Here is a 55,390-nt window from a genome sequence, read left to right as displayed (position 1 = left end):
CAGCCATTACGGGTCCCCTGTCATTTGGAACACCGTTTTCGATCCTCTGCGCGATCTCGCTGGTCAGTTTCGTGATCGGGCCGTTTGCCGCCGCGGCCAGCCTGCGGCACGGTCTGGACTGAGCACGATTTGACGCCGATCAACTCTCGCGGAGGCCATATGAAACAAACCAAGCCGCATTGCCTGCCCCGCCGCTGACGACTATCAGGATGCCATGACGCTGATCGATCTCGCCAACCCCACGAAATTCCTGTCGCTGACGGCGCGCGTGCTGCCCTGGCTGGCGGGCGCGACCGCGATCCTGCTGCTGGTCGGCTTCTACCAGGCGGCGATGGCGCCCGACGACTATCAGCACGGCGCCGTCGTGAAGATCATGTTCATCCACGTGCCGAATGCGTGGCTGTCGATGTTCGTCTGGAGCGTGATGAGCCTTGCAGCCCTTGGCACATTGGTGTGGCGGCATCCGCTTGCCGATGTCGCGGCGAAAGCGGCAGCCCCGATCGGCGCTGCGTTCACCTTTCTGGCGCTGGTCACGGGTTCATTGTGGGGACGGCCGATGTGGGGCACCTATTGGCAATGGGATGCGCGGCTGACCTCGGTCTTGATCCTGTTTCTGATGTATCTTGGCCTGATGGCGCTGTGGCGCGCGGTGGACGATCCCTCGCGGGCGGCACGGGCCGCCGCCGTCCTGACGCTGGTCGGCGCGCTCAATCTGCCGATCATCAAATTCTCGGTCGATTGGTGGAACACGCTGCATCAGCCGGCGTCTGTGCTGCGGATGGGCGGGCCGACGCTCGACCGCGCCTTCCTGATTCCGCTGCTGGTGATGGCGCTCGGTTTCTCGCTGCTGTTCGTCACGCTGCATCTGGCGGCGATGCGCAACGAGATCCTGCGCCGGCGCGTGCGCAGCTTGCAGATGATGCAAGCCAGCCAGCAGGCGGCATGACGTGACGTCGCTTGGACCCTACGCCTCCTTTATCGTGACCTCCTACGCGCTGGTGGCGGCGGTCGTGCTGATCCTCATCAGCTGGATCGCGCTCGATTATCGCCAGCAGAAGGAGCGTCTGCGCGAACTCGAGGCCAGCGGCATAACCCGGCGCTCCGGCCGCCAGGCGACGGACATCCGATGACCGCGCCGCTCACAACATCGGATGGGCCGCCGCGCCGCCGGCGCTGGCTGGTGGCGCTGCCGCTGATCGGTTTCATGGCCGTCGCCGGACTGTTCCTGCTGCGGCTGTATGGCGGCGATCCCTCAAAAATCCCCTCCGCCCTGATCGGCCGCCCGGCGCCGCAAACCGCGCTGCCGGCACTGGAAGGCCTCGTCCACAACGGGGCGCCGGTCCCCGGGCTCGACCCCGCGGCCTTCAAGGGCAAAGTCTCCGTCGTCAATGTCTGGGCGTCCTGGTGCGTGCCGTGCCACGACGAGGCGCCGCTCCTGACTGCATTGGCCAAGGATACGCGCTTGCAGATCGTCGGCATCAACTACAAGGATTCGCCCGACAACGCCCGCCGCTTCCTCGGCCGCTACGGCAATCCGTTCAGCATGGTCGGCGTCGATGGCAGCGGCCGCGGCGCGATCGAATGGGGCGTCTATGGCGTGCCCGAAACCTTCGTGGTCGGCCGCGACGGCACCATTGTTTACAAGTTGGTCGGGCCGGTGACGCCGGCCAATCTCGACAGCGTGCTGAAGGTCGCGATCGAGAAGGCGTTGAAGAAATAACGTCGTTGTCATTCCGGGGCGATGCGAAGCATCGAACCCGGAATCTCGAGATTCCGGGTTCATCGCTGCGCGATGCCCCGGAATGACGAAGCAGCAATCAAATAATCCTGCGCTTTTATCTGACGTTCATTTTAGAGCCATGGCGCCGCCACGAATTCGCAGCTAGCTTGATGGGGTTACTTGAACCGTCCTTGGAGGGACACCCTATGCGTCATTTCACGCTCGCTTCTCTTCTCGCCACCGCGCTCACTCTCGGCATGCTGACGGCCACCCCGTCGATGGCCCAGACCGCGCAGCCTGCGACCAAATCCGACAGCAAGATGGCTCCTGCGCCGAAGGCCTCGGAGTCGAAGATGGCGCCGGCACCAAAGGCCGAACTGCTCGACATCAATTCGGCGACCGCCGATCAGCTCGACGCACTGCCGGGCGTCGGCAAGGCCTATTCCGCCAAAATCATCGCGGGCCGGCCGTACAAGGGCAAGGATGATCTCGTGAACAAGAGCATCCTGCCGCAAGCGACCTACGACAAGATCAAGGACAAGATCATCGCCAAGCAGAAGAGCTGATTGCTTCTCTCTCACCTCTCCCCGCTTGCGGGGAGAGGTCGGATCGCTCTTGCGATCCGGGTGAGGGGGTACCGCCCTCACCTCAGCACTCAACTCGCGGATAGAACCCCTCACCCCAACCCTCTCCCCGCAAGCGCGGGGCGAGGGAGCAGAGCTCACCCCTTGCTCACATCGCCCGCTTCCGCTTCGCTCGCCTCGAGCGAGGCCGGCTCCAGATGGTAGCGCTTGATCACCGGCATCTGGGAAATCGCAAAGATCATCGTCAGTGGAAGCGCACCGAACGCCTTGAAGGCCACCCAGAAGTCGGTCGACTGCGTGCGCCAGATGACTTCGTTCAGAACCGCCATCCCCAGGAAGAACAACGCCCAGCGCATGGTCAGGATGCGCCAGCCCTTCGGCGTCAGGTTGAACATCTGATTGAACAGGATCGCGATGAAGGAGCGGCCGAACAAGAGACCGCCACCGAGGATCGCGGCGAACAGGCCGTAGATGATGGTCGGCTTGACCTTGATGAAGGTCTCGTCGTGCAGCACCAGCGTCAGCGTGCCGAACACGAGCACGATGACCGCGGTGACGATCGCCATCATGGGCACATGCCGCACCACCACATAGGAAGCGATCATCGCCGCCACGATCGCCACCATGAAGGCGCCGGTCGCGACAAACAGGTTGAATTTGGCGTTGGCGACGAAGAACACGATGAGCGGACCGAGTTCGGTCGCGAGCTTGAACACCGGATGCGGCTGGGTCTTGTCCATGTCAGCTTTCGATTCCTGCAATCGCGTTGGCGAAATCCCGCGCGGTGAACGGCGCGAGATCGTCGATGCCTTCGCCGACGCCGATGAAATGCACCGGCAGTTTGAACTTCTCCGCCAGCGCCACCAGGATGCCGCCTCGCGCGGTGCCGTCGAGCTTCGTCATCACGAGGCCCGTGACGCCAGCGGTACGATGAAACGCTTCGACCTGCGACAGCGCATTTTGTCCCACCGTGGCATCGAGCACCAGCAGCACCGCATGCGGGGCTGACGCATCGACCTTCTTGATGACGCGAACGACCTTTTCGAGCTCGTTCATCAGTTCGGCCTTGTTCTGCAAACGCCCCGCGGTATCGACCAGCAGCACGTCGATATTCTGTTCCTTCGCCGCGGTCAGCGCGTTGAAGGCGAGGCTCGCCGAATCCGAGCCCTGTGCGCCCGCAATGACCGGTGATTTGGTGCGCTCGCCCCAGACCTTGAGCTGCTCGATCGCCGCGGCACGGAACGTATCGCCGGCCGCCATCATGATCTTCCGGCCCTCGGCGCTGAGCTTCGCGGCAAGCTTGCCGATGGTGGTGGTCTTGCCCGAGCCGTTGACGCCGACCACGAGAATGACGAACGGCTTTTGCGCCGCGTCGATCTCCAGCGGCCTGGCGACCGGCGCGAGCACCTTCTCGACTTCGGTCGCGACCACCGTCTTTACTTCATCGGCCGAAATCGCCTTGTCGTAACGGCCGGCGCCGACGGCGTCCGCGATCCGGACCGCCACAGCCGTGCCGAGATCGGCGCGCAGCAGCACATCCTCGATGTCGTCGAGCATGGCGCGATCGAGCTTGCGCTTGGTGACGAGGTCGGCAACGGCCGAGCCCAGCGAACTCGAGGTCCGCTTCAGGCCGCTCGAAAGCCGCCGCCACCAGCTTAGTTTGGGGGTTCCGGGAGTGGTATCGCTCATGTCGGGGACGTGTTAGCGGTTTCGCGCCATGAGCGGAAGTCACAACAGATCCATCAATGTCCCCGGAACATCCTTTGATGTTCCCAGGACATCCCTTGATGTCCAAGGCTTAACGGCAGATGAAATCCAGGCCCGCGTGCTTCACCGCGACGGGCTGATGCTTGTCATCGACAAGCCTGCGGGGCTGCCGGTGCATCGCGGCCCCAAGGGCGGCGCCAATCTGGAAGCATCCTTCGACGGCCTGCAATTTGGCCTGCCGCGGCCGCCGGTGCTGGCCCACCGGCTCGACAAGGATACCTCCGGCTGTCTCGTGCTGGGACGCCATCGCAAGGCCACCGCCTCGCTCGGCCTGTTGTTCAAGCACGGCAAGATTGGGAAAACCTATTGGGCGGTGATCGAAGGCGGGCCTGCCGAAGATGAAGGCACCATCGACATGCCGCTGGGGCGGCTCAACGTCGAACGCGGCTGGTGGCAGAAGCCGGATCCGGACGGGCAGAAGGCTATCACCAACTGGGAAGTGCGCGGCCGCGGCGACGGCCTTTGTTGGCTCGCACTGGAACCGGTGACCGGCCGCACCCATCAATTGCGCGTGCACACGTCCGCCATGGGCTGGCCGATCGTCGGCGACAATATCTACGGCAACGGACCTCGTTTTGGCGAGCCGATCCTGCATCTGCATTCCCGCGAGATCGTGATTCCGATTTCAAAGAACAAGGAACCGGTGCGCGTGGTCGCGCCGGCGCCGGAGCACATGCGGGAGCGGCTCAGGGCGTGCGGGTGGAACGGGGAGTAGTCGGCTCGCGGGTAAACACGGCGCTCCAACTACCGCTATCATCATCCGCCTTGTGCGCAATTGCGCACTGGGGCGGATGATCCAGTATTCCAGAGACATCTGTGATGAGCCGAGAGGCCGCGGCGTACTGGATCGCCCGGTCAAGCCCTACGACGACGGCGGAGTTTGTGGCTCACACCGTCAAGCGCACACCGTCGTGGCCCTCGATCGCGAGCGACATCACCGCCCCCGGCGTTTCGCCTGATATCGCAACCGGCAGGAAATGCTCCGTCCGCCCTTGCGTCGCACTTTCGATCAAAACCTGACGCGTCGTGCCGACCTCTGCCGCCAACCGCCGCTGCAACGCCGCCTCCCCGCTCGCACGCAGCCGCTTCGCACGAGCCTTGATCGCTTCGCCGGCCACCTGCGGCATCCGTGCGGCCGGCGTACCGGGTCGCTTGGAATAGGGAAACACGTGCAGGAAAGTGAGATCGCACTCATCGACGAGATCCTGCGAACGCGCGAACATCTCTTCTGTCTCGGTCGGGAAGCCCGCGATGATATCGGCGCCGAGCGTGATGTCCGGACGGAGCCGCCGCACCTGGGCGCAGAACTCGATCGCGTCCTGCCGCGAATGCCGCCGCTTCATCCGCTTCAAAATCATGTCGTCGCCGGATTGCAGCGACAGATGCAGATGCGGCATCAGCCGCTCATCATTGGCGATGACGTCGAGCAGATCACGGTCGGCCTCGATGGAATCGATCGACGAAATCCGCAACCGCTTCAGTTCCGGCACATGCCGCAGGATTTGCCGGGTCAATTGCCCGAGCTTCGGCGTGCCCGGCAAGTCAGCCCCATAGCTCGTCAGATCGACGCCGGTCAGCACGATCTCGGCATGGCCGCGCTCGACCAGCGCACGGACCTGCTCGACGACGGCACCCATCGGCACCGAGCGCGAATTGCCGCGGCCGTAAGGGATGATGCAGAAGGTGCAGCGGTGGTCGCAGCCGTTCTGCACCTGGACGAACACCCGCGGCAGGCCGGCCTTGAAACCGTCCAGCAGATGCGGCGCCATCTCCTTGACCGCCATGATGTCGGCGACCGCGATTTTCTCGCTTGTCCCGACGCCAAAGCCTGTGTCGAACGCCGCACGCGCATCGCGCCACGCCTCACTCCGCATCTTGTCGTCATTGCCGACGACGCGATCGACCTCGGCCATATCGGCGAACATTTCCGGCTGGGTCTGCGCCGCGCAGCCGGTGACGACGATGCGCACATCCGGCCGCTCGCGCTTCAGCCGCCGGATCGATTGCCGCGCCTGCGCCACCGCCTCGTTGGTGACGGCGCAGCTGTTGATGACGACGGTATCGGAAAGCCCGGCGCGCTCCGCCTCGCGGGCGATCACCTCGGATTCGAACGCGTTGAGACGGCAGCCGAAGGTGAGGACGTCGACGCTCATTGCTCTCAAGCGACGCTGGCGAACAGCGCCGGATCGAAACGACCTTCATATTCGAAATCGGCGGTGCCGGTCATCAGCACGTGATCGTCGCGCTCGCGCCATTCGATTGCAAGCTTGCCGCCAGGCAGCGTGATCTCGACCGTCCTGTTGGCGCGCTTCAGCCGCGCCGCCGCCACCGCGGTCGCGCAAGCCGCCGAGCCGCAGGCCCGGGTCAGCCCCACGCCGCGCTCCCAGGTGCGGATCGTGACGTGATCGCGATCGACGATATGGGCGAGCGTGATGTTGGCCCGGTCCGGAAAGATCGGATGATTTTCCAGCAGCGGCCCGAAGCGTTCGAGATCATAGGCGTTGACGTCGTCGACCCAGAAGATCGCGTGCGGATTGCCCATCGAGACCACCGACGGCGAATGCAGCACCGGCGCATCGATGGGACCTACCTGCAGCTCGATATAGCGGGTGTCGCGAAATTCCTCGGCCAGCGGAATATCCTGCCAGGCAAATTTGGGCGCGCCCATGTCGACGGTATAGAGATCGGGCGCCGGGCCCTGCCAGCAATTCAGCAACCCGGCGCGGGTCTCGAAGGTCACGGCGGTCTGGCCGGTCTCCTCGAACAGCCGGCGCACCACGCAGCGCATGCCGTTGCCGCAGGCGCCGGCTTCGGAGCCGTCACTGTTGTAGATGCGGATGAAGGCCTCGGTGCCCTGCAGCCGCGGCGGCTGCAATACCATCAACTGGTCATAGGGCACGCCCGCAGGCGAGGCGACCGCCCGCGCCTCCTCGGGTGTCACGGCGGCCTTGGAATCGCGCAAATCCACCACGACGATTTCGTTGCCGATGCCGTTCATCTTGGCAAATGCGTGGTTGGCCAGCGCGCTCATGGAATTTCCCAATTTCTGCCTGTCTTATATGGCGAATGATGGCGCATTGCCTAGTACACAGGGGCATATGACGCATCTGTCATGGGACGAAAGCGGACCTTGCGTGTTAGAAAATGGCGCCATTCTGGCGGGCGCGGACCGGGACATGCCGCCGCCAGATGGGGTGGATGGAGAATACCTGAAATGAACCGTATCAGCACTTTCCGTGCGGCCTTGGTCGCGCTCTCCATGGTTGCATCTGGCGGGGCCACGCTGGCCCAATCGCCGGCGCCCTCAGCCTCGCCGGCCGCGAGCCCGTCGGCTGTGCCCAGCCCCGCACCATCGGCGGCGCCTGTCCCGCCGCCGGCCGAGACCAAGTCGCCCGCGGATACCCCCACGGCGGAGAAAGCCCCGACGCCGGTGCCCCCTCCCCCCGCCGCCAGCGTCCAGAACGCCGATCCATTCGGCGAGGAGTTCACGCTCGAGCCCAAGAAAGTGGTTGTCATGAAGGGCACCGCGAATTGGGATTCGGCGTTCGACACCCTGATCGACGCGTTCAAGGCGCTGACCGCCGTGCTCGACAAGCAGGGCATCAAGGCCACGGGCAATTCGATGATCGTCTACACCTCGACCGACGATACCGGTTTTACGTTCCTGGCGCAGATTCCGGTCGATCAGGACGTCAAGAACCTGACCAAGGACATGAGCATGGGCAAGTCGCCCGACGGCAAGGCGCTGAAGTTCGTCCATCGCGGCTCCTACGACAACATGGACAACACCTATGAGGCGATCACCAATCATCTCGACGACAAGAAGCTCGAGGCCAAGGACACCTTCATCGAGGAATACATCACCGATCCCCTGAAGACGGCGGAGGACAAGCTGGTGATCAATGTCTATGTCCCGCTGAGGTGATCGGCATGAAGCGTCCGTTCGGCCTTGTCGTTGCCGCTGCACTGCTCGCCGCGCCCGCGCTGGCGCAGACAATGCCGCCGCCTGCGATTTCCGTGACCGGCGAAGCGAACGTGTCGGTGGCGCCCGATCAGGCCCAGATCGACGGCGGCGTGACGTCGGACGCCAAGACCGCGCGCGAGGCGTCGGATGCCAATAACGCGGCGATGGGCAAGGTGCTGCTGGCGCTCAAGGGCGCCGGCATCGAGGAAAAGGACTACCAGACCTCGCGGCTGTCGCTGCAGCCGCAATTTGCGACGCCGTCCAAAGCCGCGGAGCGCGCAACAGGTATCGTCAGCTTCCGCGCCAGCAATCGTGTCACGGTCAGGATTCGCGATGTGACCAAGGTCGCGAACGTGATCGACGTGCTGGTGGGCGCCGGCGCCAACGAGATCGGCGGCATCAATTTCACGGTAACGCAGGCGTCAAAATTTCTGGACGAGGCCCGCGAGAAGGCGATCGCGGATGCGCGCCGCAAGGCGGAGATCTACGCCAAGGCTGCCGGCGTGACACTCGGCGAGCCGATCAGCATTTCCGAGGAAGGCGCGCCCGTGCCGCTATATCGCGGCAAGGTGGCCGCGCCCATGGCCGCCGGCGCACCGGTCGCGCAAGGCGAGGAGACGCTTTCAGTGACGGTGAGCGTGTCCTGGGCGATCAAGGCCGCGCAGTAATTGCTGTCGTCCCTGCGAAAGCAGGGACCCATAACCACAGGACTTTGTGGTTAGGCCGAGCTGGAGCTCCAGCTTTTCCAAACAATCAGCAACGGTGGCTATGGGTCCCTGCTTTCGCAGGGACGACGAGCGGCTAGATCTCGTACACCTGCCCCGGCTTCAGCGCCGCGAACCGCTCGGGCGGGATCTTCGCTTCCTTGAGCGCATCGGCCAACGCGTTCACCGGCGCGTCGATCGCCTCATCCGTGAGCTGGAACGTACCGTGATGATGCGCCAGCGCTTGCTCGGCGCCGCAATCGGCGAGCGCCTTCACCGCGTCCGACGGATTCATGTGTTGATCCTTCATGAACCAGCGCGGCTCATAGGCGCCGATCGGCAAGATCGCCAGCCGCAGCGGCCCATGCTTCTCGGCCACGCGGCGGAAATGCTTACCCTCGCCGTAGCCGGAATCGCAGACGATGTAGATTTTTCCCGCGGGCGTCTCCAGCACGAAACTCGCCCACAGCGCCTTGTTGCGGTCGAACAGTCCGCGCGCCGACCAGTGCCGCGTCGGCACCAGCGTCACCGCGATGCCATTGCCGAGCTCGACACGGTCCTGCCAGTCGAACCCTTCGGCTTTGATCGCTGCGTCCGTGTCGCGCATGGTGGCATCATTGCCGAGCGGCGTGATCACGCGCGGCGAAAATTTTGCCGACAGCTTCGATAGCGTCGCGATGTCGAGATGGTCGTAATGACCGTGCGACACCAGCACGACGTCGATCTTGGGCAGCGCGTCGAAGGCGATGCCGGGATCGTTGTGCCGGTGCGGCCCGGCAAAGGAAACCGGCGAGGCCCGCATCGACCACACGGGATCGATGAGGATGTTGAGATCCCGGGTCTGGATTAGCCAAGAGACATGGCCGACAAACGACAGCCGCACCTTGTCGCCGGAAACACGCGGCGGCGGCGTATCGCTGTGCGTGTTCGGCACCCAATCCGGCCAGCTCGCACGCTTGCGGTCGGTGCCGAACTGCCAGCGCAGCACCTCGGCCAATGATTTCGGCGGCACCCCGTCGGGATCGAAGAAGCGGGTTCCGTCGAAATGGTCGGAGACGGGGCCGTCATAGGTTTTCATGTTGCTGATCCAGATCGAGGGAACGCCAACGGCCGCGGCGGCCCCAGCGAGCAGTCCAAAAACACGGCGGCGGCTGATGAGCACGGGGGATCACGATAGGCGGGAGAGAACGAAGGGCATGGGGCGTTATATGGCGTGTGCGGGTTGAACTTTGAACCTGCGGCGAAAGGAAGCCCGTTCGCCCGGCCACCTTGATCATCAAAAACAGAACCATGTCAAAGCCTTACGCCTCAACCGTAGGGCATTATGCCCTAGTTTCTCCTTGACTTTCGCTCCCTCCGGGCGTTTAACCCGCCCACTTTCTCGGAAAGACGTTCTTTTCGACCCGCCGCCCGGCCCATGAGACCGGAGGCCAACGCCCGACAGCGCGATGCGCCCTCGGGCGCGAAAGTGTTTGGACGATCGTTTTGGCGTGTTCCGCCGGGACATATCTAGGTCGTCATCACCCGCCTTGTGCGCAATTGCGCACTGGAGCGGGTGATCCAGTCTCCCAGAGCAGCTCGGATTGAACCGAGAGGCTGCGGCGTACTGGATAGCCCGCCTTCGCGGGGTATGACGGTGGTGAACTAAGGCAGCGCCTGCAAACGGCAGGACAGAGGACAACGGCATTGTTCGACAATCTGTCGGAAAAGCTTGGTGGGATACTCGATCGGCTGACGGGCCGCGGTTCGCTGTCGGAGGCCGACGTCGACGCCGCGATGCGCGAGGTGCGCCGCGCGCTGCTGGAAGCCGACGTCTCGCTCGACGTTGTCAGAGGTTTCATCGACCGCGTCCGCGAGCAGGCGGTCGGCGCCACCGTCGTCAAGTCGGTCACCCCCGGCCAGATGGTGGTCAAGATCGTCCATGACGAGCTGGTCGCCACGCTTGGTTCCGACGGCCAGACCATCGATCTCAATGCGGTGCCGCCGGTCGCCATCATGATGGTCGGCCTGCAGGGCTCCGGCAAAACCACCACCACCGCAAAACTCGCCCGCCGCATGACCCAGCGCGACAAGCGCAAGGTGCTGATGGCCTCGCTCGACATCTACCGCCCGGCGGCGATGGAGCAATTGGCCGTGCTGGGGCGCGACCTCGACATCCCGACGCTGCCGATCGTGGCCGGCCAGAAGCCGGCGCAGATCGCCAAGCGCGCCATCGAAGCCGGCAAGCTCGGCGGCTACGACGTGGTGTTGCTCGACACCGCCGGCCGCACCACGCTCGACGAAGAGATGATGAGCGAGGCCGCGGAAATCAAAACCACGGCCAATCCGCATGAAGTGCTGCTGGTCGCGGACTCGCTGACCGGTCAGGACGCGGTCAATCTCGCGCGCGCCTTCGATCAGCGCGTCGGCCTGACCGGCATCGTTCTGACGCGGGTCGACGGCGACGGCCGCGGCGGCGCCGCGCTGTCGATGCGCGCGGTGACCGGCAAGCCGATCAAGCTGATCGGCACCGGCGAAAAGACCGACGCGCTGGAAGATTTTCACCCGAGCCGGATCGCCGGCCGCATTCTCGGCATGGGCGACGTGGTCTCGCTGGTCGAGCGTGCCGCGGCGAATATCGACGCTGAAAAAGCGGCGCGCACCGCCGAGCGGATGCGCAAGGGCCAGTTCGACCTGACCGACATGCGCGAGCAGTTGCTGCAGATGGCGAACATGGGCGGCATCAGCGGGTTGATGGGCATGATGCCCGGCGTTGCCAAGATGAAAAACCAGATCGCCGCCGCCGGGATCGACGACAAGATCCTCAAGCGTCAGGTCGCGGTGATCGATTCGATGACGCGGCAGGAGCGCAAGAATCCCGATATCCTCAAGGCCAGCCGCAAGAAGCGCATCGCCGCCGGCGCCGGCCTGGAGGTCCAGGAAGTCAACAAGCTGCTGAAGATGCACCGGAACATGGCCGACATGATGAAGGCCATGGGTTCGGGCAAGCGCGGCCCGATGGCCGGCATCGCGCAGGCGATGGGGTTTGGCGGCGGCATGAAGCCGCCCTCGCCGGAAGAGATGAAGGCGATGGCGGAAAAGATGCAGGGCGGCGCCGGCGGCGGCCTGCCGAATTTGCCGAAGGATCTTCCCGTCGGCCTGCGTCAGGGCCTGCCCAACGTGCCAGGACTTACCGGGCTCAGTGGCAAGCCGACCCTGCCGGGCCTCGGCGGCTTTCCGGGGAAGAAGAAATGACCTCTTACCAACACGCGCCGTCATCGTCCGCCTTGTGCGCAATTGCGCACTGGGGCGGACGATCCAGTACGCCGCGCTCCCTCGGTTCAATCGCTACCGCCTGCGATTACTGGATGCCCCGCCTTCGCGGGGCATGACAGGCGAGGCAAGACCCTCTCGCAATGACGCCAATTCGCACCGTTCAAATCACTGAGTTTTACATTTAACAGGAGAACCAAATGTCAGTCGTTATCCGCCTCGCTCGCGCAGGCACCAAGAAGCGTCCGGTCTATCACGTCGTCGTCGCCGACTCGCGCTTTCCGCGCGACGGCCGCTTCATCGAGCGTCTCGGCCATTTCAATCCGCTGCTGCCGAAGGACAATGAGTCGCGGCTGAAGCTCGACATGGACAAGGTCAAGTCCTGGCTCGCCAAGGGCGCGCAGCCGTCCGATCGCGTGACCCGCTTCCTGGATGCCGCCGGCATCGTCAAGCGCCCCGCCCGCAACAACCCGGAAAAGGCCGTGCCGCGCAAGGAGCGCAAGGCCGCCGCAGAAGCCGCCGCGAAGGCGTAAAGCGAAGCGGCGCACGACGGTGGCAGCACCAATTTGCGTCGCCCGTATCGGCGCCGCGCATGGCGTGCGCGGCGCGGTGAAACTATGGACGTTCACCGAAGATCCGCTGGCCGTAAAACATTACGGCCCGCTGATGACGAAAGACGGCGCGCGCCAGTTCGAGGTGACGCATGCCCGTGAGGCCAAGGATCATCTGGTTGCGACGCTGAAAGGCATCGCCACCCGCGAGGATGCCGAACGGCTCAACGGCATCGAGCTTTATATCGCGCGCGAAAAACTGCCCGAGACCGATGAGGACGAATATTATCACGCCGACCTGATCGGGCTGGCGGCGGTCAACGCCGCCAATGAGCCGCTCGGCCGCGTCACAGCGATCCATAATTTCGGCGCCGGCGACATTATCGAAATTGCGCCGGCGCAAGGCCCGACCATGCTGCTGCCGTTCACCAATGCGGTCGTGCCGACGGTCGATCTCGCCGGCGGCCGCGTGGTGATCGAGCTGCCGCAGGAAATCGAAGGCGACGACGCCCCGACACTCACGTGATGGGTTTGATATGACCTGGCGCGCCACGGTTCTCACGCTCTTCCCCGAGATGTTTCCCGGGCCGCTCGGCGTCAGCCTGGCGGGCAAGGCGCTGACGTCAGGCCTGTGGCAGCTGGAGGCGCGTGACATCCGGGCTTCTGCCACCGACAAGCATCGCAGCGTCGATGACACCCCCGCCGGCGGCGGCCCGGGCATGGTGCTCCGGGCCGACGTGCTGGCGGCGGCGATCGATGCCGTGGATGCCGGCCAAACTCGACCGCGCCTCCTGATGAGCCCGCGGGGTCGGCCATTGACCCAGTCGCAGGTGGCGGAACTGGCCGCCGGGCCCGGTCCCCTGGTCGTCTGCGGCCGGTTCGAGGGGGTCGATCAGCGGGTCATCGAGGCACGGCACCTCGAGGAAGTCTCGATCGGAGATTATGTGTTGTCAGGCGGCGAGATCGCCGCGATGGCGCTGATTGATGCCTGCGTGCGGCTTTTGCCGGGTGTCATGGGCAAGCAGGCCTCGGGCGAGGACGAAAGCTTTTCCGATGGACTACTGGAATACCCCCAATTCACCCGTCCGCAGGAGTTCGAGGGCCGGACGATCCCCGAAATCCTGATCTCGGGCGACCATGCCAAGGTGGCGGCCTGGCGTCGGGCCGAAGCCAAGGCCCTGACCCGGGCGCGGCGGCCGGATTTATGGGCCGCGGGGCCCGGCCAAAAAGCCACAAAAAGCACGACAGACGGGTGACAAGCGCGGTCCGATGCCTTATACGAGCGCCAAATCCGCGCAATGGCAGGATAGATGGACGTCGCGCAGCCCGCTGCCGGGCGCGCCGCCGATGGAGATTTCAATGAACCTCATTCAACAGCTCGAAAAAGAGCAATTCGACAAACTGTCGGCGACCAAGTCGATCCCGGAATTCGGGCCCGGCGACACCGTGATCGTCAACGTCAAGGTGGTCGAAGGCGAGCGCACCCGCGTGCAGGCCTATGAAGGCGTCTGCATCGGCCGTTCCGGCGGCGGGCTCAACGAGAGCTTCACCGTGCGCAAGATTTCCTACGGCGAAGGCGTCGAGCGCGTGTTCCCCGTGATGTCGCCGATGATCGACTCGATCAAGGTGGTGCGCCGCGGCAAGGTGCGTCGCGCCAAGCTTTATTACCTGCGCCAGCTGCGCGGCAAGTCGGCCCGCATCGTCGAGAAGCAGGACCGCGCTACGGCTGTCGGCGAGTAATTCGTCCCGAATGGGACGTGACAAAGCGCGGGGTTCTGCCCCGCGCTTTTTTTGTTGCCGGTACCTATCTAGGGATCAGCCCTGCCAATCGATTGATTGTGGCGGCCGCACGCCCTGTGTTAGAAATTCAGAATGGTTCTAGATCCTACCAGCGCCGCCTTCGGCACCGCCCAGCTCGTCGTCATCGACGATCGCTCGCGCCTGCCCGGCCGGTTCTTCGGACGGTTCGCGACTTCGGCGACGTCGGAACTTACGTGCGCGGCTTGACGCTGCGCCGACGTCCGTTGCTTGCGCGTATCCGCGCTTGACCGCTCACACAGAATTTCATTTTGGAGCTGACGCTCATGTCCAAACCGACCACGCTGTACGACAAGATCTGGAACGACCATCTGGTGCACGAAGCCGATGACGGCACCTGCCTGCTCTATATCGACCGCCATCTGGTGCACGAGGTGACCTCGCCGCAGGCGTTCGAAGGCCTGCGCGCCACCGGTCGCAAGGTTCACGCGCCGGAAAAGACGCTGGCCGTGGTCGATCACAACGTCCCGACAACCGACCGTTCAAAACCCAATCCCGACCCTGAAAGCATCGAGCAGATCCGGGCGCTGGCGGATAACGCCAAGGAATTTGGCGTCGAGTATTTCAACGAATACGACAAGCGTCAGGGCATCGTGCATGTGATCGGCCCCGAGCAGGGCTTTACGCTGCCCGGCACCACCATCGTCTGCGGCGACAGCCACACCTCCACCCATGGCGCGTTCGGCGCGCTGGCCCACGGCATCGGCACATCAGAGGTCGAGCACGTGCTGGCGACGCAGACGCTGATCCAGAAAAAAGCAAAAAACATGCGCGCGGTGGTCGACGGCAAATTGCCCGACGGCGTCACCGGCAAGGACATCATCCTGGCGATCATCGGCGAGATCGGCACCGCCGGCGGCACCGGCTATGTGCTGGAATACGCCGGCGACGCCATCCGCGCGCTCTCGATGGAAGGCCGCATGACGGTCTGCAACATGTCGATCGAGGGCGGCGCCCGCGCTGGCCTGATTGCGCCGGACGAAAAAGCGTTCGAGTTCCTTAAAGGTAGGCCGAAGTCGCCGAAGGGCGCCGACTGGGACGCCGCGATGCGCTATTGGGAGAAGCTGCGCTCGGACGAAGGCGCGCATTTCGACCACGAGATCCGGCTGGACGCTGCGAAACTGCCGCCGATCGTGACCTGGGGCACTTCGCCCGAGGACGTGGTGTCGATCTCGGGCTTCGTGCCGGATCCCGATGAGATCGCGGACGAGGCCAAGCGGCTGTCGAAGCACCGCGCGCTGAAATATATGGGACTTTCAGCGGGAACGAAGATCACCGACATCAAGCTCGACCGCGTCTTCATCGGCTCCTGCACCAACGGCCGCATCGAGGATCTGCGCGCGGCCGCAAAGGTCGCCGAGGGCAAGACCGTCAACGCCCACGTCAATGCGATGATCGTGCCGGGCTCGGGCATCGTGAAGGAGCAGGCGGAAGCCGAAGGCCTCGACAAGATCTTCATCAAGGCGGGCTTCGAGTGGCGCGAGCCGGGTTGCTCGATGTGCCTCGCCATGAACCCCGACAAGCTGTCGCCGGAAGAACGCTGCGCCTCGACCTCGAACCGCAATTTCGAGGGCCGTCAGGGATTTAAAGGCCGCACCCATCTGGTGTCGCCTGCCATGGCGGCGGCCGCAGCCATCGCCGGGCATTTCGTCGACATCAGGGACTGGCGTTAACCCTGCTTTGCCTAGATAGCGAGGCGTTCCGGAAACGCCGCGTTAACAGGCAAGGCGCAGAATGGTCCCTTGCGAAGCGCTTTCGCGAGGGACCCGGCCGTGACGGACAAGCCTGAATTCGTCGATATGATCAGCGAGCTGACGCGCCAGTCGCGCCGCCGCGTCATGCCGCGCGTCGTCGATCTCCCAACATCACCCAAGGATACGTCACGTCTCAGTCACTGGCCGCCGGAGCATTGGGCACAGTGGCGAATGGAAAAGCTGACGCCGTGGAAGATCAAGCCTTGGGAAGGCAAGGATTGGTGAGTTCGACGGATATTCTTTCACGCTCGAAAAAACAGGCGCCATCCGGGCGCCTGTTTCGTTTCAGCCTGATCTTACCAATACCGGTATGCGTAATAGCGGTGGCGCCACCACGGACGGCAGATCTTGCGCGGCCCGTAATAGGTCAAGATCACCCGGCAGCGGCGCGGATAATAGTAGGCCGGGTATGTGTAGTAGGCCGGCGCGTAGTAGAAGCGGCTGTGGAAGTGGCGCCGGTGGTGGAAGTGCGGCCGATGGAAGACGTGAGGCCGGTGGAACGCGTGACGATGTGCGAAGCGGTGGCCGCCGCCATGGAAGACCGGCGCCGCACGAAAACCGCCACGGTGGATCGCCATCCCACCACCTCTGAACCCGCCGCCGTGAAAGGCCGCGCCGCCACCGCGGAAGCCGCCGCCATGAAACGCCGCTCCGCCGCCGCGGAAGCCACCGCCATGGAAACCGCCGCCGCCACCGCCGCGGAAGCCACCGCCTCCACCACCGCGGAAACCACCGCCGCCATGGCCGCGATGTTGAACTTCGGTCGTCAGTCCGTCGGTTGCGTATTTTGCTGACGGCGCCGTACCGGGACTTGCTAGCGAGAGTGCCTCGGCGCGGTGATGTGATGCCGCTGCGAGCGCGAATACCGCCGCAGCGGTAACGCCCAGACGGCGGACAAGGCCGCGTCCGGGATCGGATATCGTCATGGATGAACCTCCCTAACCGGCGACGGCGCGCCCTCAACCGCTCTGCGGCTGGTCCCCGTCGCGTTTCTTCTTTGCGGTCGCTCCCAACGTGAAATTAGAGACAGGCACGTGAACGCGCCATGAATGCGCCGATCCCAAAGATGAACGCGCAGGAGAAAGCACAAGAGAAAGCGCAAAAGAGATTTGCGGCTGGCCGAAGTTGTGCACGCTCACCACCAGACCGGACCAAACCCGATGCCGAAGGTGAACGGCGCCGGTGCGTAATAGGGATACGGCCGATAGTAGACCGGCCGGCTGTAATAATAGGGCCGGTAGTACGGGCGAGAATAGCCGTAGTGGCGATAATGGCGCCTGACATAACGGTGCGCGCTGAAATCGGTGGCATCGGATGTGCCGGCATTCTGCGCCTTCGCCTGTGGCGCAGCGGCGACCGGACTGATCGCGGCCGGTCCGGCGACCACGAGCGCGCCAGCGACAAAGGCCGCCCCGATCAAACTCTTCATGCCGGACTCCTCTCGTTAATCCCCATGACAGAGATAACGGGCAGCAATCTCGCCAGTTTCAAGGCGCTCTTCAAATCGAAACAGGCCCGCAATGAACGGGCCTGCTCGATTGCTGCGCTAGGCAGTCGCGCTCACCAGCGGTGCCAGTGGCGATGGCCATGATGATGGTGGTGGTGGCGGTGATGGTGCCAGCGATGCCAACGGTGATGGCGGTGATGCCGCCAATGCACTTCCGTCGTCGCCAGCCTGGCATCTTCCTGAACCGCCGCGGCGGCGCCGGGATTGCTGAGCGACAGCGCATTGGCGCGCTCGGCCGGCGCAGCGAGCGCGAGCACTGCGCCAACGGCGGCGAGCCCCAGAATTTTCGTGAACTGCATGAATGCTCTCCTTGGGTCGGGTGCCACGTCTGCGCCGAATCGCTCGCCGCAACGCTGCACGCAATCTGACGCAAGCGACTTGAATGGGTCCTGAATGAATGCGCCACGAACATGAACGGATGACGGCCACGGCTCGCCGCAATCCTTGCGCACGCCAACCGGCGCAGGACGCCGTCACAACTTCAGCGTGGAGCGCCCGCAGAGTCGGCCCGACCCGCGTCAACGAAATGCGCGATAAAAAATGGAGCGAAAAAAACCTAGCCGGGCCGCCAGTAGCAGTTCATGCGCGGGGTGATCACCGCGCCGCTCGGCCGGTACTCCTGCACGTAATGCGCGGTGCAATCGCGCACGGCGTTGGGGCCGGGGTTATAGCGCGGATAGACGTCAGGCGCCCATTCCTGGCGATAGATCGGCACGCGCCGCAGCGGACGCCGGCGCTGCGCGGACACATCGGCGACGGACGGCCCCTGCGCCTGCACGATCCGCAGCCCCGGCGATGCCGTCTGCGCCTGCGCCATCGTACCGGGGAGCAGGAGCCCGGCAAAAGCAGCCCCAATTGCGACCGTCACAATCCGTTTCATCTTAAGTCCACCCACGCCTGATATCCCCCGTACGGTCACCGATTGGCGCGCCGCGGTCAACTCCGCAAAACCAGTATGCGCCCGGGCACAACACACGCTAAATACGTCCTGATGTGGACCGAAGCAAAAGCCCCCTCGCTCGCCGAAATGGAAACCATGGCGCATGAGGTGTTCGAACGCCTGCCGAAGGGCTTTCGAACCCTGTGCCAGGGCGTGATCATCCGCGTCGACGATTTTCCAACCGACGAGGTTCTGGACGAGATGCAGGCGCAAAGCGAATTCGACCTGCTCGGCCTGTTCCAGGGCATAGGCCTGCCGCAGCAGAGCAATCAGGACATCGCCCGCTTGCCCAACATGATCTGGCTCTACCGGCGGCCGATCCTCGATTACTGGGCCGAACATGAGGAAACGCTGGGCCATATCGTCCGCCACGTCCTGATCCACGAGATCGGCCACCATTTTGGGCTGTCGGACGCCGATATGGAGGCCATCGAGGCCGGCGCGGGCTAAAGCGTTTTCGGGCGAAAGCCTGCCCGCACTTGGATAGCGGGGTGGGGACCGGTTCGCGCCAGGAAAACGCGTCGAAACAAGGGACCTATGCCCAAATTGGCCTTTTGCCGGGGCCATATTCGCGATAAATCAGCAGCCCTGTCCCCCCTTCAACCGGGAAGTGCGATCGATGGAAAAGTTCACCACACTGGAAGGCGTCGCGGCGCCCCTGAAGATCATCAATGTCGACACCGACATGATCATCCCGAAACAGTACCTCAAGACCATCAAGCGCACCGGCCTTGGCAAGGGGCTCTTCTCCGAGCAACGCTACAAGGATGACGGCAGCGAGAACCCGGACTTCGTGCTCAACCAGCCGGCCTATCGCAACGCCAAGGTGCTGGTCGCCGGCGACAATTTCGGCTGCGGTTCCAGCCGCGAGCACGCGCCGTGGGCGCTCCTGGATTTCGGCATCCGCTGCGTGATCTCGACCTCGTTCGGCGACATCTTCTACAACAACTGCTTCAAGAACGGCATTCTGCCGATCCGCGTCACCCAGGACGACCTCAACAAGCTGTTCGACGACGCCGAGCGCGGCGCCAACGCCACCCTGACCATCGATCTCGCCAACCAGGAGATCCGCGGCCCCGACGGCGGCAAGGTGAAGTTCGAGATTGATCCGTTCCGCAAGCACTGCCTGATGAACGGCCTCGACGACATCGGCCTGACCATGGAAAAGAAGTCGTCGATCGACGATTACGAGGCGAAGCTGAAGAAAGAGCGCGCCTGGGCGTGATCGTGTTACCTGGTTGTGTTACGAGAGCCCCGATCGCATCGGGGCTCTTTCGTTAAGCGGAGGCGACGCGGATGCGGCCTGACGTCGTCACTTTCTGGCATGGCCCGCTCGACGGGCTGCGGCTGACCTGCCTGCGGTCGCAAGTCGCCGCCGGCCACAAGGTCACCGTCTACAGTTTCGATCCGCTGCCGGGCCTGCCCGACGGCGTCGGCAATGCCGAGGCCGAGGCGATCCTGCCGCATTCGTTTTCCGAACGGCTGCGCCCGCCCGAGCCGGACGGAAGCTGGCGCGACTGGACCATTTTGCAGTTCAGCGACTTTTTCCGGATGCGGCTGATGGCCGAAAAGGCCGGCCTGTGGCTCGACGCCGATGTGCTGTTGCTGAAGCCGGTCGAGATCGATCCGGCAAAGCCTTACTTCGCCTGGGAGCGTCGGCGCCAGCTCGGCAACTCGGTGTTGTACCTGCCTGCGAATGATCCCATCGTGCGAGCGTTCGAGGAGCTGATGGAGCAGGAAGATTTGACGCCGGACTGGCTGGCGCTGCGTCATCGCCTCACCTTCATGCTGCGCCAGTTGCGACGCCGATCGAGCCGTCTGTCCGACATCCGCGTCGCGATCTATGGCCCGGCCGCGCTGACCGCGCTCGCCCGCCGCTCGGACGAATTGCAGCACGCACTGTCCAAGCAATCTTTTTACGCTGTCCATGCTGAGCCGAAGCTGTTCTTCGAACAGACGGATTTTTCAAGCCTGATCGCTGATCCCCAAATCATCGGCCTCCACATCTCGCCAAAAGGCCGCGGGGGCGAGAAGCCGATTCCGGGCAGCCTTTATGCCTGGGCGGCGGAGAAGTTTGGCTCGCGATAGCAACCCTCCCCTGGAGGGGGAGGGTAAAGATCAATGATCACCCGCCCCGCTCCCAATTTGATCCAGCGCAACGACGCGCGCGCGCGTCTGCGCTCACCCTTGGGCCATTCAAGCACCCCAAGGGAGCCGTGCCATGACCGTTCAGGAAAAGCCCTATCCCATCGTCAGCCTCGTGGTCGACGTCTTCGGCGAATGGCTGAAGCACCGGCGTGAGCTGAAGGAAATGCGCGAGATGGACGCCGCCAGTTTCGGCCGGATCGCCGGTGAATTGCGGATGTCGTCCACCGATCTGGAGGCGCTGGTCCGCCGCGGGCCGCATGCCGCCGACGAACTGCCGAAGATGCTGGCCGCGCTCGGCGTCGACCAGGACAGTCTGACGCGGAGAGAGCCGCTCGTGCTGCGCGACATGGAGCGCGTCTGCTCGCTGTGCAACCACAAGCGCCAATGCGACCGCGATCTCGCCGCCGGCACCGCCGCTGCGCATTATGAGGAATATTGCGGCAATGCCGACACGATCGACGGTCTTGGTCCGCGGGAAAATTCGTAGCGGGCACTCCCTTCCTTCTCCCACAAGGGGAGAAGGGAGGAGTATCTAGTGCCCCATCGCCGCGATCGCGTCCGCAATCGCGATCGTCCGCTTCGCCATGTCGGCGTGCAGCCGCTCCACCATCCGCCCATCGAGCTGGATGGCGCCGCGGGAGGCGTTTTCCGGCTTTTCGAATGCTGCGATGATCTTGCGCGCCTGCTCGACCTCCTCGGCCGGCGGCGTGAAGATGGCGTTGCAAGCCTCGATGTGGCTCGGATGGATCAGCGTCTTGCCGTCGAAGCCGAGATCGCGGCCCTGCGCGCATTCGGTCGCAAAGCCATCGATATTGCTGATGTCGCTGTAGGGGCCATCGAGAATTTCGAGCCCGTGCGCGCGCGTCGCCAGAATGCAGTGCGTGATCATCGGGATCATCGCCGCTCGGCCCGGCTGCATGCGGATCCGCGTCTCCCGCGAGATATCATTGGGCCCGAACACGAAGCCCGCAAGCCGGGTCTCGGAATCCTTCGATGCCGCCGCGAGCTTGTCGGCGTCCAGCACCCCGCGCGCGGTTTCGAGCATGGCCCAGACCCGGATCGACATACCGGCGTTGATGTCGCTCAGGCGGTTGGCGATGGCGTTGAGATCGGCCACGGTGGAAACCTTGGGAACCAGGATGCCGTCGGGCCGGGCCTTGCCGGCCATGGTGACGTCGTCGACCCACCACGGCGTATCGAGGCTGTTGACGCGGATCAGCACCTCGCGCTTGCCGAATCCGCCGGCCGCAATGGCTTTTGCGATCTGGTCGCGGGCCATCGCCTTGGCGTCCGGCGCCACCGAATCCTCGAGGTCGAGAATGATGCCGTCGGCCGGCAGGCTGCGCGCCTTTTCCAGCGCCCGCGCGTTCGACCCCGGCATGAACAACAGGCTGCGGCGCGGACGGATCATGGGCTGGTTCCTCTGGAGGCTTCGAGCCCCACGCCCTAACATTTCAAACTGGGGTCCGAAAGCCTTGTTCCCGTCATCGGCTTATGGTTAGCCATGTGCGGGTACAGACAGGACACCATGGCTCCATTCCCGCAACACCTGCTCGACGGCTACCGGGCCTTTACCTCGCAGCGTCTGCCGACCGAACAGACGCGCTACCGGGAACTTTCCGAGCGCGGCCAGTCGCCCGCCGTGATGGTGATCGGCTGCTGCGATTCGCGCGTCTCGCCGGAAGTGATTTTCGACGCCGGCCCCGGCGAACTCTTCGTGGTGCGCAACGTCGCCAATCTGGTGCCGGTTTTCCAGCCGGACGGCGGCGCCCATGGCGTCTCCGCGGCGCTGGAATACGCAGTACAGGTGCTGCGCATAAAACACATCGTGGTGCTCGGCCATGCGCAATGCGGCGGCATCCGCGCCTTCATCGACGATATCGACCCGCTGTCGCCGGGCGATTTCATCGGCCGCTGGATGGCGATGTTCATCAAGCCGGGCGAGAAGGTCGGCCAGCGCGCGCACGAGACCCGGCAGGATTTCACCACGCGGATCGAGAAGGCCGCGGTGTTCCGCTCACTCGAAAACCTGATGACGTTTCCGTTCGTGCGCAGCCGCGTCGAGCGCGGCGAGATGGAATTGCACGGCGCCTATTTCGGCGTCGCGGAAGGCTCGCTGTTCGTGCTCGACCCGGATGCGAAGGAATTTCGCAGCGTCAGGGACGGCGAATAAGCCGCAGGGTGGGCAAAGGCGCACCGCGCCGTGCCCACCATCTGTCCTTGATCGCAGTGCTGAATGGTGGGCACGCTTCGCTTTGCCCACCCTACGAATTCGGGCTTACGCCGCCTTTTTCTTCGCGCTGATCAGCTTGCGGTTGATAAGGCATTCGGCGATCTGGATCGCATTCAGCGCGGCGCCCTTGCGCAGATTGTCCGACACGCACCACAGCTGCAGGCCGTTCTCGACGGTGTTGTCCTCGCGGATGCGGCTGATATAGGTCGCGTCCTCGCCCGCTGCTTCATACGGCGTGACGTAGCCGCCGGGCTCGTGCTTGTCGATGACCAGGCATCCCGGCGCATTGCGCAGGATGTTGCGCGCTTCATCGGCCGTGATCGGGTTCTCGAATTCGATGTTGACCGCCTCGGAGTGGCCGACGAACACAGGCACCCGCACGCAGGTCGCGGTCAGCCTGATTTTGGGATCAAGAATCTTCTTGGTCTCCATCATCATCTTCCACTCTTCCTTGGTGTAGCCGTCCTCCATGAAGACGTCGATGTGCGGGATGACGTTGAAGGCGATGCGCTTGGGGAATTTCTTGTTGATGAGCTCGCTGTTGGTGTAGACGGCCTTGGTCTGCGAAAACAGTTCGTCCATCGCATCCTTGCCGGCACCCGAGACCGATTGATAGGTCGAGACCACGACGCGCTTGATGGTGGCCTTGTCATGCAACGGCTTCAGCGCGACCACGAGCTGCGCCGTCGAGCAGTTCGGATTGGCGATGATGTTCTTCTTGGCAAAGCCGGCGACCGCGTCCGCGTTCACTTCCGGCACGATCAGCGGCACGTCCGGATCCATCCGCCAGGCCGACGAATTGTCGATCACGACCGCGCCGGCGGCGCCGATTTTGGGCGACCATTCCTTCGACACCGAACCGCCGGCCGACATTAGGCAAATGTCGACGTCGGAGAAATCATAGTGCTCGAGCGCTTTGACCTTCAGGGTGCGGTCGCCATAGGAGACCTCGACGCCGACGCTGCGGCGCGAAGCCAGCACCACGACCTCGTCGGCGGGGAATTTGCGCTCGTCGAGAATGTTGAGCATTTCGCGCCCGACATTGCCGGTCGCGCCGACCACAGCGACTTTGTAACCCATCGTTCACTCTCCGAGGAAAAATGCTGCCCCGCCGCGGCAAGCGGAAAGGGAGAAGGCAGCGCTTCTATGCGAGAAACGCCGATATGACAACGTTTGACGGCTGTGTTTGGGCGTTTGATGCATTCGTTTCCGGCCGGTTCGGCCAATTCCTACCATACGCTGAGCATCCGACCGGCGCTGGCAAGTTTCGTAGACGAGGTCTGCGGCACGCTGGCACGGCTCTGCGCCTATCTGATGACGCTGGCGCTGATGGCCATTTGCGGTATCGCGTTATGGCACCATTTGCCCGATGTCACGGCGATGGAGACGTCGTCCAAAACCTGGAGCAAGGCCGGGCGCAGCACACCCGCGTTCGCGGTAAGCCAGCTCATTTTCCCCGGTAAGACAGAGACTTACGAAGTTTTTCGACATCCCGAGGGCGGCCGCAAGGATTTGTTCCGCTGGAGCGGCATCGGCGGCACGCCGGTCGCCGAACTCGAAATCTATCGTTCGGGTGACGAAATCGATCAAGTCGGCTCGGCGGCCGGCTACCTTGCCGCAAGGATGGACCCGGCTGGCCCACGCGAGTTGGAGGCGGCAGGAGTCATCGACAGCAAGTTCGGCGCCGTAACGCTGTTTCGCCGGGTCGGCGGCACCGAGGCCGCCCGCGCCTGCCTCCGATTTTTCAGGCACGTCGACGAGCCGAAATTCCGTCTCTCCGGCTGGTCATGCCTGGGCGAAGACTTGCCGGCGCGCCGCACGGCGATCGGCTGCATTCTGAACCGGCTGATCCTGCTGACGGCCGGAAACGATGCAAAACTGACAGAATTGTTCGCCCATGCCGAAGTCAGGCGCAGCGATTGCGCGACATCCGGCGCGCCGGCCTTATCGGCGGATTGGGTGACGGGCGCCGATAACCCGCATTTGCGCGGCGCGCTGTAATCCGCCGTTGACGGGGCCTGCTTCCGCAACCCCTGACAATTGTGGCAACAAGCAGCCAAGACACTGGTTTTCATGAAACTTTTTCGCTTCGCACGGCATTATTCCGGCGCGGTGTGGCGCAATTGACCTAGCGACGATGGTCCCGCCATGGCTACAATGCATGCAACCAGATGTTGGCGATCCGCCAGCCCGCAAGGGCGGACAATGACGAGGATGCAATGACCCGAAAATTCCCCGCTGCGAGCAAGCTCGCGATGTTGCTTGCTGCGGCTGCCCTCGTCGCGCTCGGCTCGGCTTCCGCCAGCGCCCAGTCCAAGCAACAGCGATATGACCGGGACGGCCGCCCCTATTACGGGGCGAACGGTCCCAACCGCTCCTACCAGCAGGGCCCGCGCACCCGCGTCTTCGTCACCACGCGCTCCTGGCTCGATGCCGGCACGGAAGTGTTGCCGGGCGACCGCAAGTTCCTGGACTACGCCTTCCCGTCGGATTTTGGATATCCGACGTTCGCGCGCGAAAACCTCAACCGACCGATCGACCGCCAGCCGCTCAACCCGCCGTCGGACATGGGCGGCTATCCGCTGACCGTCCCGCTGCCGCCGTATTAAGCTGCATTCGCCAGATGAAAAAAATGCCCGGTCGAGACCGGGCATTTTTGTGACCTTCAGCGAGCGAACGCCGGATCGTAGCGCTCACAAAACTGATCGATCGCCTCGGAGCGAAAATCGCTCAGGCGCTCGAAGATGATCTCATCCGGCCAGTCCCACCAGGCGATGCGGCGCAGGCTTTCGGCAACCGCATCCGGAAAGCGCTGACGGATCGGGCGCGCGGGAACGCCGCCGACGATGGTGTAGGGCGGCACGTTGCGGCTGACGACCGCGCCCGCGGCAATGACAGCACCGTCGCCGACCGTCACGCCCGGCAGCAGGATGGCGGCATGCCCGATCCAGCAATCGTTGCCGACGATTACCCTGTCGCTGCGGCGCTCCGCAAAGAAGTCGCGGTCGCGACTGGCCGTCGGCTCGTAATATTCCGGGCAATAGGTGAAGCGATGCTGCGACGGCCGGCCCATCGGATGGTTCGGCGCGCCGATCCGCACCGAATTGGCGATCGCCGTGAACTTGCCGATCACGGCGTCGGCGATCTCGCAATTTTCCCCGAGATAGGAGTAGTCGCCGAGCGAGGAATATTCGATGCGTGTGTTGCACAGGACTTCGCAACGCCGGCCGATCTGCGCCTCGCGCAGCCGCACCGTTTCATGGACGATTGTTTCCGCGAGCTTGGGGCGATGCGACGCGTCCATCAGACAGCTCCGATGATGTTGTCAGCAGCGAAACCGTAGGGTGGGCAAAGGCGCAACGCGCCGTGCCCACCATTTTTCTACATTCGTAGCTGGTTGGTGGGCACGCTTCGCTTTGCCCACCCTACGATTCCCGGCAGCGTTCACGCGTGCAGCTTCTGAAGCTCCTTCAGGATCGCCTCGCCCATCTGCGTGGTAGAGGCCGCCGTCGTGCCCTCGGACTTGATGTCAGCGGTGCGCAAACCGCTGGCGAGCACGGCTGCGATCGCCGCATCGACCTTGTCGGCCAGCGCGCCCATGTCGAAGGAATAGCGCAGGGCCATGCCGAACGAGGAGATCATCGCAATCGGATTGGCGAGGCCTTGGCCTGCGATATCGGGCGCGGAGCCGTGCACCGGCTCGAACAGCGAGCGGCGCTTTTTGGTCTTGGCATCGACTTCGCCGAGCGACGCCGAGGGCAGCATGCCGAGCGAACCGGTCAGCATCGCCGCGATGTCCGACAGCATGTCGCCGAACAGATTGTCGGTTACGATGACGTCGAACTGTTTTGGCGCCTTCACCAGCATCATGCCGCCGGAATCGGCGAGCTGATGTTCCAGCGTCACGTCCTTGTATTCGCGCCCATGCACCGCCGTCATGACCTCGTTCCAGAGCACGCCCGACTTCATGACGTTGCGCTTTTCCATCGAGGTCACCTTGTTGCGGCGCTTGCGCGCCAGATCGAAGGCGACGCGGCCGATGCGCTCGATTTCATAGGTGTCGTAGACTTGGGTATCGATGGCGCGCTTCTGGCCGTTGCCGAGATCGGTGATGGTCTTCGGCTCGCCGAAATAGACGCCGCCGGTCAATTCGCGCACGATCATGATGTCGAGGCCTTCAACCGCCTCGCGCTTCAGGCTGGAGGCATCCGCCAGCGCCGGATAGCACACGGCGGGGCGCAGATTGGCGAACAGGCCGAGATCCTTGCGCAGCCGCAACAGGCCGGCCTCGGGCCGCACCTCGTAGGGCACGCTGTCCCACTTGGGGCCGCCGACCGCGCCGAAGATGATGGCGTCCGCAGCCACAGCCTTGGCCATGTCGCCTTCCGAAATCGACACCTTGTGCGCGTCATAGGCGGAGCCGCCGACCAGACCCTGCTCGGTCTCGAACTTCGCGATGCCCTGCTTGTTCAGCCAGTCGATCAGGCGCTGCACCTCCCCCATCACTTCGGGGCCGATGCCGTCGCCGGGGAGAAGCAGCAGTTTATGGGTCGCCATGGTCAGGTCCTTCTAGGCTCTCTGGTCGTCATTCCGGACGCGGAGCGCAGCGAGGCGATCCGGAATCCATGCCGGCCACGAGCGCAAGCGGACGAATGGATTCCGGGTTCGCGGCTTCGCCGTGCCCCGGAATGACGGGTCGCGCGGAGTGCTAAAGCGCCGGAAGCGGATTGGCAAGGCGCAGAAAACAGGGCCAGAATGGCCCGGAAAGAGCAACCCGCCGCCCCCTCAAGAAGGCAGCAAGACGGACCTCATGACATCAGCCATTATCTACGCCTTTGCCTCGGCGGGCTTCCTGGGCGCCGGGGTCGTTCTGGCGCAGTTGGGCTTGCGGACCGTCGATCCGCTGTCGGGGGCGGCGATCAGCGTCCCCTCCTTCACGGTGCTGTTCCTGCTGCTGTCGCCGCTGATCCTCCAGGACGAGCCGGTGATCTGGCGCGGCCTGCCCATTTTCATCGCCATCGGCCTGTTCTTCCCGGCCTCGCTGACGCTGTTGACCTTTGCCTCGAACCGGGCGCTCGGGCCGGTCATCACCTCGACGCTCGGCAACCTCGCGCCGCTGTTTGCGGTGGCGACGGCGGTGATCCTGCTGCACGAGCCGTTGGAGCCCCCGCAACTGCTTGGCCTTGTCGTTGCGGTCGCCGGAGCTGCGATCATCACGGTGACGCGCCCGCGCGACCTCGGTCATTGGCGGAGCTGGGCGCTGCTGCTGCCGCTGTGCAGCGCGCTGATCCGCGGCGTGGTGCCGCCGGTGGTCAAGCTCGGGCTTGAGGTTTGGCCAAGTCCGCTCTGGGCCTGCCTGATCGGCTACGTCATGTCCTCCCTGGTGGTGCTGACGGTGCAGCGCGTCCGCAAGGGCAACTTTGTCGTGCAGGCGCCGCGCGCCGGCCTGTTCTGGTTCGCGATGACCGGGATCAGCAACGGCTTGAGCGCGCTCACGCTGTTCGCCGCGGTCCGCAACGGCCCGATCACGCTGGTGGCGCCGCTGGCCGCGATCTATCCGCTGGTCACGGTGGCGCTGAGCGCGATGCTGCTCAAGCACATCGAGATCACCGCGCGCATCGTGGCGGGGTCCGCGCTGACGGTGCTCGGCGTCGTGCTGGTGCTGATCGGCTGATCCCGTTGCAGGATTGGCAAGACACCGTTGCGGCCGGCGCACCTGTGCAAGTGCGCACCGGCCTGTCAGACTACAGTTTGCCGGAGTTTTCAGTGCGATCCCCTGACGTTCCCCCGCTCTACCCGCACCCCGCGCGGCTGATCCTCATCCTGTCGCTGGCGCAGACCGTCGGGCTCGGCATCGGCCGCTTCGCCTATGCGCTGGTGCTGCCGGACATGCGCGACAATCTGGCGTGGTCCTATTCCGCGGCCGGGTTCATGAACACGATCAACGCGGCCGGCTATCTCGCGGGCGCCCTGCTCGCCTCGCGGATGATCAGAACTTTTGGGCTGGCCAACTCGGTGCGATGGGGAACGCTGGCCTGCGTGCTGTCGCTGGCGCTCTGCGCCGTATCAGGCAATTTCTACGTGCTGAGTTTTGCCCGGCTGTTGGCGGGAGTGGGCGCGGCGGCCGGATTCGTCGGCGGCGGTGCGCTGGCCGCGACGATCGCGCAATCGCGGCCCGAACGGGCGAACTTCCTGCTCAGCCTGTTCTATGCCGGACCCGGGATCGGCATTTTGGCGTCGGGGCTGGTGGCGCCGTTTGTCTTGCAGGGATTTGGGCCGGGCTCGTGGTGGATCGTCTGGTGGGCGATGACGGGGCTCGCGGTCGTCATGACGATACCCGTCGTGCTCGCGCCGCTCCATGCCAGCGCTATGGCCGCCGAGACGGCAACGGCCAAGTTCGCGGTGGCGCCAGTCTTGATCTATCTCGCCGGCTACTTCCTGTTCGGCGCCGGCTACATCGCCTACATGACCTTCATGATCGCCTATGTCCGCGACGCCGGCGGCGGCGCGGTAGCCCAGAGCGCATTCTGGAGCCTGATCGGCCTCAGCGCATTCGTGACCCCATGGGTCTGGCGCCGCGTGCTCGCGCTCGACCGCGGCGGCCTCGCCACCACGATCATTCTCGGCACCAATGCCGTCGGCGCGGCGCTGCCGATCTTCGGACACTCGGTATGGCTGCTGGCGCTGTCGGCGCTGGTGTTCGGCGTCGCCTTCTTCGCGGTGGTCGGCTCCACCACCGCCTTCGTCCGCTTCAATTATCCGCCGCAGGCCTGGCCGACGGCAATTGCGGCGATGACGATTTCATTTGGCATCGGCCAGACGCTGGGACCGATCGTGGTCGGTGCGATCACGGACGCGGTGGGCAGCCTGTCGTTTGCGCTGAATGTTTCGGCCGCTATGCTGGCGCTGGGGGCGGCGCTGTCGGCGTTTCAGAGGAAGGTGACGCAGAAACCTTCGGCATAACGCGTTGCGTTCGCAGGTATGGTAAGGTGTCTGCTCGGCACTGCGCGTAAGCAGCACCAAGCCAGGCAGCTGACATCCCGAAGCCATCGGCGACGCAAAAAGGGAGAAGCGATCATGCAAACGGGCATGACCTATTTTGATCTCGGGCCGTACAGCCGCAAAATCACCACGTCGTCGCCTGACACCCAGCTTTGGTTCGACCGGGGCCTCAACTGGCTGTTTGGGTTCAATCATAGCGAAGCGATCAAGTGCTTTCAGAAGGCACTGAAGCACGACGGCGAATGCGCCATGGCGCACTGGGGCATAAGCTACGCCTCGGGGCCGAACTATAATCTTCCCTGGGTTCGCTATGACCCGCACGGCCGGCAGATGGCGCTGTCGGCATCCTACGATGCCATGCAGGGAGCGCTCGCGCATGCCGGGAAGGCAAGTGCGGTCGAGCGGGCGATGATCCAGGCCCTCACCGCGCGCTATCCCCAGCGCGAGGCGATCGAGGATATGGCGCCTTGGGACAAGGCCTACACCAGGGAAATGCGCAAGGTCTTCGACGCGTTTCCCGACGATCTCGAGGTCCGGGCGGTTTTTGCCGAGTCGCTCATGAACGAGACGCCGTGGCAGATGTGGGACTTGCCATCCGGCAAACCTGCCGAGGGAGCAGGCACCGAAGAATGCAGGGCGGTGCTGGAATACGCTTTAGACAGAATCCCCACTGCATGGGATCACCCGGGCCTCTTACATCTCTATGTCCACCTGATGGAGATGTCGCCATTTCCGCAGCGCGCATTGCGGGCCGGTGACCGATTGCGCGAGATCGTCCCGGACTCCGGTCACCTCATCCACATGCCGACGCATCTCGATGTGCTGTGCGGGCACTACAACGACGTCCTAGTCCATAATCAGAAGGCGCTCGCGACCGACCGCAGGTTCCTCGCCTATTCGGACGATCCGGGTGTCTACCTGGTCTACGTCATCCACGACTTCCACTTCGCGATTTACGGCGCCATGTTCCTTGGCCAGTACACACCCGCAATCGCGGCAGCCGAGGAACTGATCGCGACGATCCCCGAGGCGGTACTGCGTATTGAATCGCCCCCGATGGCGGATTTCCTCGAGGGCTACCTGACGATGAAGCAGCACGTCCTGGTGCGCTTCGGCAAATGGCGCGAAATCATCGAACAGGAGTTACCTGGGGATCGAGACCTCTACTGCTCGAATGTCGCCATGATGCACTACGCCAAGGCCGTCGCTCATTCGGCGCTCGGCAATGTCGCCGAGGCCGAGACGGAGAAGGCGTTGTTCATGGCGGCGAAAACCCGGGTGCCCGAGAGCCGCCGCGTACACAACAATCATGTCGTTGGTCTGCTGGGTGTGGCCGAAGCGATGCTGAATGGCGAGCTGGAATATCGAAAGGGCAACCATGACGCAGCCTTCGCGCACCTGCGCAGGTCGGTCGAGCTCAGCGACGGGCTGCCCTATGACGAGCCGTGGGGATGGATGCAGCCGACCCGACATGCGTTGGGGGCACTTCTCCTCGAGCAGGGACGGATCGAGGAAGCCGAGGCGGTATACCGCTCTGATCTCGGTCTTGACGGCAAATTGAGCCGCGCCTGCCAGCACCCTGATAATCTCTGGTCGCTGCACGGGCTGCACGAATGCCTGGTCCGTCGCGGAGAAAAGGTCGAGACGGCCCTGATCAAACAGAGGCTCGATTTGGCGCAGGCGCGGTCGGAGATTCCAATTAAGGCGTCCTGCTTCTGCCGTCGAGTGGACATGGCGGCCGCGTAGTCGTTCGCGGCGCCAGTTGGATTTGGCCCGAGTGGTGGGCACGCTTCGCTTTGCCTACCCTACGATTCTGGGCGCGGTGCTGGCGGCGTTTCAGGGGAAGCTGAGATAGAAGCCGTAATGCGTTCTCCATCCGCGCGTCGTCCCTGCGAACGCAGGGACCCAGAACCCCAGGGTTCAGTTGGAGAGCAAGAACTCACTCCAGCGCAAAATATCGAGATCACGCGGTATGGGCCCCTGCGTTCGCAGGGGCGACGAGGGAGTTGGGGACCAATCAACTCCCGCTGAACGAATTATACCCCTGGTCTTCCCAGAAGCCGCCCTTGTAATCGTTGGTGACTTCCATCGAGATCACGTATTTCGGGCTCTTGAAGCCGAGTTTTGTCGGCACCCTGATCCTCATCGGGAAGCCATAGGCGCGCGGCAAAATCTCGTCGGCGAACTTGAAGCTCATCTGTGTCTGCGCATGCAGCGCGGACGGCATGTCCAGCGGCGAGTTGTAACCGTCCCTGTCGGCGCACTGAAACCAGACATATTTCGCCCGCGTATCCGCGCCGATCAGTTTCAGGAAATCGCGCAAGGGGACGCCGGTCCAGCTTCCGATCGCGCTCCAGCCCTCGACGCAGATGTGGCGCGTGACCTGCTTGACTTGCGACAATTGATAAAGCTCGTCCAGCGTCCAGGACTTCTTGTTGTCGACCAGCCCGCGCACCTCGAGCTTCCAGCTCTTGCCGTCGACTTCAGGCGCGTCGTCGACGTCATAATAGCCATTGAACGGGAACGGCTTTGTGATTGCGCTTTCCGGAAATGTCGGTGCCATGGCATTGGGATTGAAGATCAACGCCTGCACGCCGTCATTGAACTTCGAGACCTGCTTCAGCATCTCCTCGGCTGAAAAACTATCGGTCACGTCGCAGCCGGTCAGCAGCGTCAGCGCGCCGAGGCTGGCGCCGCCCGAGATGAAGCGTCGGCGCGTGAGATCCGGCATCGTCTTCACCGCGTCCCTGATGAGGAGCGTCTTGTCGACGCCGGGGATCAGGAGATTGCGCATGCGGCCCATGACCGTGCTCCCTTTAAGTTAGCGGCCGATGATCATGGCGCGCAGGCTCTTCGGCACCAGAAGAGCCAGCACAACATGAACCACCATGAAGGCGACGATACCAGCCATGCAGAAGAAATGGACGTAGCGGGCGGCCTCGTAGCCGCCGAACAGCGCCGTCAGATATTGCAACTGGACTGGTTTCCAGATCGCCAGGCCCGACAGCACGATGAGGATACCGACGACGATGATTCCGGCATAAAGCAGCTTTTGCACCTGGTTGTACTTGGTGAGATCGTCATGCGAGAGCTTGCCGGTCAGTGCCGCCTTGGTGTCCGAGATCACGCCCTCCGGCGTGATCGGCAGCAGCTTCTTGCGGAAGCGGCCGGTGGCAAGACCCACAGTCAGATAGATCAGGCCGTTGACCATCAACAGCCACATCGCGGCGAAATGCCAGAGCAGCGCGCCGCCGAGCCAGCCGCCCAGCGTGATGCTCGAGGAGAAGCGGAAATCGAACAGCGGCGAGGCATTGTAGATCTGCCACCCCGACATGATCATCAAAACCATCGCGAAGGCGTTGGTCCAATGCAGCGCCCGCACCCAGGCCGGCTGAATGACCTTGGCCTTGGTTGACGCGGCGTGTTCGTCGCTGACTGTTACGGCCGACATGGCTCTTCCCCGCTTGCAATTCGCTACCAATTATACGCCGGGAACCGGCTTTCCGTTACTTGCCATGACGCTATCAGATCGATGCACGGCGCGTATCGGGTTCACAAAAAAGCGAGCCGGGTTGCCCCGGCTCGCCAATCCACACGCCCTGTTGGGACCAGTCAGGGGCGCGCGGGAGCTCAGGACGCCGGCATCAGCACGGTATCGACCACATGGATCACGCCGTTGGACTGATTGACGTTCGAGATCGTGACCATCGAGGTTCCACCCTTGGCGTCGATAATCCAGACCTTGCCGTCCTGGAGCTTGACCGACAGTGGTTCGCCTTCGGCGGTCTTGAGCTTCATGCCGTCCTTCAGGTCGGACGCGGCGAGCTTGCCGGGCACGACATGGTAGGTGAGGATCTTGGTCAGGGTCGCCTTGTTTTCAGGCTTCACCAGCGTCTCGACGGTGCCGGCCGGCAGCTTGCCGAAGGCGGTGTTGGTCGGCGCGAACACCGTGAACGGGCCCTTGCTTTCCAGCGTTTCAACCAGGCCGGCGGCCTTCACCGCGGCAACCAGCGTGGTGTGATCCTTCGAGTTGACGGCGTTCTGGACGATATTCTTGGAGGGGAACATCGCCGCGCCGCCGACCATCACGGTCTTTTCTTCCGCGCTGGCGGGCGCGGTGATGGTGGCGGTGAAAGCCAGTGCGCTGAACACGGCGGCGGACAGAAGTGCAATACGTTTGGACATGGAATCTTCTCCCGAGGATTGCGATGGCCGGCGGGGCATCCGCCGGTACTGAAAACAACGACGCCAGGTCGATGGACCGGGTTGATTTCGTCGTCGTTGGCCGAGCTACGGGAGGTTTTTCGGCCGGTTTCGGCGAATAAATTATCGTGATGGCTGAAACTTTCGCGGGCGCGGGCCGTGCGATGACGGGCACCCGTAGCCCGGATGGAGCGCAGCGCAATCCGGGATCATCTGCGACGATAGACGCTGTCCCGGGTTACGCGGAGCCTGTCATCGCGTGCCACCATGCCGCGATTGCCGGTATAACTCTCATTACTGGAGCCGTTCGTAACGGCTTGGGATGGCTGGAGCCCTTGCGATACCTGTGTGATGCTTCGGAGATAACGCATGAAGGACTCGATCTTCGCCGAGGGCGCCGGCTATGTCAGGGGGCGCTTCGTCCCGATCGCCGAGGCGACGCTGCCCGTCACCGATTGGGGTTTTACGCGGTCCGATGTCGTCTACGACGTCGTGCATGTGTTCAAGGGCGGCTTCTTCCGGCTTGCCGACCATCTCGATCGTTTCGAGCGCTCGATGGCGCAGCGCCGGATCCGGCCGCCGGAAGACAGCGCCGCGATCGAGGCGATCCTGCATCGCTGCGTGGCGCTGACCGGTCTTTCGGACGCCTATGTCGCGATGGTGGCCTCGCGCGGACGGCCACGCGTTGCGGGATCACGCCGGCCGGCCGATTGCGAAAACCACCTGATCGCCTATGCGCTGCCCTGGATCGATGTCGTTCCCAAGGACGTGCAGGCGCGCGGAGCCCATGTCTTCATCGCCTCGACGCCGCGCGTGCCCGACGCCTCAGTCGATCCCACGGTCAAGAACTATCAGTGGAACGATCTGACCTCCGGCCTGCTGGAGGCGCACGACGCCAATTTCGACACAGCGGTGCTGTGCGATACGCAGGGTTTCCTGACTGAAGGGCCGGGCTTCAACGTCTTCCTCGTGAAGGACGGAAGGGTAACGACGCCCGATCGCGGCAGCCTGCACGGCATCACGCGCCGATCGGTGCTGGAGCTCTGCGCCGAACTCGGCATCGAGGCTGCGGTTGAACCGATTCCCCGATCGGCGCTCGACCACGCGGACGAGGTCTTCCTGGCGACGACGGCCGGCGGCGTCATGCCCGCGTCGCGCATCGGCGCACGCATCCTCGGCAACGACCGGCCCGGGCCGATCTCAATGCTGCTTAGGGATACCTACTGGCGCAAGCACGAGGAGGGCTGGCACCGGACACCGGTCCGCCCCCTCGAGGCCGAGGCCGGCGAATGAATTATCGTGATTTGTGAAACTTTTGAGGGCCCGAGCCGTGCCGCGACGCCCCATGTCTCTCGTCGTCCCTGCGCACGCAGGGACCCATACCGCGTGATCTCTCAATAAGGCTCTGTGGCTGATGTCTATCGCCAAACTAAGGCCGGTGGTTATGGGTCCCTGCTTTCGCAGGGACGACGATGGAGAGAGCTCGTCCTAATCCCGATTATGCGGGGTCTGGATGAATCCGCGATTATGCGTCGGGCTGATCAGGATCTCGTTCATGCACACGCGTGGCGGCATGCTGGCGACGAAGGCGATGGTGCGGCCGCAATCTTCCGGCTGCAGCATTTTCGCCTGCTCCTCTTCCGACGGCACCACGGGGCGCAGCTTCAGGATCGGGGTCGCGACCTCGCCGGGCGACAGGCAGCAGGCGCGCAGGCCGTTGACGCATTCGTCCATATTGAAGGAATGGGTCAGCGCCAGCACCGCGTGTTTTGTGGTGGTGTAGGCCGGGCCCGGCATTTTCGAGACGTGACGGCCGGCCCAGGACGCGACGTTGATGATGCAGCCGTCCTGCTGCTTCCTCATCGCCGGCAGCACCGCGCGCATGCAGTAAAGCACGCCGTTGAGATTGATATCGACGACCTTGTCCCAGCCGTCCAGATCCATGTCGGCCCAGCTTCGCTTCGGCACGTTGAGGCCGGCGCTGTTGACCAGGAGGTCGATCCGGCCGTGTTTTTCCAGGATCTGCCCGGCCGCCTTGTTGACATCTTCCTTGTTGCTGACATCGAGCGCGATCGCCTCGGCCTTGCCGCCCTTTTTGGCGATATCGGCCACGACCTTGTCGAGGGCGTCTTTCCGCCGACCCGAAACCACCACGATCCAGCCGTCCGCCGCCAGGCATTCCGCCCCCGACGCGCCGATCCCGCTGCCACCGCCCGTCACCCAGGCCACGCGTTTCCCGCTATTTGTCATGCAAACTGTCTCCGTTGCTTTATGAAGGGCGTTCTTGCTATTCCAGCCTGCGAAATTCCGCGGGCCAGCGCCCTCTTAGGGAATGTTGCATGAACACGACTGCCAACGCCAACCTGTTTTCCCGCCTGTTCGATACGCTCGACGATCCGAACCGGCTTGCGATCGAAATGCTCGACGGCACGCGCATCAGCTATGGCGATCTGATCGCCCGCGCCGGCCAGATGGCGAATGTGCTGGTTGCGCGCGGCGTCAAGCCCGGTGACCGCGTGGCGGCGCAGACCGAGAAATCGGTGCCGGCGCTGGTGCTCTATCTCGCGACCGTGCGCGCAGGCGGCGTCTATTTGCCGCTCAACACCGCCTATACGCTCAACGAACTCGACTACTTCATCTCCGACGCCGAGCCGTCGCTGGTGGTATGCGACCCCTCGAAGGCGGACGGCATCGGTGCGATCGCGGCCAAGGTGAAGGCAAAAGTCGAAACGCTCGGGCCCGACGGCAAGGGATCGCTGACGGATGCCGCCGCCAAGGCCGAAGCGGCGTTTGCGACCGTCGCACGCGCCAATGACGACCTCGCCGCGATCCTCTACACCTCGGGCACGACAGGCCGCTCCAAGGGCGCGATGCTGACGCACGATAATCTCGCGTCGAACTCCTACAGCCTGGTCGATTACTGGCGTTTCACCGACAAGGACGTGCTGATCCACGCGCTGCCGATCTATCACACCCACGGCCTGTTCGTGGCGAGCAACGTCACCCTGTTCGCCCGCGCCTCGATGATTTTCCTGCCGAAGCTCGATCCTGAACTGATGATCAAGCTGATGGCGCGCGCGACCGTCATGATGGGCGTGCCGACCTTCTACACGCGGCTGTTGCAGAGCCCGTCGCTGACGAAGGAATCCACCAAGCACATGCGGCTGTTCATTTCGGGCTCCGCGCCGCTGCTCGCCGACACCCATCGCGAATGGGCCGCGCGCACCGGCCACGCCGTGCTCGAACGCTACGGCATGACCGAAACCAACATGAATACCTCAAACCCCTATGATGGCGAACGCGTGCCAGGCGCCGTCGGCCATCCCCTGCCCGGCGTCTCCGTGCGCGTCACCGACCCTGAGACCGGCAAGGAGATTGCGCGCGATGAGATCGGCATGATCGAGGTCAAGGGCCCGAACGTCTTCAAGGGCTATTGGCGGATGCCGGAAAAAACAAAATCCGAATTCCGCGACGACGGCTTCTTCATCACCGGCGATCTCGGCAAGATCGACCCCAAAGGCTATGTCCACATCCTCGGCCGCGGCAAGGATCTTGTGATCTCCGGCGGCTTCAACGTCTACCCGAAGGAAATCGAGAGCGAGATCGACGCCATGCCGGGCGTAATCGAATCCGCCGTGATCGGCGTGCCGCATGCCGATTTCGGCGAGGGGGTCACCGCCGTCTTGGTCTGCAGCAAGGGCGCCGAGGTCACCGAAGCGGGCGTGCTGAAGGCACTCGACGGCCGGCTCGCCAAATTCAAGATGCCGAAGCGCGTGTTCGTGGTCGACGAACTGCCGCGCAACGCCATGGGCAAGGTGCAGAAGAATATTTTGCGGGATACGTACGCGAAAATCTACGCGAAGTAATTCGCTGTCGTCCCTGCGAAAGCAGGGACCCATACGCCGCGGCGGATATATTGAGAAACGCTGGCCGACGGCTTTTCGCTAACCACTGACACCTGTGGTTATGGGTCCCTGCGTTCGCAGGGACGACCCGGTGGCTGTCACGCGATCCCCACCTCACAGGTGCTGTAGCCCGGATGGAGCGGAGCGCAATCCGGGAACAGTCTGTCCATCTGCGAGAATCCCGGATTTCGCTTCGCTTCATCCGGGCTACGCGCCTACAACAGGCTGACTACAAACCTCCCGCCGACGATGAACATGTACGTGCCGAACGCCATCTCCAGCGTGCGCTTTGACATCGCATGCGCGGCGCGCACGCCGAGCGGCGCCGTGATCAGCGTGGTCGGCATCACGAGCACGGCCCCGATCAGCGAGACATAACCGAGCGCAAATGGCGCCTGCAGCGCAGTGACATCGGGAAAGCGCGCCGCGGCGGGCCAGCCGGCATAGACATAGCCGATCGCGCCGGGGATCGAGATCAACACCGCAATCGCGGACGAGGTTGCGACCGCCTGATGGATCGGCCGGCCATAGAACGTCATCAGCAGGTTCGCGAACAGGCCGCCGCCGACGCCCATCAAGGTCGACAACAGCCCAACGAAGAAGCCGTAGACGCGCATCAGAAAGCCCTTCGGCACTTCGTCGCCGAGCTTCCAGGTTTCCCGCGCCAGCAACAGCCGGGCTGCGGCCGACCATGCCACCACCACGAACACGATCTTGAACAGCCGTTCCGGCGCGTAGCGCGCGGTGACGCTGCCGGCGATCACGCCGATCACGATCGGCAGCCACCAGCGCCTGAGGATGTCCGTGTCGACCGCGCCTCTGATGTAATGGGCGCGAAACGAGGAGAGCGAGGTCGGGATGATGATCGCCAGCGAGGTGCCGATGCAGAGCGGCATCCGCACCTCCAGCGGCACGCCGGCCAGCCGGAAGCATTCGTAGAACACCGGCACCAGGATGGCGCCGCCGCCGATGCCGAACACGCCGGCCAGAAATCCCGACAGCGCTCCGACCGCAATCAGCAACAAGGCGAGTTCGATGAGCTCTTTGGGATCGAGGCCGGCCACCATGTCTTTGAACATTCCCGCGTTCAGAACCTGCGGCCTCGCATCTGTGTGGCCCACCGGCTGACTTAGCTGCTTCCAGGCGGGCCGCAAAATCCGCATATCGGCTCGGCTCTGGATGAATAGCCTCGACGCGCTGGCCGCCGCCGCGAAGGAAGGCGCCGGCATCGGGTAGGTGCCGTCGTGGCGAGCCGAGGCCGACCTGGCCGCCGGCCTCCTTGTGCGGCTGCTCGCCGACTCCGAGCCCACGCCGGTGCCATTGCACCTGATGTTTCAGCCCTCGCGGCTGGCTTCGCCGAGATCAGAGCCTTCGTCGATTACCTCATCGAGCGCTGACGCGGCACCGATCCGGCTGGCACGCAGCCGCATCGATCAATGAAAGAATCAATATTCAATTCTTCAACCATGCCAAATGGCCGTGGTATACCAAGCCGCTGATCAATCGCGCTTCATAGCGCTCCTAGTAATGAACGTTGGTTCTATTCCAAGCGATTTGATCGTTGCGCGGACTGGTGTGACTACGTAAATAGAATTCATCTACCGCGCATCCCCATGGGCCGGCCGCGGTTCCACACAACATGAAGCCGCCGAATGACCGCCAGGATCGAACGACCGCTATCGCCCCATTTGCAGACCTATCGCGTCACCCTGACGATGGCGCTTTCCATCATCCACCGCGCCACGGGAATTGCGCTCTATTTCGGCACGCTTTTGCTCGCCTGGTGGCTGATTGCCGCGGCGTCCGGCCCCGGGGCCTACGCCAACGTCCAGGCCTTCACCGGCAGCATCATCGGCAAGCTGATCGTGTTCGGCTACACGTGGGCGTTGCTGCATCATCTGTGTAGCGGTATCCGCTACTTCTTCTGGGACCTCGGCTACGGCTTCAAGGCCAATGAGCGCGAGGCGCTCACCTGGGGCGCGCTGATCGCCGGCATTTCGCTGACCGTCCTGGTCTGGATCATCGCCTACACGGTCGGAGGCGGACGATGAGCGGCCCTCGCTCGATGCGCACGCCGCTCGGCCGCGTCCGCAATCTCGGTTCCTCGCATTCCGGCACCACCGATTTCTGGCGCCAGCGTCTCACGGCGGTGGCGATGACGCTGCTGATCATCCCCGTCATCGTGATCATCCTGATGCTGATCGGCCGCAATCAGGCCGGCGCCGCCCAAATCCTCGGCTCGCTGCCGATCGCGATCATCCTGGTCCTCTTCATCGTCGCCAGCACCTGGCACATGCGGATCGGCATGCAGATCGTGATCGAGGACTACGTGCATAACGAAAAGATCAAGCTCGCCAGCGTGATGGCGAATAATTTCTTCTGTATCGCGGTGGCCCTGGCCTCGATTTACGCGATCCTCAAATTGTCATCGGGAGTGTAACCCATGGCTGCTCAAAGGACGGCGGCTCAAGGTAATGGCAAGGCCAGCAACGGCAGTGGCGGAATTGGAAGTAGTCCTGCCACCAACGGAAAATCCTATCCGATCGAGGACCACACCTACGACGTCGTGGTCGTCGGCGCCGGCGGCGCCGGCCTGCGCGCCGTGGTCGGCTGCTCGGAAGCCGGCCTGCGCACCGCCTGCATCACAAAGGTGTTCCCGACCCGCTCGCATACGGTTGCGGCGCAAGGCGGCATTTCGGCTTCGCTCGGCAACATGCATCCGGACGACTGGCGCTGGCATATGTACGACACCGTCAAGGGGTCGGACTGGCTCGGCGACCAGGACGCGATCGAATACATGGTGCGCAACGCGCCGGAAGCCGTCTACGAGCTCGAGCATTGGGGCGTGCCGTTCTCGCGCACCGAGGACGGCAAGATCTACCAGCGCCCGTTCGGCGGCATGACCATGGACTACGGCAAGGGCCAGGCGCAGCGCACCTGCGCCGCGGCCGACCGTACCGGGCATGCCATGCTGCACACGATGTACGGCCAGGCGCTGCGCCATTCGGCCGAATTCTACATCGAGTTCTTCGCCATCGACCTGATCATGGACGACCAGGGCGTCTGCCGCGGCGTGATCGCGCTCAAGCTCGACGACGGCACGCTGCATCGTTTCCGCGCGCAAACCACGATTCTCGCCACCGGCGGCTATGGCCGCGCCTACGCCTCCTGCACCTCGGCGCATACCTGCACCGGCGACGGCGGCGGCATGGTGCTGCGCGCAGGCCTGCCGCTGCAGGACATGGAATTCATCCAGTTCCACCCGACCGGCATCTACGGCTCTGGCTGCCTCGTCACCGAGGGTGCCCGCGGCGAAGGCGGCTATCTCGTCAATTCCGAGGGCGAGCGCTTCATGGAGCGTTACGCGCCCTCCGCCAAGGACCTCGCCTCCCGCGACGTCGTCTCGCGCTCGATGACCATCGAAATCCGCGAGGGCCGCGGCGTCGGCAAGAAGAAGGACCACATCTACCTGCACCTCGATCATCTCGATCCCAAGGTGCTGAACGAACGGCTGCCGGGCATTTCCGAATCAGCGAAAATCTTCGCCAATGTCGACGTCACCCGTGAGCCGATCCCGATCGTGCCGACCGTGCACTACAACATGGGCGGCATTCCCACCAATTATCACGCCGAAGTGCTGACCAAGATCAACGGCGACGACAATGCGGTCGTGCCCGGCCTGATGGCGATCGGCGAAGCGGCCTGCGTTTCCGTACACGGCGCCAACAGGCTCGGCTCCAACTCGCTGATCGACCTCGTCGTGTTCGGCCGCGCAGCCGCGCTGCGGCTTGCGGAAAAACTGACGCCGGGCGGCAAGCAGCCGGACCTGCCGGCGGATTCTTCCGATCTGGCGCTCGGCCGGCTCGACCGCTACCGCTACGCCTCCGGCGGCACGCCGACCGCGAAGCTGCGCGAGGGCATGCAGCACGTCATGCAAAGCAATTGCGCGGTGTTCCGCACCGGCGAGATCCTGCACGAAGGCCAGAACCTGATCCACAAGGTTCATGGCGGCATCGGCGATGTCGCGACCACCGACCGCTCGCTGGTCTGGAATTCCGACCTGATCGAAACGCTCGAATTCGACAATCTGATCGCGCAGGCAGTCGTCACCATGGATTCGGCGGCGAACCGCACCGAAAGCCGCGGCGCCCATGCGCGCGAGGACTTTTCCGAGCGCGACGACAAGAACTGGATGAAGCACACGCTGGCGTGGATCGACAATGGCGGCAACACCACGATCGATTATCGCCCGGTGCACGACTACACGATGACGAACGACGTCCAGTACATCCCGCCGAAGGCGCGCGTGTATTGATCGCACTGGTCATGCGCGGACTTGATCGGCGCCTCCATCTTCGAGAGAGGATGGATTGCCGGGACAGGCCCGGCAATGACGAGGAGAACCGTAGAGGCAGGACATATGGCTGAATTCGCGCTTCCCAAGAACTCTAAGATCACCGGCGGCAAGGCCTGGCCGAAGCCGGCGGGCGCGACCGAGACGCGCGAGTTCAGGGTCTATCGCTGGAACCCGGACGACGGCAAGAACCCGAGCGTCGACACCTATCATGTCGACATCAACGACTGCGGGCCGATGGTGCTGGACGGCCTGATCTGGGTCAAGAACAACATCGACCCGACGCTGACCTTCCGCCGTTCCTGCCGCGAAGGCGTGTGCGGCTCCTGCGCCATGAACATCGACGGCCAGAACACGCTGGCCTGCACCAAGTCGATGCACGACGTGGCCGCGGGCGGCGCCGTGAAGGTCAACCCGCTGCCGCACCAGCCGGTCGTCAAGGATCTGGTCCCCGACCTCACCAATTTCTACGCGCAGTACGCTTCCATCGAGCCGTGGCTGAAGACGACCACGCCGACGCCGCAGAAGGAGTGGAAGCAGAGCCACGAGGACCGCGAAAAGCTTGACGGCCTTTATGAGTGCATCCTGTGCGCCTGCTGCTCGACCTCCTGCCCGAGCTATTGGTGGAACAGCGACCGCTTCCTGGGGCCTGCCGCGCTCCTGCAAGCGAACCGCTGGGTGACGGATTCCCGCGACGAGGCCACCGGCGAACGGCTCGACAACCTCGAAGACCCGTTCCGGCTCTACCGCTGCCACACCATCATGAACTGCGCCAAGGCCTGCCCGAAGGGCCTCAACCCGTCCGAGGCCATCGCCGAACTCAAGCTGAAGATGGTCGAGCGGCAGATCTAGCCGCGATGCCGTAGCCCGGATGGAGCGCAGCGAAATCCGGGGTTCTCACAGCCGGATTGACCTGTCCCGGATTGCGCTTCGCTCCATCCGGGCTACGGGGCTGCGATCATGCCCGGAAGCGACGCCGCCCTTCGGACGGCTACTCTCGGCCGGCCGGACGCGAATGATTATCAATTTATCGATCCGCATTAACGCCATCCGGGGAGGCAGAAAGTTCCGCTCTCCACGCGCTTTATTCCCAACCAAGGATTGCGTTAAGCTCGGCGCGGAGTCGGAGCGCCCGTGCAGACTGCGCAACGTAATTCGCTGAGACTGCTGCAATGGATGATGGTCGCTTCGCTGGCCCTTCCGTTGGCGCTGTTTGTATTTGCATCCGCCATCTCCTGGGTCTCGATCCGCGAAACCGCCGACCGTGAGATCGAGCGCGCGCTGGATGTTGCGCACGAACATGCGCTGAAAGTATTCGAGACCATCGACCGCAGCCTGTCGGAGATCGCCGAGATCATCCGCGACGTTCCCGATGCCGACATCGTCGCGCGCGAGCAATTGCTGCATTTGCGGCTGAAACAACTGGTCGCCTCCCTGCCGCAGGTGAAATCGGCCTGGATCTTCGACGCCAGGGGCCACGCGCTCGTCAACAGCCTGGTCGTCCCGGCGCCGGGGATCGATTTTTCCGACCGGGACTATTTCAGGGCCCACGCCGCTAGCGATATCGGAACCTATATCGGTGAAGCGCTGAAGCCGCGGCCGCCCTATCAAGGTGCTGCGTTCTTTGGCGTCAGCAGACGCCGCCCGAGCGAGGACGGCAGCTTCGCCGGCGTGCTGCAGGCTTCCGTGTTCCCGGAATATTTCGAGAATTACTACGCCCGGATCGGCCGCGAGCCTGGCAGCTACTTCGCGCTCGGCCGGACGGACGGCACCGTGCTGGCGCGTTTCCCCGCCATCGACCGCGACATCCGTCTCGACCCCAAGGGGCCGATCGGGAAAATAATCGCCGCCAGTCCAACGGCCGGCCTCATCACGGTGACGTCGCCGACCGACGGCATCGAACGCCGCCTCGGCTATCGGCGGCTCGCCGAATACCCGCTCTATGTCGGCGCCGGCCTCGAGACCTCGGCGATACGCGCGCGCTGGCTCTCCACCATGAGCCAGCATTTGATCTTCGGCGCGCCGGCCACCGCGCTGCTGTTTGCCCTGCTGGGGCTGGCCTTGCGCCGGACCCGGCATCTTTATTTCGAGGCCGAGAAGCGGCAGGTGGCCGAGGAAGCGCTGAAACACGGCCAGCGGCTGGAGGCGCTGGGCCAGCTGACCGGTGGCGTCGCGCACGACTTCAACAATCTGCTCACGGTGATCCGCGCTTCCGTCGACCTGTTGCGGCGGCCCGACCTGCCGGAGCCGCGGCGGCTGCGCTATATCGAGGCGATCTCCGATACCGTGACCCGCGCCGCCAAGCTGACCGGGCAGTTGCTGGCCTTCGCGCGGCGGCAGACGTTGAAGCCGGAGGTGTTCGAGGTCGGACGAAGCGTGCAAACGCTGGCCGAAATGATCGGCACCCTGATCGGTTCGCGCATCGAGATCGTCATCCTCGGCCCGGAAGAACCATGCTTCGTCAATGCCGACGCCGGCCAGTTCGAAACCGCTGTTATCAACATGGCCGTGAACGCGCGGGACGCCATGGAGGGCCGTGGACGGCTGACGATTGCAGTGGGAATGGCGGCCAGCCTGCCCAACGCCGCACCCTCATCGCAAAATCCATATGGCTATGTTGCCGTATCCGTCGCCGACACCGGCAGCGGCATTCCGCCGGATCAGTTCGAACGCATCTTCGAACCCTTCTTCACGACCAAGCAGGCCGGCCATGGCACCGGGCTCGGCCTGTCGCAGGTATTCGGTTTCGCCAAGCAATCCGGCGGCGAAGTGGCGGTCGCCAGCGAACTGGGCAAAGGCAGCATCTTCACGCTGTATCTGCCGCGCACCGCCGGCAGCGGGAAATCGCGACAGCTGCCGGGGGAAGATGCACGAACGCTCGACGGACGCGGGATATCGGTGCTGGTGGTCGAAGACAACGCCGAGGTCGGGCAATTTGCCACCGACGCACTGGCCGATCTCGGCTACACCACCCGCCTGGTCGGCAGCGCCGCGCATGCACTCGAAGAGCTGGCCGCCGGCGCCGATCGCTTCGATGTCGTGTTCACCGACGTGGTGATGCCGGGCATGACCGGCATCGAACTCGCCCAGGAAATCCGCCGCCGCCATGCCGACCTGCCGGTCGTGCTGACCAGCGGTTACAGCCACGTGCTGTCGGAACACGGCAGCTACGGTTTTGATCTGCTGCAAAAGCCCTATTCCGTTGAGCAGCTCTCGCGCGTGCTGCACCGGGTCGGCCGCTTGCGCAAGGTGGGGCGTGCCAACGAAGTGATTTGAACCGCTTTCCCGTCATTGCGACCTTCCCCGTCAATTGCGAGCGAAGCGAAGCAATCCATTCCTTCGCACGGGGAAAGATGGATTGCTTCGCGGAGCCTGTCATCGGGCGCGCATTCGCGCGACCCGTTGGCTCGGAGCTCCCAAGGAACCATCTGATTTCCTTCCCGTTATCAGGCCATGGCCAAATCCGACGCAAAGCCCAAACCGTCCGGGAAAAAATCAGCCGCGAAGAACTCCCCTGAGTCCGAAAAGCAATCAGAGTTCGCTGAAGTCACCGCAGAAGGCGGCGATCACGTCGAACCGCCACCGCCGGAGGTCGTAGAGCCCGATCCGGAATTGTCGCCTGAGGAAGCCGAGCAGGCGCGCAAGGATTATCTGCTGACGCGGTTCTGGATCAGCGCGCGCGGATACTGGAGCAGAAGCGGCGACCGGCTGGCGTGGCTGTTTACGATCGGGCTATTGCTCCTGATCGTCGCCAATGTCGGCTTTCAGTACGGCATCAATGTCTGGAATCGCGCGATCTTCGACGCCATCGAGAAGCGCGATTCCGCGACCGTGTATTACCTTGCCGCGGTGTTCTTTCCGCTGGCGATCGGCAGTGTGCTGCTCGGCGTGGCGCAGGTTTTCTCCCGCATGGGCATCCAGCGCCGCTGGCGCGCCTGGCTGACGCATGCGGTGATATCGCGCTGGCTGGCCAGCGGCCGTTACTATCAGCTCAACCTTGTCGGCGGCGACCACCAGAATCCGGAATACCGCATCGCCGAGGATTTGAGGATCGCGACCGACTCGCCGGTGGATTTCGTTGCCGGCGTCACATCGGCGTTCCTGTCGGCCGCCACCTTCATCGTCGTGCTCTGGACCATCGGCGGCGCGCTGACGGTGACGCTCGCGGGTTCGACGATCACCATTCCCGGCTTTCTCGTCATTGCCGCCGTGCTTTACGCCGCGATCGCCTCGGGCTCGATCATGACGATCGGACGAAGCTTCGTGCAGGTTTCCGAAGACAAGAACCAGGCCGAGGCCGAATATCGTTATGCGCTGACGCGCGTGCGCGAGAACGGCGAAAGCATCGCACTGCTCGGCGGCGAGGAGGAAGAGCGCGACGGCATCGACAAGACTTTCACGAAAGTGCTGCGGCAGTGGGCGCGGCTTGCCGGCCAGCACATGCGCACTACGGTGGTGTCGCAGGGATCCGGGCTGATTGCGCCGGTGGTTCCGCTATTGTTGTGCGCGCCCAAATATCTCGACGGCAGCATGACGCTCGGCCAGGTGATGCAGGCGGCGTCTGCCTTTACTATCGTGCAGACGGCATTCGGCTGGCTGGTGGACAATTATCCGCGGCTTGCCGACTGGAACGCCTGCGCCCGCCGCATCGCCTCGCTGATGATGTCACTCGATGGCCTCGAACGCGCCGAGCAGGGCGACGGCTTCGGCCGCATCGAACGCGGCGAGACCAAAGGCGACGCCATGCTGAGTCTCAACGATCTCTCGGTGACGCTCGATGACGGTACCGCTGTTGTCGGCGAAACCGAAATCGTGATCGAACCCGGCGAGCGCGTGCTCGTGGCCGGCGAATCCGGCACCGGCAAGAGCACGCTGGTGCGCGCGCTGGCGGGGCTGTGGCCATGGGGCGGCGGCAGCGTCAACTTCCACCCCGACCGCCGGCTCTTCATGCTGCCGCAAAAACCCTACATTCCGTCCGGCACGCTGCGGCGCGCGATCGCCTATCCCGGCGCGGCCGATGACTGGCTCACCGAGCAGATTTGCGACGCCCTGCACAAGGTCGGCCTCGACCATCTCAAGGAGAAGATCGAGGAAGAGGGACCGTGGGACCAAACATTATCCGGCGGCGAGAAGCAGCGGCTGGCGTTTGCGCGCCTCCTGCTCCACAACCCCGACATCGTGGTGCTGGACGAAGCGACGTCGGCGCTCGACGAAAAGAGCCAGGACAAGATGATGGAGATCGTCATCGGCGAACTGCCGAACGCCACCATCGTCAGCGTGGCCCATCGCGCCGAGCTGGAGGCATTCCACAGCCGCAAGATCGTGCTCGAGCGGCGCAAGGGCGGCGCCAAGCTCGTCAGCGACGTCAACCTGATCCCGCGCAGGGGCAGGCGACGCCTGCTCGGACGATTCCTGCGCCATCGGAAAGCCGCCAAGAAGGCGGCGTAGTATTTTTCGTCTCTTGCCTGAGGGATGCGCACGATCCATCCAGCCGTCATTGCGAGCGCAGCGAAGCAATCCACCTCTCCGCTTGCCGCGCTATGGATTGCTTCGCTTCGCTCGCAATGACGTGGATAGGCCGCAGCATGCTGGACATACCCCATTCGTGGCACGACGAGCCGGTCAAACTCGCCAACAATTGAACCTGTTTCACTTCCGCAAAACCGGCTATGCATGCGCCGCTTCACCGAGGACACACGTTTGACGCCCGACAACGATCCTTCTCCCGCGCCGTTCGGCGCGTTCGCCCCGAATGCGGCGCAGGCCGCGATCATTTCGCTGGCCCACCGCACGCGGCTGAAGCGCGGCGCGTTCCGCCCCTGGCTGTCGCGGCTGGTGAATCTGCTGCGCGCGGGTCCGGTCGACGTGCCATACCAAGGCGCCTCGTTCCGCTTCTACCATCAGGCCAGTGCCACCGAGCGCGGCGCGCTGTTCAACCCCGCCTACAACATCGAGGAGCTGGATTTTTTGCGCGCGCATGTGCCCGCCGACGGCGTATTCGTCGATGTCGGCGCCAATGTCGGCACCTATGCGCTTGCGCTGGCGCGTCATGTCGGCGCCGGCGGCAAGGTGATCGCGATCGAGCCACACCCGGTGACTCACGCGCGGCTTGCCTTCAACAACACAGCCTCCGGTTACGCCCAGGTGCGACTGGTCGCGGCCGCCGCCGGTCCTGACGATGGCGAATTGCTGATCGAAACCGATGGCGACAATCTCGGCGCCAGCCACATCGTGTCGGGCGAAGCCTCCGCCAAGGCAATCAAGGTGCCGTCGCTGCGGCTGCAGCGCATCCTCGAAGAGGCCGGGGTCTCGCATGTCGACGCGCTCAAGATCGACGTCGAGGGTTTTGAGGATCGCGTGCTGACCGGCTTCTTCGCCAAAGCACCGCAGGCATTGTGGCCCCGCGCGATCGTGATCGAGCATCTGTCGAAGGACGAGTGGCTGGACGACTGCATCGCCGACATGCGCGCGCGGGGTTATATCGAGACGGGCAAGACCCGCAGCAATACGCTGCTGGCGCGAGGCTGAATTTCCCCATTCCTCAAAACCGCGGGAGAGCTTGATGATCGACCACGTCGGATTTCCGGTTTCGGACTACGAACGCTCCAAGGCCTTCTATCTGAAGGCCCTGGCGCCGCTCGACTACACCCTCGTGATGGAAGTCACGCAGGAGCAACACGGCCACGATCCCGCAGCAGGTTTCGGCGCCGATGGAAAGCCCGATTTCTGGATCGGCGGCGAAGGCGGATTGGACAAGCCGCTCCATGTCGCGATCGTGGCGAAGGACCGTGCCATGGTGGACGCATTCTACAAGGCAGCCTTGGCCGCCGGCGGGCGCGACAACGGCGCCCCGGGAATCCGCGCGCACTACCATCCGAATTATTACGGCGCGTTCGTGCTCGACCCCGACGGCCACAACATCGAAGCCGTCTGTCACGCGCCGGCCTAGCCGAATCGTCATCCCGCTCTATCTCTATGATTTGAGCATGATCTCCGCGCAAACGCGTCCCGCGTTTGTCGCGAGGGAAAACCGGTACCCACTTTTCCGGATCATGCTCTAGAAGCCCCGTTCCGATGGAATCGGAACGAGGCTCTAGATTTTTGATTTGCCGCGTTTCCTTGCCGCGAACCGGTTCCCACTTCGCTGGGAAACGCTCTGGTCGGTTCCATTAGCGAGGCGCGCGGGAACTTTGCGCCGGTATCGCCGTTGTTGTTCCTGGAGTTGAAACTTCGGGAGACGTGATGCCGATTGAACCGCCGGAGATACCGCCGGCGACACCAGGACAACCGACCGAGCCGCCGCCGGAAAGCCCTCCGGGCAATCCTCGTCCGGAGGTGCCACCACCACTCCGTGAACCCGGTCAACCACCACAACCGCAGGAGTTGCCGGGCAAGATGCCGGATGAGTTACCGATACGCGGGCCGAACGGCCCTCGCACCCCTAATCCTGCCACCGATCCGGGTGCCGGATGAGTATCTCGCCTGAACGCACAATGAACAATGCCGCATGCAACCCATTGTGCTTATGAAATAAAAAGCATCCGACCATTTGTAGGCCGCCACAATCCGGCCTAATGATTAGCCGCTCAATCGACCAACTGACATGTCAATGAAGGCCGTTCCGTTGCTGTCAGGCCTTTCTTCGGGGACCAAGGACATCATGACAAACCTTCGCATCCTGCTGCTCGCCACGACTGCTTTGACGGCGACGCAGCTCGCGACCTTCGCATCGCATGCGCAGACCGCGCCGCTTGTCGTGGCGCAAGCCAAGGAAAGGGAAGAAGGAGCCCCGGGCGGTAGGCCCAAGGAGGCGCCGAAGGGTGCTCCGCCGCCGGCTGCCGCACCGAAGGCGCCCGCGCCGGCTCCTCCGCCACCCCGGCCGCTGCACCTCCGCGTCCAGCAGCCCCTCCGCCGCCACCGCCTGCTGCGGCTCCGCCACCGCGTCCAGCGCCACCCCGCCACCTCCGGCGGCAGCACCACCCGCGCCCGACACCGCCGCCGCCTCCCCGGCTGCTGCGCCGAAGGCACCGACTCCTCCGCCGCCTCCCCGGCTGCTGCTCGAAGGCACCGACTCCGCCCCGCCGCCTCCTGCGGCTGCACCCTCGCGCCCGACGCCGCCGCCGCCTCCTCCGCCGGCAGCCGCGCCTGCTGCGCCGAAGCAGCCTGCCGCACCGCCACCGCCACCGCCGCCTTCATCTCAGAAGGCGACACCATCACCTGTGCCGCCGCCGCCCCCGCCGGCTGGCGCCAAGCAGCCTCCGGCACCCACAACCGCGCCGGCGCCTGCCACCACGCCCGCTCCGACAGCGCCGCCGACGGCCGCCCCGCCACCTGGCGGAGGCACGACGACGGCGCCACCGCCGCGTCCCGGCGCACCGGCGACGCCTCCGAGTGCGGGCGCCCCGACCACCACGCCGACCACACCGCCGCCGGGACGACCCGGCGCGCCGCCGCCTGCCGCGCCGAGTGCCGGCACCCCCCCGGGCGCGACGCCGCCGGCGGCTGCTCCCACGGCTCCGGGAGGTGCGGCCCCCACGGCGCCAACCGCCGTGCCGGGCACGCCGAACGCCGCGCCGCCGGCTGGCCGGGTACAGAACGCCCCGCCGACCGTCGCGCCGGCCTTCCGCCAGGCACCTCAGGTCACCGCACCACTGCCGGCAGCCCCACCGCCGGCAGCCGGAATCACAGCCATTGCCCCGGGCACGCGACCGTCCGGACCGCAACGCCTTGACGACTTCCGCGGCCAGCGTCGCGAGAGCCAGCAGGGCGGCCGCACCATCATCACCGAGCCCGGCCGGATCATCATTCGCGATCCCGGCGGACAGCAATATGTCCGTCACAGCGAGGTGGACCGTTTCCGCTACGGCGCGCGTGACATCCAGACCCAGACCGTCGGTGGCGAGACCCGCACCGTCGTGATCAGGCCTGACGGCACGCAGGTGATCACCGTGACCGGCCGCGACGGTCAATTGATGCGCCGTATCCGCCGCGACGAGCGTGGCCGCGAGATCATCATCATCGACAACAGCTACCGCGATCCGCGCGGGGGCGGCGGGTTCTATGTCAACCTGGCGCCGCCGGTGGTCCGCATTCCCTACAACCGTTACATCGTCGACGCCGAGGAGGCGTCGCCGGAACTGCTCTACGAGACCATGATGGCGCCACCGGTGGAACGGATCGAACGGCGTTATTCGCTGGACGAAATCCGTTACAGCCCCACGGTGCGTCAGCGGATGCCGAGCATCGACGTCAACACCATCAACTTCGAAACCGGATCGTGGGAAGTCCCGCCCGATCAGGCAGCGAAGCTGCAGGCGATCGCGGACGGCCTCAACCGCGCGATCCAGGAAAATCCGCGCGCGGTGTTCCTGATCGAGGGCCACACCGACGCGGTCGGCAACGATGTCGACAATCTGTCGCTGTCGGATCGGCGCGCCGAGTCCGCGGCCACCTTGCTGACGCAGCAGTTCAACGTGCCTGCGGAAAACCTGACCTCGCAAGGCTATGGCGAGCAGTATCTGAAGGAGCCGGTCGACGGGCCGAGCCCGATCAACCGGCGCGTCACCATCCGCAACATCACGCCGCTGCTCACTGGCGGTCAGGCGTCGCTGCCGCCGCCCCCGCCCGGCACCGCGCCGCCGCGCCGATAAGACAGGTCGTCGCAAATGAAAATGGCCGGGAGCAATCCCGGCCATTTTTGTTGAGCTTGTTGTTTTGACGCATTTTCTGCCGCAGATGAGGCTACGCAATCTGCGTAAGCTTGATTGCTACGCGAACCGCGTATCCACCCGCGGATCAAGTCCGAGGGCATGCTTCGCTCGAAAACGCTATCAGGCGCTGAGCGCCCGCGGCGGCACGCAGGCGTCGCAAATGGCCGCGGCGTGCCGATGATCGGTGCCGCAGCAGCCGCCGAGAATGCGCATCTTCGGAAACGCTCCCCTGAGCTTCAGGTAACGCCGCCCAAGATCGGCAGGGTCGCCTGAATCGAGCGTTTCGGATTCGTCGAGCTCGGCATGGCTCTTCGTCGAGGCGTTGGCCCTGACGCCATGGATACGCTCCGTCCAGCCCTCGCCAGCCTTCAAGGCATCCTCGAAATGCGTTGGATGGGCGCAGTTGATCAGGAAGTATTCGGGCGCACCATCGGTCTCGCGATCGACGGTCTCGATCGCCTCCCGCAACGTTTCACCCTTCACCAGACGACCATTGGTCTCCACGGTAAACGAGATCGCTGCTGGTATTCCCAGCGACCGGGCTGCGCGGGCGACGCCGATGGCTTCATTGATGCTGGTGAGCGTATAGGCGGTGACCATGTCGGCGCCGCCCTCGACGAAGGCCGCGATCTGCGCCCGATGATAGGCCTCGGCCTCCGCGGCTTCCATGTTGCCCGCCTTGTAGCCGTCGCCGCGCGGGCCGATGGCGCCGCTGATGACGCAAGGCGCGCCTGGCCGTTCCCAGCCCGCTCGCAGTTCCTCCAGGAACGCAATCGAACGGACATTGATCGCCTTGAGCGCGGACGCGTCGTAACCGAGCTTGGCCCCCCAATCCGGATTGGCGCGCCAGGTCGGGCTGTCGAGCACAAAGCCTGTGCCATGATCGCGCGCGACCGCAAGATAGCTGGCGTAATACTGCTTCAATTGCTGCCGGCCTTCCGCGCTGTCGAGCAGCACGAAGGCGGCGAAATGCGGCAGTTCGATTCCTTCTTGAAAGATCAGCGTCGTTTCCATGCCGCCATCGGTAAGGAAAATGCCGCCACGCCGTTGCGGAAGATCGTCTCTGTATTTGGCCATCTCAACATCTCCGGAGCTTTTTCCAGCCGTCAGTAGGTCTTGCCCGCCCCGGTCTGGGTCGGGCGATGTTGGTGCCTCATAGTGTCGCGGCTTCCTAGGCGGCTCGTGGTGCGGATGAACCCGGCGCGACAAAATGATACGAATTCAAATGGTTGCGGTGGAGCCGCAAAACCTCCGTACCGTCGGCAATGGAGAAACCGTACCGTGAGTGCAGTTTTAGAGAAGCGGATGGGCAAGGGCGAAGCGACGCGCGAGCGAATTCTAGAGATCGCGGAAGCCGCCGTACTCGCCAAGGGATTTGGCGCGACCACGATCGACGAAGTGATCGCCGAGGCCGGGCTCACCAAGAGCGGCTTCTTCTACCACTTCAAGGACAAGAATACGCTCGCCCGCGAGATGCTCCGCCGCTATGTCGCGACCAACGATCAGCTCTTCGACGAAATCTTCGCGCGCGGCCACCAGCTATCCGACGATCCGCTGCAGGCGTTCCTTATCTCGCTGAAGCTGCTTGCCGAGACGATGTCCGACCTGCCGAACGGCCATCCCGGCTGCCTGATTGCCAGTATCTGCTATCAGGAGCGGCTGTTCGATCGCGAAGTGCGCGAACTGACCGCGCAGTCGGTGCGGGACTGGAACGCGCGCTTCCGCAAAATCCTCGACGGCATCGCCGCGGTCTATCCACCGCGGGAGCCGGTCGACCTCGATGACGTCGCCGACATGCTGTCCTGCATCGTCGACGGCGCCATCATCATGTCGAAGACGCTGAACGATCCGAGCCGACTCGAACGGCAGATCATGATCTTTCGGAGCTGCGTCAAACTGATGTTTGCGGCGCCGCCGCTTTCCTGATGCAAGGAGCGCTTGCGCGACGCTATTGCCCCGCGGCCGCGAGGCCGAGCGCATCCGCCATGACGCGGAATACATCGGTATTATCCATAGAACCGTGAATCCGTTCACTGCCCGGACCGGTCCCCGTCAGGATGACATCCTCTCCCGAATGCACGCTGGCACCCATCATCGCGGGCAGATTGCCGAAACGCAGTACGACGCCTGGAACATCCTTGTACTTGTCATTGGGCTTGAACGCGCCGGGCTCGTCAGCCTTCACGGTCGGTTCGTTGGGATTGTCGAGCTTTGGACGGAAGGTTTCGTAGTGGTCGGGCAGGCTGGCGGAAAAGATCGCGAGCCGGCGGCTGACATCCATGCGCGATGGATAGCCATCCGCATCGGGGGCTGGATAGTTGGGGAATCCAGCTTTTTCGTACACGCCTACGCGCTCGCGGAGCGGCACATTAGGCGTCGTGGTCATGTCGTCGCTAATCGTCCCGACAAGGCTGTTGGGATGGTTGTGGTCCGCAATTGCCAGGATAAGCGTGTCGTCGCCACGCGCCAGTGCCCATTTGCGCGCAAGGCTGACCGCGTTGTCGAGCATGATGGTGTCGTAGACCGCGCGCTCCATATCCAGCAGATGCGCGTATTTGTCGATCATCCCGGACTCTACCATCAGGAAGAAGCCAGCATCGTTCTTCGAGAGAACGTTCAATGCGGTTTGCACCTGTTCGGTCAAATCGGGCTGGTCGGGAAATTTCTTGACGCCGCCGCCCTTGAGAAATTTGCGGTCCAACGCGCCGTCCATATTTCCCGTGGCGAACAGGCCGAGCAATTGGCGCGTGTCGGATTTGGCGTTCACCGCATCGAGTTCGGTCTTTGTCGTCGCAACCGAGTAGCCGGCGTCGCGGAATCTGGCGACATAATCGATGTCGTCCTTGCGCTTGGACCCGGGGGCGGCTTGCGGAAGGAAATTCGCAGCTCCGCCACCCATCAATACATCGGGCTTGGCTGCAAAAAACTGTTCGACAATCTCGTCATAGGCGGCGCGGCGACGGGTGTGCGCCACCATCGCCGCCGGCGTCGCATCCTCGATTTCGGTATTGGTGACAATGCCGATCCCCATGCCGTGCCGTCGCTTCGCCAGGCTCGCAATGGTCTCCACCTTCGGGTCATCGAACGGACTTGCAGTGCGGTCCGCATAGACACCCATGGCATTGACCGCGGTCTTGTGGCCGGTGGCGTAGGCGCTGGCGGCGTTCGCCGAATCGGTGATGATCGAATCCGAGCCTGCGGTCGCCACCAGTGCCATGTGCGGCATGTCGTCGATCGCAAGCTTGCCGAGGCTCTTGCCCTCTGCAATGCCCTT

General features: G+C 63.8%; 60 protein-coding genes (2 of these 60 running past the window's edge). 42 read left to right on the top strand and 18 right to left on the bottom strand.

The window, feature by feature from the left end:
• The 5 genes from ccmB to IVB05_RS00825 form a co-directional block, all read left to right on the top strand.
• On the top strand, positions 1–122 hold the end of the coding sequence (gene ccmB / locus IVB05_RS00845; RefSeq protein ID WP_247782581.1) for a heme exporter protein CcmB. It extends 547 nt beyond the left edge of the window; the window shows 122 of its 669 coding nt (coding positions 548–669); the start codon falls outside the window, past its left edge; it ends in the stop codon at positions 120–122.
• A 92-nt stretch (positions 123–214) separates the two neighbouring features.
• The gene (locus IVB05_RS00840; RefSeq protein WP_247518821.1) at positions 215–946 is read left to right on the top strand and encodes a heme ABC transporter permease; all 732 of its coding nucleotides are present in this window, start codon (positions 215–217) and stop codon (positions 944–946) included.
• A gap of 1 nt (position 947) precedes the next feature.
• Positions 948–1,130 (top strand): heme exporter protein CcmD, encoded by a 183-nt coding sequence (gene ccmD / locus IVB05_RS00835; protein ID WP_247782580.1) that lies wholly within the window; start codon positions 948–950, stop codon positions 1,128–1,130.
• A complete protein-coding gene (locus IVB05_RS00830; RefSeq protein ID WP_247782579.1) occupies positions 1,127–1,720 on the top strand; it encodes a DsbE family thiol:disulfide interchange protein in 594 nt (197 codons plus the stop codon). Before ccmD ends, IVB05_RS00830 begins: the two co-directional genes overlap by 4 nt.
• A 206-nt stretch (positions 1,721–1,926) precedes the next feature.
• On the top strand, positions 1,927–2,286 hold the full coding sequence (locus tag IVB05_RS00825; RefSeq protein WP_214488340.1) for a helix-hairpin-helix domain-containing protein: 360 nt from the start codon (positions 1,927–1,929) through the stop codon (positions 2,284–2,286).
• A gap of 155 nt (positions 2,287–2,441) precedes the next feature.
• On the opposite strand, the gene IVB05_RS00820 is transcribed toward IVB05_RS00825, so the two are convergent.
• Both IVB05_RS00820 and ftsY read right to left on the bottom strand, forming a co-directional pair.
• Complete coding sequence (locus IVB05_RS00820) at positions 2,442–3,044, bottom strand: septation protein A (RefSeq protein ID WP_247782578.1); 603 nt, start codon at positions 3,042–3,044, stop codon at positions 2,442–2,444.
• Between the two features lies 1 nt (position 3,045).
• Positions 3,046–3,993: a signal recognition particle-docking protein FtsY gene (ftsY, locus tag IVB05_RS00815; protein ID WP_247782577.1), complete on the bottom strand. Its 948-nt coding sequence runs from the start codon at positions 3,991–3,993 to the stop codon at positions 3,046–3,048.
• A 157-nt stretch (positions 3,994–4,150) separates the two neighbouring features.
• Here ftsY and IVB05_RS00810 point away from each other — a divergent pair, with 157 nt between their 5' ends.
• Positions 4,151–4,786 (top strand): RNA pseudouridine synthase, encoded by a 636-nt coding sequence (locus IVB05_RS00810; protein ID WP_247782576.1) that lies wholly within the window; start codon positions 4,151–4,153, stop codon positions 4,784–4,786.
• A gap of 172 nt (positions 4,787–4,958) precedes the next feature.
• On the opposite strand, the gene mtaB is transcribed toward IVB05_RS00810, so the two are convergent.
• Together mtaB and dapF are read right to left on the bottom strand one after the other, a co-directional pair.
• Positions 4,959–6,224, bottom strand: a complete 1,266-nt coding sequence (gene mtaB, locus IVB05_RS00805) for a tRNA (N(6)-L-threonylcarbamoyladenosine(37)-C(2))-methylthiotransferase MtaB (protein WP_247782575.1) — start codon at positions 6,222–6,224, stop codon at positions 4,959–4,961.
• A gap of 5 nt (positions 6,225–6,229) precedes the next feature.
• Positions 6,230–7,102 (bottom strand): diaminopimelate epimerase, encoded by an 873-nt coding sequence (gene dapF / locus IVB05_RS00800; protein WP_247782574.1) that lies wholly within the window; start codon positions 7,100–7,102, stop codon positions 6,230–6,232.
• On the opposite strand from dapF, the gene IVB05_RS00795 reads away from it, so the two are divergent.
• From IVB05_RS00795 to IVB05_RS00785, 3 genes are read left to right on the top strand one after another with little or no spacing between them, the layout of a single operon-like run.
• Entirely contained in the window at positions 7,101–7,289 is a 189-nt protein-coding gene (locus IVB05_RS00795; protein WP_247782573.1) for a hypothetical protein, read from the top strand. The two genes, dapF and IVB05_RS00795, sit on opposite strands and share 2 nt — an antisense overlap.
• Positions 7,286–7,996 carry a GyrI-like domain-containing protein gene (locus tag IVB05_RS00790; protein ID WP_247782572.1) on the top strand — a complete coding sequence of 237 codons (711 nt, stop codon included), beginning with the start codon at positions 7,286–7,288 and terminating at the stop codon, positions 7,994–7,996. Before IVB05_RS00795 ends, IVB05_RS00790 begins: the two co-directional genes overlap by 4 nt.
• A gap of 5 nt (positions 7,997–8,001) precedes the next feature.
• On the top strand, positions 8,002–8,703 hold the full coding sequence (locus tag IVB05_RS00785) for an SIMPL domain-containing protein (RefSeq protein WP_247782571.1): 702 nt from the start codon (positions 8,002–8,004) through the stop codon (positions 8,701–8,703).
• Positions 8,704–8,836: 133 nt separating this feature from the next.
• On the opposite strand, the gene IVB05_RS00780 is transcribed toward IVB05_RS00785, so the two are convergent.
• Positions 8,837–9,901 (bottom strand): MBL fold metallo-hydrolase, encoded by a 1,065-nt coding sequence (locus IVB05_RS00780; protein WP_247782570.1) that lies wholly within the window; start codon positions 9,899–9,901, stop codon positions 8,837–8,839.
• A 524-nt stretch (positions 9,902–10,425) separates the two neighbouring features.
• Between IVB05_RS00780 and ffh the strand changes: the two genes are divergently transcribed.
• The 9 genes from ffh (at position 10,426) to IVB05_RS43685 (ending at position 16,908) form a co-directional block, all read left to right on the top strand.
• Complete coding sequence (gene ffh, locus IVB05_RS00775; RefSeq protein WP_247782569.1) at positions 10,426–11,973, top strand: signal recognition particle protein; 1,548 nt, start codon at positions 10,426–10,428, stop codon at positions 11,971–11,973.
• Positions 11,974–12,191: 218 nt separating this feature from the next.
• Positions 12,192–12,524, top strand: coding sequence for a 30S ribosomal protein S16 (gene rpsP, locus IVB05_RS00770; RefSeq protein WP_247782568.1), 333 nt, complete (start codon positions 12,192–12,194; stop codon positions 12,522–12,524).
• A 19-nt stretch (positions 12,525–12,543) separates the two neighbouring features.
• Positions 12,544–13,068: a ribosome maturation factor RimM gene (rimM, locus tag IVB05_RS00765; RefSeq protein WP_247782567.1), complete on the top strand. Its 525-nt coding sequence runs from the start codon at positions 12,544–12,546 to the stop codon at positions 13,066–13,068.
• Positions 13,069–13,078: 10 nt separating this feature from the next.
• Positions 13,079–13,798 carry a tRNA (guanosine(37)-N1)-methyltransferase TrmD gene (trmD, locus tag IVB05_RS00760; protein WP_247782566.1) on the top strand — a complete coding sequence of 240 codons (720 nt, stop codon included), beginning with the start codon at positions 13,079–13,081 and terminating at the stop codon, positions 13,796–13,798.
• 103 nt (positions 13,799–13,901) lie between these two features.
• The gene (gene rplS, locus IVB05_RS00755; RefSeq protein WP_247782565.1) at positions 13,902–14,282 is read left to right on the top strand and encodes a 50S ribosomal protein L19; all 381 of its coding nucleotides are present in this window, start codon (positions 13,902–13,904) and stop codon (positions 14,280–14,282) included.
• Between the two features lie 132 nt (positions 14,283–14,414).
• On the top strand, positions 14,415–14,549 hold the full coding sequence (locus tag IVB05_RS43455) for a hypothetical protein (protein WP_256473129.1): 135 nt from the start codon (positions 14,415–14,417) through the stop codon (positions 14,547–14,549).
• 77 nt (positions 14,550–14,626) lie between these two features.
• Positions 14,627–16,033: a 3-isopropylmalate dehydratase large subunit gene (gene leuC, locus IVB05_RS00750; RefSeq protein ID WP_247782564.1), complete on the top strand. Its 1,407-nt coding sequence runs from the start codon at positions 14,627–14,629 to the stop codon at positions 16,031–16,033.
• A 99-nt stretch (positions 16,034–16,132) separates the two neighbouring features.
• Positions 16,133–16,339, top strand: a complete 207-nt coding sequence (locus IVB05_RS00745) for a hypothetical protein (protein WP_108520693.1) — start codon at positions 16,133–16,135, stop codon at positions 16,337–16,339.
• Positions 16,340–16,557: 218 nt separating this feature from the next.
• Positions 16,558–16,908: a hypothetical protein gene (locus tag IVB05_RS43685; protein ID WP_346771819.1), complete on the top strand. Its 351-nt coding sequence runs from the start codon at positions 16,558–16,560 to the stop codon at positions 16,906–16,908.
• Between the two features lie 341 nt (positions 16,909–17,249).
• Here IVB05_RS43685 and IVB05_RS00735 read toward each other — a convergent pair whose 3' ends face one another.
• On the bottom strand, positions 17,250–17,543 hold the full coding sequence (locus tag IVB05_RS00735) for a hypothetical protein (RefSeq protein ID WP_247782562.1): 294 nt from the start codon (positions 17,541–17,543) through the stop codon (positions 17,250–17,252).
• Between the two features lie 158 nt (positions 17,544–17,701).
• Here IVB05_RS00735 and IVB05_RS43680 point away from each other — a divergent pair, with 158 nt between their 5' ends.
• A complete protein-coding gene (locus IVB05_RS43680; RefSeq protein WP_346771818.1) occupies positions 17,702–17,989 on the top strand; it encodes a hypothetical protein in 288 nt (95 codons plus the stop codon).
• A 188-nt stretch (positions 17,990–18,177) separates the two neighbouring features.
• Here the strand turns inward: IVB05_RS43680 and IVB05_RS00725 are convergent, their stop codons facing one another.
• On the bottom strand, positions 18,178–18,501 hold the full coding sequence (locus tag IVB05_RS00725) for a hypothetical protein (protein WP_247782560.1): 324 nt from the start codon (positions 18,499–18,501) through the stop codon (positions 18,178–18,180).
• Positions 18,502–18,612: 111 nt separating this feature from the next.
• Between IVB05_RS00725 and IVB05_RS00720 the strand changes: the two genes are divergently transcribed.
• The 4 genes from IVB05_RS00720 to IVB05_RS00705 all read left to right on the top strand — a co-directional run bounded on the left by IVB05_RS00720 (position 18,613) and on the right by IVB05_RS00705 (position 21,196).
• The gene (locus IVB05_RS00720) at positions 18,613–19,011 is read left to right on the top strand and encodes a metallopeptidase family protein (RefSeq protein WP_247782559.1); all 399 of its coding nucleotides are present in this window, start codon (positions 18,613–18,615) and stop codon (positions 19,009–19,011) included.
• Between the two features lie 169 nt (positions 19,012–19,180).
• Entirely contained in the window at positions 19,181–19,786 is a 606-nt protein-coding gene (gene leuD, locus IVB05_RS00715; RefSeq protein WP_247782558.1) for a 3-isopropylmalate dehydratase small subunit, read from the top strand.
• Between the two features lie 71 nt (positions 19,787–19,857).
• Positions 19,858–20,649: a capsular polysaccharide synthesis protein gene (locus IVB05_RS00710; protein ID WP_247782557.1), complete on the top strand. Its 792-nt coding sequence runs from the start codon at positions 19,858–19,860 to the stop codon at positions 20,647–20,649.
• Positions 20,650–20,782: 133 nt separating this feature from the next.
• Positions 20,783–21,196 carry a DUF6455 family protein gene (locus IVB05_RS00705; protein ID WP_247782556.1) on the top strand — a complete coding sequence of 138 codons (414 nt, stop codon included), beginning with the start codon at positions 20,783–20,785 and terminating at the stop codon, positions 21,194–21,196.
• A gap of 45 nt (positions 21,197–21,241) precedes the next feature.
• Here the strand turns inward: IVB05_RS00705 and IVB05_RS00700 are convergent, their stop codons facing one another.
• Entirely contained in the window at positions 21,242–22,120 is an 879-nt protein-coding gene (locus IVB05_RS00700; protein WP_247782555.1) for a CoA ester lyase, read from the bottom strand.
• A 117-nt stretch (positions 22,121–22,237) separates the two neighbouring features.
• Here IVB05_RS00700 and IVB05_RS00695 point away from each other — a divergent pair, with 117 nt between their 5' ends.
• Positions 22,238–22,882 (top strand): carbonic anhydrase, encoded by a 645-nt coding sequence (locus IVB05_RS00695; RefSeq protein WP_247782554.1) that lies wholly within the window; start codon positions 22,238–22,240, stop codon positions 22,880–22,882.
• Between the two features lie 105 nt (positions 22,883–22,987).
• Here the strand turns inward: IVB05_RS00695 and IVB05_RS00690 are convergent, their stop codons facing one another.
• Positions 22,988–24,022: an aspartate-semialdehyde dehydrogenase gene (locus tag IVB05_RS00690; protein WP_247782553.1), complete on the bottom strand. Its 1,035-nt coding sequence runs from the start codon at positions 24,020–24,022 to the stop codon at positions 22,988–22,990.
• Between the two features lie 117 nt (positions 24,023–24,139).
• Here IVB05_RS00690 and IVB05_RS00685 point away from each other — a divergent pair, with 117 nt between their 5' ends.
• Entirely contained in the window at positions 24,140–24,943 is an 804-nt protein-coding gene (locus IVB05_RS00685; protein WP_247782552.1) for a hypothetical protein, read from the top strand.
• Between the two features lie 218 nt (positions 24,944–25,161).
• Positions 25,162–25,551, top strand: coding sequence for a hypothetical protein (locus IVB05_RS00680; RefSeq protein ID WP_247782551.1), 390 nt, complete (start codon positions 25,162–25,164; stop codon positions 25,549–25,551).
• Positions 25,552–25,607: 56 nt separating this feature from the next.
• On the opposite strand, the gene IVB05_RS00675 is transcribed toward IVB05_RS00680, so the two are convergent.
• Positions 25,608–26,246 (bottom strand): CatB-related O-acetyltransferase, encoded by a 639-nt coding sequence (locus tag IVB05_RS00675; protein ID WP_247782550.1) that lies wholly within the window; start codon positions 26,244–26,246, stop codon positions 25,608–25,610.
• A gap of 140 nt (positions 26,247–26,386) precedes the next feature.
• The gene (gene leuB / locus IVB05_RS00670; protein ID WP_247782549.1) at positions 26,387–27,499 is read right to left on the bottom strand and encodes a 3-isopropylmalate dehydrogenase; all 1,113 of its coding nucleotides are present in this window, start codon (positions 27,497–27,499) and stop codon (positions 26,387–26,389) included.
• 253 nt (positions 27,500–27,752) lie between these two features.
• Between leuB and IVB05_RS00665 the strand changes: the two genes are divergently transcribed.
• From IVB05_RS00665 to IVB05_RS00655, 3 genes are all read left to right on the top strand, one after another.
• On the top strand, positions 27,753–28,616 hold the full coding sequence (locus IVB05_RS00665; RefSeq protein ID WP_247782548.1) for an EamA family transporter: 864 nt from the start codon (positions 27,753–27,755) through the stop codon (positions 28,614–28,616).
• A gap of 92 nt (positions 28,617–28,708) precedes the next feature.
• The gene (locus IVB05_RS00660) at positions 28,709–29,905 is read left to right on the top strand and encodes a YbfB/YjiJ family MFS transporter (protein ID WP_247782547.1); all 1,197 of its coding nucleotides are present in this window, start codon (positions 28,709–28,711) and stop codon (positions 29,903–29,905) included.
• A 114-nt stretch (positions 29,906–30,019) separates the two neighbouring features.
• Positions 30,020–31,690, top strand: coding sequence for a tetratricopeptide repeat protein (locus IVB05_RS00655; protein ID WP_247782546.1), 1,671 nt, complete (start codon positions 30,020–30,022; stop codon positions 31,688–31,690).
• A gap of 271 nt (positions 31,691–31,961) precedes the next feature.
• Here the strand turns inward: IVB05_RS00655 and IVB05_RS00650 are convergent, their stop codons facing one another.
• The 3 genes from IVB05_RS00650 to IVB05_RS00640 form a co-directional block, all read right to left on the bottom strand.
• A complete protein-coding gene (locus tag IVB05_RS00650) occupies positions 31,962–32,747 on the bottom strand; it encodes a molybdopterin-dependent oxidoreductase (protein WP_247782545.1) in 786 nt (261 codons plus the stop codon).
• Positions 32,748–32,765: 18 nt separating this feature from the next.
• Positions 32,766–33,395, bottom strand: a complete 630-nt coding sequence (locus IVB05_RS00645; protein ID WP_247782544.1) for a cytochrome b/b6 domain-containing protein — start codon at positions 33,393–33,395, stop codon at positions 32,766–32,768.
• A 179-nt stretch (positions 33,396–33,574) separates the two neighbouring features.
• On the bottom strand, positions 33,575–34,129 hold the full coding sequence (locus IVB05_RS00640) for a fasciclin domain-containing protein (protein ID WP_247782543.1): 555 nt from the start codon (positions 34,127–34,129) through the stop codon (positions 33,575–33,577).
• A 387-nt stretch (positions 34,130–34,516) separates the two neighbouring features.
• On the opposite strand from IVB05_RS00640, the gene IVB05_RS00635 reads away from it, so the two are divergent.
• Positions 34,517–35,440 (top strand): aminotransferase class IV, encoded by a 924-nt coding sequence (locus IVB05_RS00635; protein WP_247782542.1) that lies wholly within the window; start codon positions 34,517–34,519, stop codon positions 35,438–35,440.
• Positions 35,441–35,635: 195 nt separating this feature from the next.
• Here IVB05_RS00635 and IVB05_RS00630 read toward each other — a convergent pair whose 3' ends face one another.
• Complete coding sequence (locus IVB05_RS00630; protein WP_247782541.1) at positions 35,636–36,397, bottom strand: SDR family oxidoreductase; 762 nt, start codon at positions 36,395–36,397, stop codon at positions 35,636–35,638.
• Positions 36,398–36,486: 89 nt separating this feature from the next.
• On the opposite strand from IVB05_RS00630, the gene IVB05_RS00625 reads away from it, so the two are divergent.
• Positions 36,487–38,013: a malonyl-CoA synthase gene (locus IVB05_RS00625; protein ID WP_247782540.1), complete on the top strand. Its 1,527-nt coding sequence runs from the start codon at positions 36,487–36,489 to the stop codon at positions 38,011–38,013.
• Between the two features lie 254 nt (positions 38,014–38,267).
• Here the strand turns inward: IVB05_RS00625 and IVB05_RS00620 are convergent, their stop codons facing one another.
• The gene (locus IVB05_RS00620) at positions 38,268–39,119 is read right to left on the bottom strand and encodes a sulfite exporter TauE/SafE family protein (protein WP_247787419.1); all 852 of its coding nucleotides are present in this window, start codon (positions 39,117–39,119) and stop codon (positions 38,268–38,270) included.
• A gap of 585 nt (positions 39,120–39,704) precedes the next feature.
• Here IVB05_RS00620 and sdhC point away from each other — a divergent pair.
• The 10 genes from sdhC to IVB05_RS43450 all read left to right on the top strand — a co-directional run bounded on the left by sdhC (position 39,705) and on the right by IVB05_RS43450 (position 52,056).
• Positions 39,705–40,103 carry a succinate dehydrogenase, cytochrome b556 subunit gene (gene sdhC, locus IVB05_RS00615; RefSeq protein ID WP_247782539.1) on the top strand — a complete coding sequence of 133 codons (399 nt, stop codon included), beginning with the start codon at positions 39,705–39,707 and terminating at the stop codon, positions 40,101–40,103.
• A gap of 14 nt (positions 40,104–40,117) precedes the next feature.
• Positions 40,118–40,492: a succinate dehydrogenase, hydrophobic membrane anchor protein gene (sdhD, locus tag IVB05_RS00610; protein WP_247787418.1), complete on the top strand. Its 375-nt coding sequence runs from the start codon at positions 40,118–40,120 to the stop codon at positions 40,490–40,492.
• Between the two features lie 3 nt (positions 40,493–40,495).
• Entirely contained in the window at positions 40,496–42,367 is a 1,872-nt protein-coding gene (sdhA, locus tag IVB05_RS00605; protein ID WP_247782538.1) for a succinate dehydrogenase flavoprotein subunit, read from the top strand.
• A 105-nt stretch (positions 42,368–42,472) separates the two neighbouring features.
• The gene (locus IVB05_RS00600) at positions 42,473–43,258 is read left to right on the top strand and encodes a succinate dehydrogenase iron-sulfur subunit (RefSeq protein ID WP_247782537.1); all 786 of its coding nucleotides are present in this window, start codon (positions 42,473–42,475) and stop codon (positions 43,256–43,258) included.
• A gap of 282 nt (positions 43,259–43,540) precedes the next feature.
• Positions 43,541–45,682: a hybrid sensor histidine kinase/response regulator gene (locus IVB05_RS00595; RefSeq protein ID WP_247782536.1), complete on the top strand. Its 2,142-nt coding sequence runs from the start codon at positions 43,541–43,543 to the stop codon at positions 45,680–45,682.
• Between the two features lie 177 nt (positions 45,683–45,859).
• Positions 45,860–47,854: an ABC transporter ATP-binding protein/permease gene (locus IVB05_RS00590; protein ID WP_247782535.1), complete on the top strand. Its 1,995-nt coding sequence runs from the start codon at positions 45,860–45,862 to the stop codon at positions 47,852–47,854.
• 252 nt (positions 47,855–48,106) lie between these two features.
• A complete protein-coding gene (locus IVB05_RS00585; RefSeq protein WP_247782534.1) occupies positions 48,107–48,934 on the top strand; it encodes an FkbM family methyltransferase in 828 nt (275 codons plus the stop codon).
• Positions 48,935–48,968: 34 nt separating this feature from the next.
• Positions 48,969–49,355, top strand: a complete 387-nt coding sequence (locus IVB05_RS00580; protein WP_247782533.1) for a VOC family protein — start codon at positions 48,969–48,971, stop codon at positions 49,353–49,355.
• 293 nt (positions 49,356–49,648) lie between these two features.
• Entirely contained in the window at positions 49,649–49,879 is a 231-nt protein-coding gene (locus tag IVB05_RS00575) for a hypothetical protein (protein WP_247782532.1), read from the top strand.
• Positions 49,880–50,625: 746 nt separating this feature from the next.
• Entirely contained in the window at positions 50,626–52,056 is a 1,431-nt protein-coding gene (locus IVB05_RS43450; protein ID WP_346771817.1) for an OmpA family protein, read from the top strand.
• 180 nt (positions 52,057–52,236) lie between these two features.
• Here IVB05_RS43450 and IVB05_RS00565 read toward each other — a convergent pair whose 3' ends face one another.
• Positions 52,237–53,193 (bottom strand): homocysteine S-methyltransferase family protein, encoded by a 957-nt coding sequence (locus tag IVB05_RS00565; protein ID WP_247782531.1) that lies wholly within the window; start codon positions 53,191–53,193, stop codon positions 52,237–52,239.
• A gap of 228 nt (positions 53,194–53,421) precedes the next feature.
• Between IVB05_RS00565 and IVB05_RS00560 the strand changes: the two genes are divergently transcribed.
• Positions 53,422–54,042: a TetR/AcrR family transcriptional regulator gene (locus tag IVB05_RS00560; RefSeq protein WP_247787416.1), complete on the top strand. Its 621-nt coding sequence runs from the start codon at positions 53,422–53,424 to the stop codon at positions 54,040–54,042.
• A gap of 22 nt (positions 54,043–54,064) precedes the next feature.
• On the opposite strand, the gene IVB05_RS00555 is transcribed toward IVB05_RS00560, so the two are convergent.
• Positions 54,065–55,390, bottom strand: the 3' portion of a protein-coding gene (locus tag IVB05_RS00555) for an alkaline phosphatase (protein ID WP_247782530.1). 435 nt of this gene lie beyond the right edge of the window; the window shows 1,326 of its 1,761 coding nt (coding positions 436–1,761); the start codon falls outside the window, past its right edge; its stop codon occupies positions 54,065–54,067.

Origin of the sequence: Bradyrhizobium sp. 170 (assembly GCF_023101085.1) — a bacterium.
Classification (GTDB): Bacteria; Pseudomonadota; Alphaproteobacteria; order Rhizobiales; family Xanthobacteraceae; genus Bradyrhizobium.
Note: the sequence above shows the minus strand (reverse complement) of the source record. Positions and strands in the feature narration are given on the sequence as shown.

Coding starts and splice junctions, on each gene's coding strand:
- IVB05_RS00580 (WP_247782533.1), top strand. CDS start 48,969: ATGATCGACCACGTCGGATTTCCGGTTTCGGACTACGAACGCTCCAAG.
- IVB05_RS00685 (WP_247782552.1), top strand. CDS start 24,140: ATGCATTCGTTTCCGGCCGGTTCGGCCAATTCCTACCATACGCTGAGC.
- IVB05_RS00575 (WP_247782532.1), top strand. CDS start 49,649: ATGCCGATTGAACCGCCGGAGATACCGCCGGCGACACCAGGACAACCG.
- IVB05_RS00795 (WP_247782573.1), top strand. CDS start 7,101: ATGGAATTTCCCAATTTCTGCCTGTCTTATATGGCGAATGATGGCGCA.
- IVB05_RS00640 (WP_247782543.1), bottom strand. CDS start 34,129: ATGTCCAAACGTATTGCACTTCTGTCCGCCGCCGTGTTCAGCGCACTG.
- sdhD (WP_247787418.1), top strand. CDS start 40,118: ATGCGCACGCCGCTCGGCCGCGTCCGCAATCTCGGTTCCTCGCATTCC.
- IVB05_RS00790 (WP_247782572.1), top strand. CDS start 7,286: ATGAACCGTATCAGCACTTTCCGTGCGGCCTTGGTCGCGCTCTCCATG.
- IVB05_RS00560 (WP_247787416.1), top strand. CDS start 53,422: ATGGGCAAGGGCGAAGCGACGCGCGAGCGAATTCTAGAGATCGCGGAA.
- IVB05_RS00645 (WP_247782544.1), bottom strand. CDS start 33,395: ATGTCGGCCGTAACAGTCAGCGACGAACACGCCGCGTCAACCAAGGCC.
- IVB05_RS00700 (WP_247782555.1), bottom strand. CDS start 22,120: ATGATCCGTCCGCGCCGCAGCCTGTTGTTCATGCCGGGGTCGAACGCG.
- IVB05_RS00635 (WP_247782542.1), top strand. CDS start 34,517: ATGAAGGACTCGATCTTCGCCGAGGGCGCCGGCTATGTCAGGGGGCGC.
- IVB05_RS43455 (WP_256473129.1), top strand. CDS start 14,415: ATGGTTCTAGATCCTACCAGCGCCGCCTTCGGCACCGCCCAGCTCGTC.
- IVB05_RS00830 (WP_247782579.1), top strand. CDS start 1,127: ATGACCGCGCCGCTCACAACATCGGATGGGCCGCCGCGCCGCCGGCGC.
- rplS (WP_247782565.1), top strand. CDS start 13,902: ATGAACCTCATTCAACAGCTCGAAAAAGAGCAATTCGACAAACTGTCG.
- IVB05_RS00725 (WP_247782560.1), bottom strand. CDS start 18,501: ATGAAACGGATTGTGACGGTCGCAATTGGGGCTGCTTTTGCCGGGCTC.
- IVB05_RS00630 (WP_247782541.1), bottom strand. CDS start 36,397: ATGACAAATAGCGGGAAACGCGTGGCCTGGGTGACGGGCGGTGGCAGC.
- IVB05_RS00680 (WP_247782551.1), top strand. CDS start 25,162: ATGACCCGAAAATTCCCCGCTGCGAGCAAGCTCGCGATGTTGCTTGCT.
- sdhC (WP_247782539.1), top strand. CDS start 39,705: ATGACCGCCAGGATCGAACGACCGCTATCGCCCCATTTGCAGACCTAT.
- IVB05_RS00675 (WP_247782550.1), bottom strand. CDS start 26,246: ATGGACGCGTCGCATCGCCCCAAGCTCGCGGAAACAATCGTCCATGAA.
- mtaB (WP_247782575.1), bottom strand. CDS start 6,224: ATGAGCGTCGACGTCCTCACCTTCGGCTGCCGTCTCAACGCGTTCGAA.
- IVB05_RS00825 (WP_214488340.1), top strand. CDS start 1,927: ATGCGTCATTTCACGCTCGCTTCTCTTCTCGCCACCGCGCTCACTCTC.
- IVB05_RS00565 (WP_247782531.1), bottom strand. CDS start 53,193: ATGGCCAAATACAGAGACGATCTTCCGCAACGGCGTGGCGGCATTTTC.
- IVB05_RS00600 (WP_247782537.1), top strand. CDS start 42,473: ATGGCTGAATTCGCGCTTCCCAAGAACTCTAAGATCACCGGCGGCAAG.
- IVB05_RS00810 (WP_247782576.1), top strand. CDS start 4,151: ATGCTTGTCATCGACAAGCCTGCGGGGCTGCCGGTGCATCGCGGCCCC.
- IVB05_RS00720 (WP_247782559.1), top strand. CDS start 18,613: ATGTGGACCGAAGCAAAAGCCCCCTCGCTCGCCGAAATGGAAACCATG.
- IVB05_RS00655 (WP_247782546.1), top strand. CDS start 30,020: ATGCAAACGGGCATGACCTATTTTGATCTCGGGCCGTACAGCCGCAAA.
- IVB05_RS00735 (WP_247782562.1), bottom strand. CDS start 17,543: ATGAAGAGTTTGATCGGGGCGGCCTTTGTCGCTGGCGCGCTCGTGGTC.
- IVB05_RS00690 (WP_247782553.1), bottom strand. CDS start 24,022: ATGGGTTACAAAGTCGCTGTGGTCGGCGCGACCGGCAATGTCGGGCGC.
- leuD (WP_247782558.1), top strand. CDS start 19,181: ATGGAAAAGTTCACCACACTGGAAGGCGTCGCGGCGCCCCTGAAGATC.
- IVB05_RS00705 (WP_247782556.1), top strand. CDS start 20,783: ATGACCGTTCAGGAAAAGCCCTATCCCATCGTCAGCCTCGTGGTCGAC.
- IVB05_RS00625 (WP_247782540.1), top strand. CDS start 36,487: ATGAACACGACTGCCAACGCCAACCTGTTTTCCCGCCTGTTCGATACG.
- dapF (WP_247782574.1), bottom strand. CDS start 7,102: ATGAGCGCGCTGGCCAACCACGCATTTGCCAAGATGAACGGCATCGGC.
- trmD (WP_247782566.1), top strand. CDS start 13,079: ATGACCTGGCGCGCCACGGTTCTCACGCTCTTCCCCGAGATGTTTCCC.
- IVB05_RS00785 (WP_247782571.1), top strand. CDS start 8,002: ATGAAGCGTCCGTTCGGCCTTGTCGTTGCCGCTGCACTGCTCGCCGCG.
- IVB05_RS43680 (WP_346771818.1), top strand. CDS start 17,702: ATGATGATGGTGGTGGTGGCGGTGATGGTGCCAGCGATGCCAACGGTG.
- IVB05_RS00840 (WP_247518821.1), top strand. CDS start 215: ATGACGCTGATCGATCTCGCCAACCCCACGAAATTCCTGTCGCTGACG.
- leuB (WP_247782549.1), bottom strand. CDS start 27,499: ATGGCGACCCATAAACTGCTGCTTCTCCCCGGCGACGGCATCGGCCCC.
- IVB05_RS00820 (WP_247782578.1), bottom strand. CDS start 3,044: ATGGACAAGACCCAGCCGCATCCGGTGTTCAAGCTCGCGACCGAACTC.
- sdhA (WP_247782538.1), top strand. CDS start 40,496: ATGGCTGCTCAAAGGACGGCGGCTCAAGGTAATGGCAAGGCCAGCAAC.
- IVB05_RS00665 (WP_247782548.1), top strand. CDS start 27,753: ATGACATCAGCCATTATCTACGCCTTTGCCTCGGCGGGCTTCCTGGGC.
- rpsP (WP_247782568.1), top strand. CDS start 12,192: ATGTCAGTCGTTATCCGCCTCGCTCGCGCAGGCACCAAGAAGCGTCCG.
- IVB05_RS00695 (WP_247782554.1), top strand. CDS start 22,238: ATGGCTCCATTCCCGCAACACCTGCTCGACGGCTACCGGGCCTTTACC.
- ftsY (WP_247782577.1), bottom strand. CDS start 3,993: ATGAGCGATACCACTCCCGGAACCCCCAAACTAAGCTGGTGGCGGCGG.
- IVB05_RS00620 (WP_247787419.1), bottom strand. CDS start 39,119: ATGGTGGCCGGCCTCGATCCCAAAGAGCTCATCGAACTCGCCTTGTTG.
- leuC (WP_247782564.1), top strand. CDS start 14,627: ATGTCCAAACCGACCACGCTGTACGACAAGATCTGGAACGACCATCTG.
- IVB05_RS00710 (WP_247782557.1), top strand. CDS start 19,858: ATGCGGCCTGACGTCGTCACTTTCTGGCATGGCCCGCTCGACGGGCTG.
- IVB05_RS00590 (WP_247782535.1), top strand. CDS start 45,860: ATGGCCAAATCCGACGCAAAGCCCAAACCGTCCGGGAAAAAATCAGCC.
- IVB05_RS00650 (WP_247782545.1), bottom strand. CDS start 32,747: ATGGGCCGCATGCGCAATCTCCTGATCCCCGGCGTCGACAAGACGCTC.